Consider the following 56638-nt stretch of genomic DNA (forward strand, 5'->3'; position numbering starts at 1 on the left):
CGGTACTGGAGCGCAAGGTCGGTCGCGTGCTCTTCGCCGGCTGGCCGACCGGTGTCGCCGTGACCTGGTCGCAGCACCACGGCGGCCCCTGGCCGGCGACGACCTCGTTGCACACCTCGGTCGGGGCGACCGCGATCCGCCGGTTCCTGCGCCCGGTGGTGTTCCAGGATGCCCCCGCGCACCTGCTGCCCGCGGTGCTTCGCGACGAGGCGCTCGCGACGCTGCCACACCGCCGCAACGGGGTGCTGCGGCTGCCGTAGGGCACCTCGGCTCGACCGGGTGGACGTTTGCGTCGGCGGGGGCGGTCCGGCGCCGCGCGACCCGCGCTCCCCACGCCCCCTGCCCCCTGCCCCCGCACCCTCCGCCCCGGGGCGGGTCCCGCACCGCGGGGCGGGAAACTCACGCCCCCGCGTGCCGCAAGCACCCCGGGGCGGATCCCGCACCGCGGGGCGGAAAACTCACACCCCAGGCCCCGCACCCTCCGCCCGGGGCGGATCCCGCACCGCGGGGCGGGAAACTCACGCCCCCGCGTGCCGCAAGCGCCCCGGGGCGGAATCTGCACCCACGAATGCGACCACGCTCGGTCCGGCGCGACCGGTACAACCGAACACTCGACGTGCCCGAAGACCCGACACTCCCCGAACCCGACATCCGTACCCGCGCTCCCCACACCCCAGGCCCCGCACCCTCCACCCCGGGGCGGATCCCGCACCGCGGGGCGGGAAACTCACGCCCCCGCGTGCCGCAAGCACCCCGGGGCGGATCCCGCACCGAGGGGCGGGAAACTCACGCCCCCGCGTGCCGCAAGCACCCCGGGGCGGAATCTGCACCCCGCCTGCAGATCGACTCGGACCGCGCGGCGCTCTCAGACCAGAGTGCGCGCGAGCACGGCGCCGGCCTCGGCGAGCCACCGCGCGGGGTCCGACATCGCCGCCTCGCCCGAACCCGCCAGGTGCGTGAGCGACACGGTCCCGGCGAAATCCGCGGCGTCCGCGTCCGCGGTGATGCGTCCGGCGACGAGCGCGACGGGAATCCCCGCCGCGCCCGCGATGGCGGCGACGTACGCGGGAACCTTGCCCCCCGCCGACTGACCGTCGTACGAGCCTTCGCCGGTCACGACCACGGATGCCGTGGCCACGGCCTCCGCGAGACCCACGAGCTCCGCCACCGCGCCCGACCCGGGTACGAGATCTGCGCCCCACGCCAGCAGGCCGAACCCGGTGCCTCCCGCGGCACCCGCGCCCGGGGCATCCGAGTCGGCGTCGATCAGTCCGGCGAATCGTGCGAGACCGGCGTCGAGGGCGGCGACATCGTCCGGGCCGGCTCCCTTCTGCGGACCGAAGACGGCCGCAGCTCCGCGCGCACCGAGCAGTGGATTGGTCACGTCGGTCAGCACGGCGATCCCGCCCGTCGGCAGGGGCGGGAGCCCCGAAAGGTCGGCCCCGGCGATGGTGGCGAGGCCGCGTCCGCCGCCCGTGATCGGGTGGCCCGCGGCATCCGTGAATCGTGCGCCGAGCGCGGCGAGCATGCCGGTGCCACCGTCGGTCGATGCGCTCGAACCGATAGCGAGCACGAGCCGTGAGACGCCGTGCGCGAGCGCGGCGGCGATCGCTTCGCCGAACCCGCGGGTGTGTGCGTCGAGCGGCCGCAGGCGCGGCGGCGAGCCGAGCAGTTCGATCCCGCTCGTGTTGGCGAGTTCGACGACGCCCGTTCCGTCGGGTGCGGCATCCGTCGCGGGAAGGAGGACCCAGGATGCCTCGACCGGCGACCCCTCGGGACCGGTCACCGTCACAGCCATGCGGCGGGCCTTGCGAACCGCCGTCGCGAATGCATCGACGGTGCCTTCGCCGCCGTCCGCCATGGGAAGCAGCCGGAGCGCGTCGTGCGGCCTCACGCGGTGCCAGCCCGCGGCGAGCGCCTCGGCGGCCGCGGCGGCGCCGATCGTGCCCTTGAACGAGTCGGGGGCGATCACGACGGTGTGCACCATGCCGATATTCTCCTCGGTCGCGCGCTGCCGGCCGGTTCGAGCGTCGAGTAGCGCGGAAAGCGTTATCCTATGCACCATGGTAGCGATGAACTCACCGCATCCCCATTCCTCAGCCCGTGCCACGGCTGCGCCTCGCGCCGTGATCGCCAGCGGAGCCGGTCGCTACGCGGACCCGTGGCATCCGTACGCTGCGACCTCCACCCGCCTCGCCGACATCCTGCGCGGCGACGGCTGGCACGTCGAGGTCATCGACGATCCCGACTGCGCCCTCGCCTCGCTCGAAGGTGCCCAGCTGCTCGTCGTGAACGCCGGCGACCCGTGGCGGGGCGACAACACCACGCGCGGCATCGACCCGGCCGCCGAGAGCGGGTTGGATGCCGCGCTCGACCGCGGGATCGGAGTGATCGCGACGCACAGCGCCCTGTCGAGCCTGCGCGACTACCCGTCCTGGCGCGCGGCGATCGGCGGCGAATGGGAGGAAGGACGCTCCTGGCACCCCGAGATCGGCGACGCGACGGTGCGAGTGGTGGATCCGGAGCGGTCCCTCGTGGGCGAGGACTTCACCATCTTCGACGAGCGCTATACCGACCTCGTCGTCGACTCCGGAGTCTCCGTTCTCGCCGTGCACGACCTCGACGGCGTCGCGCATCCCGTGGTGTGGACGAACGAGACGCGTCCGGGCACACGCCTCGTGCGGTCCGTCGTCAGCGCCCTCGGCCACGACGCGCGGGCGTATGACTCAGCCGGGCTCCGCGCCCTGCTCGCCCGCGCCGCACGCTGGGCCGGCGGCGTCGAGGACTGAGCAGGCACACGCTCGGCGCTCAGCGCGGGACGGCGGTGCTCGCGCGCACGACGAGCGTCGTGGGGACGAGTTCGAATCCCGGATCCCCGTCCTCGATGCCTGCCACCAGCGTCGCGACGGCGAGCTCGCCCAGCCGGTCGAAGTCCTGCCGCACGGTGGTGAGCGGCGGGCGGTAGTCCGCGGCATCCGCGATATCGTCGAAGCCCACGACGCTCACCGCACCCGGCACATCGTGGCCGGCGTCAGTGAGCGCGCGGATCGCGCCGAGCGCCATCTGATCGTTGGCCGCGAACACCGCGGTCACATGCCGATCCGCGAGCGCGAGCAGCGCGCGATGACCGGATGCCGCAGTCCAGTCCCCGCGCAGAGGTTCCGGCGCCGGGAGCCTGGCGCCGACGAGGGCTTCGCGCCAGCCCCGCTCGCGCTCCTCCGCGGCGAACGAGCCGATCGGACCCGCCAGGTGGAGGATCGCACGATGCCCCAGCGCAAGCAGATGGTCGGTGGCAGCCCTGGCCCCACCGGCATGATCGGACTGCACGCCGCCCCTGCGGCCGAGGCCGGGGCCGGAGCCCGCATCGCGGGCAGCGGCAGCTCGGGTTCCCGAAGGCCCAGCTCCGGCGGGCCCAGTATCCGCCTGCCCCACACCGGCAGACCCCACACCGGCAGACCCCACACCGGCAGACCCCACACCGGCAGACCCGGCACCAGCATCCGACGCGACCTTCGACCCCCCGCCCCGCGTGAGCGGTGCGTCGACGGCGACGATCGAGAGGCCACGAGGAGCTGGGGCGTCCAAGGCGAGGGCGGTGGCCTCATTGAGGACGATGACTCCGTCGACGCCCTGCTCACTCAGCCGCTCGAATGCAGGAGCGGCGTCCGTACCGGCGCCGAGCGTGACGACGGTGAGCGCATAGCCGCGCGAGGCCGCAGCATCCGCCACCGCTTGCAGCATGCGGGAGTTGCCCACCGAGGCGAGGGTCGACACGACGAGCCCGATCGTCTGGGTGCGGCCGGTGCGCAGGGCCCGGGCCGCGCGGTGGGGGCGGTATCCGAGGTCGGCCATGGCGGCTTCGACGCGGGCGCGGGTCGCGGGGTCGACGCGAGGACTGGCGTTGACCACGCGCGACACCGTCTGCCCCGACACTCCGGCGCGAGCGGCGACATCGGCCATCGAGACCCGGTGCCCGTCGCCACGCTCACGCGGTGCGGGTGCGGGTGCGGGACGGGAGTTCGCGCTCGCGCGAGAGCCTGCCGGCTCGCGAACACCGGTGCGGTCCTCGAAGCTGAGTTCCATGCACTCCCTCTCCTGCGCGGGCGGGTCACCGTTCAGGACGACCGCGCCATGTTGACGATAACACAGTGGGTCTAGTACCGTGTTGACGTGAACACACCTGAGTTCGGGACGCCACACACCGAAGCCCAGACCCTCGGCGCCGGCGTCGTGAAGCGCGCGACGCGCCTGGCCGACGGCCGCGAGCTGATCTACTTCGACGACCCCGGCACGACGCTCGGGCCCGACCGCGCGATCGACGCCCGCGACCTCGCCCCTCGCCCCGAGACGGCGACCATGCGGCGAGACGTGCTCTCCGGCGACTGGGTGTCGGTGGCCGCGGCACGGCAGAACCGCGCGTTCCTGCCCCCGGCCGAACTCGACCCCCTCGCCCCGCAGACTCCGTCCAACCCGTCCGAGATCCCCTCGCTGTACGACGTAGCGGTGTTCGAGAACAAGTCCCCGTCGTTCGGCCCCGCACTCGCCGCCGCACACGGCGCCACCCCCGCACACGGAGATGCACCCGCAGGTGTCGACGCACCCCGGGATCTGGACGACCTCGATGCCCCCGGGCTCGGCCGCACCCGCACGAGCGTCGGCCGCTGCGAGGTGGTGTGCTTCAGTCCCGAGCACGCCGGGTCGTTCGGCTCGCTCACACCGACCCGCGCGCGCACCGTCATCGAGGCGTGGGCGGACCGCACCGCCGCGCTGTCCGCCCTCCCCGGTGTCGAGCAGGTCTTCCCGTTCGAGAACCGCGGCGAGGCGATCGGCGTCACGCTCCCCCACCCGCACGGCCAGATCTACGCCTATCCGTACATCACGCCGCGTACCACGGGCCTGCTGGCGTCGATCGATCGTGAGGGACCCGACCTCTTCGAGCGCATCCTCGAGTTCGAGCGCGCCGGCGAGCGCGTGATTCTCACCGGCGAGCACTGGACGGCGTTCGTGCCCTTCGCCGCGCGCTGGCCCATCGAGATCCACCTGCTGCCGCACCGGCACGTCGCCGACTTCTCCGAGACGACGGATGCCGAGCGCGACGAGCTCGCCCCGCTCTACCTGCGCCTGCTCCGCGGTGTCGACGCGCTCTACGACACCCCGACCCCGTACATCGCGGCGTGGCATCAGGCGCCCGTGAACCGCGGTCGCGCCACCGTCCGGCTGCACCTGCAGCTGACGTCGCCGCGCCGCGCCGCCGACAAGCTCAAGTTCCTCGCCGGCTCCGAGGCCGCCATGGGCGCCTGGATCGGCGATGTCCCGCCCGAGACCGCCGCCGCACGCCTGCGCGAAGCCGTCGCATCGATCCCCGAGGAGACCCTGTGACCAATGACCACCGCGCCGCCGCGGGCCCGACCACGAACGCTTCCCCCACCGCCGACGCTTCCCCCACCGCCGACGCTGCCCGCGCCCTGTTCGTCGAGCGCTTCGGCGCCGAGCCCATCGGCACATGGTCCGCGCCCGGCCGCGTGAACCTCATCGGCGAGCACACCGACTACAACGACGGCTTCGTGCTGCCGTTCGCGATCCAGCACCGCACCCACGTCGCGCTCGGAACGCGCCGCGACGGCCGCATCCGGGTCGCCTCGCGGTTCGCCGGCTCGCCCGAACACGACGCTGTGGTCGAGGTCTCGCTCGCCGACCTCGACGCCCTCTTCCCCGAGCGCCGCGACGAGATCCCCGAGTGGGCCCGCTATCCCCTGGGCGTCGCCTGGGCGGTGCTCCAAGCCTCCGGAACCGATCCCGCCGCCGCCACGGGCGTCGACCTCGCCTTCGCGTCCGACGTCCCGGTCGGCGCCGGCCTGTCGTCCTCCGCCGCGATCGAGGGTGCGACGGCGGTCGCACTCGCCGAGACGTGGAGCCTCGCCTCCACCACCTCTTCCCTCGCTGAAGGCGCATCGGGCGGAGCCGCCGACCGCACGCGCCCACTCGACCGCGTTCTGCTCGCGAAAGCGGGACGGCGTGCCGAGAACGAGGCTGTCGGCGCCCCCACCGGGATCATGGACCAGATGGCGTCGATGCTCGGCCGCGCTGACGCGGCGATCTTCCTCGACTGCCGCTCGCTCGATGCCGAGATCGTCGACCTCGGATTCGATACGGCGAACCTCGAGCTCGTCGTCATCGACACCGGCGTGAAGCACTCGCACGCGACCGGCGGCTACGGCGAGCGGCGCGCGGCCTGCGAGCGCGGCGCGGCGGCGCTGGGAGTGCCCGCGCTGCGGGATGTGTCAGTGGCAGACCTCGACCGGCTCTCGACGCTCGTGGATGACGTCACCTTCCGCCGCGTCCGTCACGTCGTCACCGAGAACCAGCGTGTGCTCGACACCGTACGGACACTCCGCGAGCACGGCCCGACCGCGATCGGCGAGCTCCTCGTCGCCTCGCACGCGTCGATGCGTGACGACTTCGAGATCTCGGTCCCCGAGCTCGACACCGCGGTCGACGCAGCACTCGCAGCCGGCGCCGTCGGTGCCCGTATGACCGGCGGCGGCTTCGGCGGCGCGGCGATCGCCCTCGTCGCGCGCGACCGCGTCTCGCAGGTGACGGACGCCGCGACCGCCGCCTTCGCGGCATCCGGGTTCGCGGCACCCACGATCTTCACCGTCACGCCGTCTGCGGGTGCCGCCCGCGACGCGTGAATTCCGCGTAAACGCTGCGTCGACCGGGCACAAGCCCCTGGCGGGCGCGGATGCCCCGGCTTAGCGTGGAGCGAGCCGTGGGCCCCCGCCCCGAGGCTCCGCACAGCGCGGAGCGAGGCATGAAGGGGACGGGAAGATCCGTCCGCGGCCGGAAGGAGCGAACGTGGCGCACATCACCGTCGGCACCGAGAACTCGGTCGACATCGATCTCTACTACACCGACCAGGGTCCGATCACCGAGGGCGAGGGAGGCGGCCGGCCGGTCGTGCTGATCCATGGCTTCCCTCTCAACGGCGAATCCTGGGCGAAGCAGCAGGCGGCCCTCCTGGATGCCGGCTACCGCGTGATCGCATACGACCGGCGCGGCTTCGGCGCTTCGACGAAGGCCGGCGCGGGATACGACTACGACACGTTCGCCGCCGACCTGCACGCTCTCATGGAAGACCTCGACCTGTATGACGCGGTGCTCGTGGGCTTCTCGATGGGCACGGGCGAGGTCGCACGGTATCTCTCTCGCTACGGCAGCCGACGTGTCGCGAAGGCGGCCTTCCTCGGCTCGCTGGAGCCTTTCCTGCTGAAGACCGACGACAACCCCGACGGCGCCGGCCCGCAGGCGTTCTTCGACGGCATCGCCCAGTCGGTGCGCGAGGACCGCTATGCGTTCATCGCCGGGTTCTTCAAGGACTTCTACAACCTCGACGACACGCTCGGCTCGCGGATCTCGCAGGAGGCGCTCGAGGGCAGCGTGCAGGTCGCCAACCAGGCGGGAAACGCCGCGATCGCGGCCGCTCCGCTGACCTGGCCGACGGACTTCCGCGCCGACATCCCCGCCATCGACGTACCCGCACTGATCCTGCACGGCACGGCCGACAACATCCTGCCGATCGACGCCACCGCGCGCCGGTTCCGCGAACTGCTGCCCGAGGCGACGTACGTCGAGCTCGAAGGCGCCCCGCACGGGATGCTGTGGACGCACGGCGACGAGGTCAACGAGACGCTGCTCGCGTTCCTGCGCGCCTGATCGCGAACGACGGATGCCCCGGCGAAGACTTCGCCGGGGCATCCGTCGTTCGATTCAGCCCTGCGTCGGGGCGTTCGCCATCGCGATGAGACCGTCGATCATCTCGGGGGTGATCGCGCCGTCCGCCTCGCCCGCGGCGAACATGCCGGCGCGTCCGATCGGGAACGACGTCATCATCTGCGAGGCGTCGGCACCCTCGGGCATGATCGCGTCGAGACCCTCCATGCCGCTCATCATCTGCGCGATCGCGGCCTGCACGATCTCGCCGACGACGGGGTGCGCCATGACTTCGCCGATCGACGACGTGCGCGAGAGCGGCAGGACGATCGGGTCGCCATCGACGGCGACGACGACCGACGAGCGGATGTCGCGGCTCGACGACGCGACATCGACCGCGTAGTCGCCGCCTTCGACGACCCACGCGTCCACGCGGATGTCCCAGTAGGCGAGGTCCTTGCGGCGCACCGTCAGCGAGACCTCGCGCGTCTCACCCGCGGCGAGCGCGATCGACGCGAACGCCTTGAGTTCGCGCTCGGGGCGCTGCACCTCGCCGCCCGGGAGCGACGTGTACACCTGCACGACCTCGCGGCCGGACCGCTCGCCGGTGTTCGTCACCGCGACCCGCACGACGAGGTCGCCGTCGGCGTTGACCGCAGCCGCGGCATCCCCGTACGCGAACGTCGTGTACGACAGGCCGTGCCCGAACGGGAACGCGACCCGCATGCGGCGCGCGTCGTACCAGCGGTAGCCGACGAACAGGCCCTCGCCGTAACGGGTGTGCGAGAACTCACCCGGGAAGTCGAGGTACGCCGGGGTGTCCTCCAGCCGCAGCGGGATCGTCTCGGTGAGCTTCGCCGACGGGTTCACGTCGCCGAACAGCACGTCGGCGGTCGCGCCGCCGCCGGCCTGGCCCAAGAGCCAGCCCTCGAGGATCGCCGGCACACGGTCCGCGAACGGCAGCGCGACGACGCCGCCGTTCGAGAGGACGACGACGGCGTTCGGGTTGACCGCGAGCACGGCGTCCATGAGCGCGAGCTGCTCGGCCGGCAGGTCGATGTCGGTGCGGTCGAAGCCCTCCGACTCCAGCCGAGCGGGCAGTCCCAGGAACACGACGGCAACGTCGGCAGCGGATGCCGCGGCCACCGCTTCGCCCCGGAGCGCCGCGGTCTCGTCGTCCGAGACGCCGGGTGCGACGCTGAAGCCCTTCGCGTAGGCGATCTCCCCCATCGCCAGCGCACGGATCTCGTCGAGCGCGGTGTCGAGGCGGGTCGGGTTGATCATCGACGAACCGGCGCCCTGATAGCGCGGCTTCTCGGCGAATTCGCCGATGACCGCGATCTTCGCGTCCTTCGCGAGAGGCAGGGCACCGTCGTCGTTCTTGAGGAGCACGATCGAACGGCCCGCCGCCTCGCGCGCGAGCGCGTGGTGGGCGTCGATGTCGAGCGGGCCGCTCACCGCGCCGGCCCCGTCGGTGGACTTGCGCACGAGGTCGAGCACGCGGCCCGCGGCGACGTCCACGACGGATTCGTCGAGCGAGCCGTCCTGCACAGCCGCGACGATCTGCGCATCGGTGAGCCCGTTGGACGACGGCATCTCGAGGTCCATCCCCGCCGCGAGCCCGGCGACGCGCTCGTTGACGGCGCCCCAGTCCGAGACCACGAGACCCTCGAAGCCCCACTCGTCGCGCAGCACCTGCGTGAGAAGCCACGGGTCCTCCGACGTGTAGACGCCGTTGAGCCGGTTGTACGAGCACATGACCGTCCAGGGCTGGGCATCCTCGACCACGCGCTGGAAGCCGCGCAGGTAGATCTCGCGCAGCGCCCGCGGATCGACGTCCGAAGAGGACCGCATGCGGTCGTTCTCCTGGTTGTTGGCGGCGAAGTGCTTGAGCGACGTGCCGACGCCCTTCGACTGGATGCCCGCCACGATCGCCGCGCCCAGTGCCCCCGAGACGATCGGGTCCTCCGAGAGGTACTCGAAGTTGCGACCGCACAGGGGCGATCGTTTGATGTTGATGCCGGGGCCGAGGAGCACGGCGACGTTCTCGATCGAGGTCTCGGTGCCGAGGGCCTCGCCCACGCGGTGGACGAGATCCACGTCCCACGACGAGCCGAGACCGACCGCGGGCGGGAAGCAGGTGGCGGGCACGCTGTCGCCGAGACCCAGGTGGTCGCCGCCCTCGCGCTGCTTGCGAAGTCCGTGGGGGCCGTCGGTCACCATGATCGCGGGAACGCCCGCGCGCTCGATCGCCTTGGTGTACCAGAAGCTCGCGCCGCTGGTGAGCGACGCCTTCTCTTCGAGGGTGAGTTCCGCGACATCGGGGATGGTCATGGGCTTCTTTCGATCGAGGGATGAATCACGAGATCGCTCGGCGGCGAGCGATTCGAGAAAACCTTATGTCACTTGGTTTTGAGAAATCAAGCAATACTCGGGTTTACTTCTCCTATGGTCGACAGCCAATCGGGACGAAGAGGTTCCTACGCCAAGGGCGTAGCGAAGCGCGAAGAGATCCTCACGCGCGCCCTCGAGGTGATCGCCCGCGAAGGCTACCGGGGGGCTTCCGTCAAAGAACTGGCGGATGCCGTGGGCCTGAGCCAAGCCGGCCTCCTCCATTATTTCGACAGCAAGGACGAGCTCTTCGCCGAGATCCTCCGCAAGCGCGACGAACTCGACTCGAGCGCGTTCGGCGTCACGCGGGGCGAGCCCGTCGCCGTCGACGACCTCCGCGCCGGGTACATCGGGATCATCCGGCACAACGCCGACGTGCCCGGCCTCGTGCAGCTGTTCGCACGCCTGTCGGTCGACGCCGCCGATCCCGAGCATCCCGCGCATCGCTTCTTCCTCGAGCGCGGCGCATCGCTGCGCGGCTACTTCGCCGACGCGATCGCACGCAAGCAGGCGACCGGAGAGATCAGCGACCGCGTCGAGCCCGAGACGCTCGCGCGCATCTTCCAAGCCGTCGCCGACGGTCTTCAGGTGCAGTGGATGCTGGAGCCCGATGTCGACATGGCCGCCACCGTGAGCGCGCTTTTCGACCTGCTCGACATCCGGGAAACGCCACCCGCCGCGACCCGCGATGTCGCGACCGACGCGAACACCGAGGAGCCCGAATGACGATCGAGACCGACGGCGACGTGGCCCTCGGCATCCCCGCCACCGCCCGCCGCCCTGTCGACGGGCCTGTCGACGGGCCTGTCGACGGTCCTGTCGTCCTCACCGCACGGGGCCGCGTCCGCGGACTGTGGCGCGGCGAGCCCGGCGAGCGCGTGGCATCCGCGGCGTTCCTCGGAATCCCGTTCGCCCAGCCGCCGGTCGGCGATCTGCGCTTCGCCGCTCCGGTGCCGGTCGAGCCATGGGACGACGTGCGCGATGCCGTGGAGTTCGGTGCGACCGCGCAGCGCGGCGACCCGGGCGTGACGCTGATCCCCGAGCCGTCCGTCCCGGGCGACTCGACCCTGAACGTCAATGTCTTCACCCCAGTGCCCGGGGCGACCGAGTCGCCGCTCCCGGTCCTCGTCTGGATCCACGGCGGCGGCTACTTCGCCGGATCCCCCGCCAGCCCCTGGTACGACGGGCGCGCGTTCAACCGCGACGGCGTCGTGACGGTGACCCTGTCGTACCGGCTCGGATTCGACGGGTTCGGGCACATCGCAGGTGCCCCGTCCAACCGCGGCGTGCGCGACTGGCTCGCCGCCCTGGAATGGGTGCAGGAGAACATCGGCGCCTTCGGCGGCGACCCGTCTCGCGTCACCATCGCGGGCCAGTCCGCCGGCGGCGGAGCGGTGCTCACCCTGCTCGGGATGCCGGCGGCCCAGCATCTGTTCCACTCGGTGTGGTCGCTCTCCGGCGCGATCGCGAACGTGTCGGCTGAGCGCGCCCGCACACTGTCGGCGAAGCTCGCCCACCTCGCCGGTGTCGAGCCCACTCGGGGAGGCTTCGCGTCCGTGCCCGAGGCCACGCTCCACGAGCTGCAGGAGAAGGCCGCCACGCCCGAGTCCTCCGACCCGCTCGCGTCGATCCACCTCCTCCTCGACGATGGCCTGTCGTGGGGTCCGATGATCGACGGCGACCTGATCACCGAGCGGACGATCTCCTCGATCGCGTCGGGAGTCGGCGCGGGCAAGCCGCTCGTGCTCGGCTCGACCGACGACGAGTTCACGATGGTCACCGACTCCGCCAAGGGCAGGCTGCGCTTCGTGCCGATGGGGTTCGCCCTCGCCAAGCTGGGGGTGCCGCGCGCCCGGCGTCGCGCCTACCTCAGAGACAACGCCGCGCAGCGGCGCAAGGGAACCGCGGCGGTGCTCGGCCGGTACGTCACCGACGTCGTGTTCCGCTCCACCGTGGTCCAGGTCGCCGACGCGCGCGGGGCGGCCGCGACCTGGACGTACCGCTTCGCGTGGCCGTCCCCGACCCGCACGTGGGCGCTGCACTGCCTCGACGTTCCGTTCTGGTTCGACTGCCTCGATGCCACGAGCGTCGACGTGATCGCCGGCGACGCACCTCCGCGGCGGCTGGCCGACGCGATCCACGGCGCAGCGGTCGGCCTCATCCGCGACGGCGAGCCCGGCTGGCCCACGTGGTCGCACGCTCGCGGGACCACCCGCGTGTTCGGGGGCGAGGCATCCCTCCCCGACGTCTCGTCCGACGGCTACGCCAGCGTCCGCTCGTTGACCTGAGGGCCCGACGAACGGGGTCCCGATCAGGCGAGCGCGCCGATGACCTCGCGTTCGAAGAGCTCGATGCCCGAGAGGTCGTACGCCGCCTCGGGGAAGTAGTGGATCGCGTACCCGAACCCGTGCCGCTCGCGTTCGGCGAGGCGCTCGGCGACCTGCTCGGTCGAGCCGAACGCGGGTGAGGCGAGATAGTCCCGCTCGGCCTGGTCGGCGCGCTCCTGGCCGAGGTGCGGAAGGAGCCGCGCCTTGACGGCGGCGAGGCGCTCGTGCGCCTCGGCCTCGGTGGCACCGACGATCGTGTTGAAGTTCGAGCTGCGGGTGATTGTCGCGAAGTCGCGGCCGATCGCATCGCAGTGCGCGCGCAGCACGTCGCTCTTGTGGTCGATCTCTTCGAGCGATCCGGTGAAATTCGTGTACGACGCGTAGGTCGCCGCGATCTTGAGCGTCACCTTCTCGCCGCCGCCGGCGATCCACATCGGAATGCCGCCGTCCTGCTGCGGCAGGGGCTGCACGATCGCACCGTCCACCTGGAAGAACTCGCCGTCGAGCGTGGCACGTCCGGTCGTCCAGGCCTGCTGCATGATGTCGACGCCTTCGCGCAGCATCCGCAGTCTCTCCGGGATCCGCGGGAATCCGTAGCCGTACGCCTCCCACTCGTGCTCGTACCAGCCCGCCCCGATGCCCATCTCGGCGCGGCCTCCGGACACGTGATCGACGGTCGCCGCGACCTTGGCGAGATACGCGGGATTGCGGTAGCCCATGCACGTGCACATCTGGCCGAGGCGGATGCGGCTGGTCGAGGCGGCGAAAGCCGCCATGAGCGTCCATGCCTCGTGCGTCGCCTCATCGGAGGGCACGGGCGTCGTGTGGAAGTGGTCGTAGACCCAGAGCGATTCCCATGCACCGGCGTCGGCGCGCTGGGCGAGACCGTTCATCACCGCCCAGTGCTCGGTGGGGTCGATGCCCACCAGGTCGAATCGCCAGCCCTGGGGAATGAAGGTTCCGAAACGCATGGGCACCAGCCTAGGAGGCGGTGGCGGCGCCTCGGCTCGCACGAGCGGCCGTTCTGGCCGTCTGCGCGGCTGCCGGTGCCGACGCGAGGACGGTCGCGTGCGGCATCCGCTTTCGCATCACGGCGATCGCCTCGGGGTTGGCGTCGACGAGCACCGCCTGCCTGCCGAGCGCCGAGGCGACCGCCCCGGTGGTGCCGCTGCCCGCGAAGAAGTCCAGCACGCGGTCGCCGGGGCGGCTCGAGGCCTGCACGATCCGCCGGAGAATGCCCTCGGGCTTCTGCGTGGGGTAGCCCGTCTTCTCGCGCCCCGTGGTGGGCACGATGGTGTGCCACCACACGTCGGTCGGGAGTTTGCCGCGCTCGGCCTTCTCGGGCGTCACGAGCCCCGGGGCCATGTACGGCTCGCGGTCCACCGAGTCGGAATCGAACCAGTACCGCTGCGGGTCCTTGACGTACACGAGGATCGTGTCGTGCTTGGTGGGCCAGCGCTTGCGCGTCTTCGCCCCGTAGTCGTAGGCCCAGATGAGCTCGTTGAGAAAACGGTCGCGGCCGAACAGCGCGTCCATCAGGACTTTGGCGTAGTGGGCCTCGCGGTAGTCGAGGTGCACGTACAGCGTGCCGTCGTCGGCGAGCAGTCGCCAGGCTTCGAGCAGCCGCGGCTCGAGGAAGCCCCAGTAGTCGCCGAAGCGGTCGTCGTAGCTGCGCAGATCGCCGCTCAGCCGCTCGTACTCGCGGCCGTGGAAACCGCGCCGCACGACAGCCGCGTTGTCGGTGGTGCGATGACTCAGGCCGGAACCGCCGCCGGTCCGGGCGCCCTCGCGCGATTCCGCGGGAACCGCGCCTGCACCGTCCGCCTCGGCCTGAGTTGCGGCACGGGGTTTGGCGGTCTCGACAGCCTTGCCCTGCACTCGCCCCGTGTTGAACGGCGGATCCAGGTAGATGAGAGTGAACGAGCCGTCGGCGAAGCCGCGGATCACCTCGAGGTTGTCGCCCTCGTGGATCTCGACGGGTCCGGATGCCTGGGCCCCAGGCCTGGCGTCGGCCCCGGGCATGGCCGGAGCCCCGGGCTCGGCGAGATCCTCCGGCGTGATGTCAGCCCCGAGCCTCATATCGGCCCCGGGCATAGCCGGAGCCTCTGGCCCCGCCGTGGCACCCGTCGTCTCCGCGGCATCCGTCCCGACCGCGCCGGTGGTCACGGAACTCTTCGCAACCACGCGTCGGTCGCGAACTTGGACTCGACGAGCGCCTCGGCCTCGGCGTACTCGTCATCGGTGATGCTTCCGGGCACGGCACCGTACAGCGCCGCGAACGTCTCTTTGAGCTTCTCGATGATCGCCTCGCGGGGCAGGCCCGTCTGGCGCCGGAGCGGATCGACGCGCTTCGCAGCGGAGGTCGTGCCCTTGTCACTGAGCTTCTCGCGACCGATGCGCAGCACCTCGGTCATCATCTGACCGTCCATGTCGTAGCTGAGCGTCGCGTGGTGGAGCACCCCGCCGTTGGCGAGTCGCTTCTGGGCGGCGCCGCCGATCTTGCCCTGCGGCGACGCGATGTCGTTGAGCGGCTGGTACGTCGCCTCGATTCCGAGCGCGCGCAGCGCCTGCAGCACCCAGTCGTCGAGGAACGCGTAAGAATCGGCGAAGGTGAGCCCGGCGACCAGGGATGCCGGCACGTACAGCGAATAGGTGACGATCGAGTTCGCACCCATGAGCATCGCTCCGCCGCCCGAGATGCGCCGCACGACGTCGAAGCCGTGCTTCGCGGCGCCATCGGGATCGACCTCGTTGCGCAGCGACTGGAACGAGCCGATGACGACGGCGTTCTCGTCCCACTCCCAGATCCGCAGGGTCGGTCGGCGGCGGCCATCGCCGACCCGTCCGGTGAGCACCTCGTCGAGCGCCAGGTTCATGCGCGGCGACACCGCCCGCTCGTGCACGATCTCCCAGTCGAAGTCGCGCCAGCCCGGCGCGGTGACGAGTGCGCGGCGGACGGCGGTGCCCACGGCCTCGGGAGTGAAGCCGAGCAGCTGCGCGCCTTCGGGAAGCGCTGCGCGCACCGCCGCAGCGATCGCCATGACATCGGATTCGATCGGCAGGCCCTCCACCGCTGCGTCGATGTCGGCAAGAGCGTCGTCGGGTTCGAGGAAGAAATCCCCCGCGAGGTGGAAGTCCGCGATGCGGCCGTCGCGCTCCTCGAGATCGACGACGACGAGCTTGCCGCCCGGGACCTTGTATTCGCCGTGCATGGACTTCAGCCTACGGCCGCGGGCAGCACGCCTCGGGGTCGGGTCCGGCGCGCCCCGGGGCGCTCTCGCCACCGTGGGGCGTGAGATTCCCGCCCCGAGGTGGGGAATCCGCCCCGGGGCACCGACTCACCGGCTGCGGGAGGGTCAGTCGCGCGCGGCGAAGCGCTTGTCGAGCCAGGCCAGCAGGTCGCCCCGTACGTCTTCCTGCACGGCCTCGTTGAAGATCTCGTGCCGGGCCCCGGGGTAGACGAGGGTCGTCACATCGGTGAAGCCCGAGCGCGTCCGGTAGGCGTCGGCGAGCTTGTGCACGCTCCTCGGCCCGCCGACGGTGTCATCGCGGCCGACCATGAGAAGGGTGGGGATGTCGCGGCCGAGGTTCTTGCGCGGGCGTCCGATGATCCGCAGGGTGTCGACCGGCCCGAAGAGCTTCGTCAGAGGCACATCGGTCGTCAACGGATCGTCGAGGAATGCCCGGCCGATCGACAGGTCGGACGAGAGCCACTCGGTGCCCATCGCGCCGGGCTTCTTCCACGGCTTGTTGAGGTCGCCCGAGTTGAGCGATCCGGGCCAGCGCAGCGCGGACCCGCTGAGGACGATGGCGTCGTATGCGTCGGGATGGTCGTTGACCAGGATCTGGGCGAGGAACGAGCCCCACGAGTGGCCGAGCAGAACGAGCGGCAGGCCGGGGTTCTCGGCGCGGATCTGCTGGGTGAGCTGCCAGACCGCCGCGACGGCGGCGGGCAGTCCGCCGGGGCCGAGGTGCCCGAGCTTCGAGGCATCGCCGCCGTGCTGGGCGAGTCCGGTGCGTCCGTGGCCACGGTGGTCGTCGGCATAGACGGTGTAGCCGTCGGCGGTGAGCGCTTCGATCAGCGATCCGTACCGGCCGGCGTGCTCCCCGACGCCGTGCAGGAGCTGCACCACCGCTCGCGGCGAGGTGACCGCCGGGTGGACGTCGTAGAAGATCGAGATGCCGTGCGCATCGGTGTACTCGGGCATGCGGAGAAGTCTATGCGGACGGGTGCCGCCACCGACTCCCGTCTTCGAGAGTTGTGGACGCGGCATCCGCCTTTCTTTAGCAAGACTAATGAGCTATGCTAAGTAATCGCATGAGCAGCCACGAAACCGACACCGCACACACGACACCCGCCACAGACACCGCGACCGACCTCGCCGATCTCTCGACAGACGCGTCGCGCCTGCGGATCGCGACCTTCCGCCTCGCGCGCCGCATGCGCACCCAGCGCGCGGTCGATTCGATGAGCGACGGCCAGTTCGCCGTCCTCGCGGCATTGTGGGTGCACGGCCCGCACACCCTGGGTGAACTCGCCGAGCGCGAGCGCGTCTCGGCGCCGTCGATGAACCGCACGGTCAACTGCCTGCAGGACTCCGGTTACGCCGCACGTTCGGCCGATGAGTCCGATGGGCGGAAGGTCGTCGTCTCGCTCACCGACACCGGCCGCGCCGTCGTGGACGAGACCGCACGACGACGCGACGCGTGGGTAGAGGCCGCCCTCGCCGAACTCACCGACGACGAGCGTGCCACGCTCGCCGGCGCCGCGGCGATCATGGAGCGGATGGCCGCACGATGAGCGCGATGTTCCGGTCCTTCTCCGTCTTCAACTACCGCGTCTGGTTCATCGGCGCGCTCGTGTCCAACACCGGCGCGTGGATGCAGGCGACCGCCCTCAGCTGGGTCGTGCTGACCGAGCTGACCGCCAACGACGCGGCCGCCATGGGAGTGACGATGGCGCTGCAGTTCGCACCGCCGCTGCTGCTGGTGGGCGTCACGGGACTGGTGGCCGACCGGTTCGATCGACGGCGGCTGCTCGTCCTCACGCAGACGCTGCTGCTCGTGCTCGGCGTCGCCATCGGCGTCCTGATCCTCGTCGGCGCGATGACGCTGCCCCTCATGTACGCGTTCGCGCTGGCACTCGGCGTGGTCGCGGCGTTCGACAACCCCGCCCGCCAGGCGTTCGTCTCGGATCTCGTGACACGCGAGAACGCCTCGAACGCGGTGGCTCTCAACGCGGCCTCGTTCAACGGCGCCCGCATGATCGGCCCGGCGCTCGCGGGAATCGTGATCGTCGCAGTCGGCACCGGCTGGGTCTTCCTCGTCAACGGCGTCACATTCTTCGCGATGATCATCGCGCTCATGCTGATCCGCACCCACGAGCTGATCCCGCGCGCGAAGGCGTCGGGCGCCTCGCGCCTCGCCGACGGCTTCCGCTACGTCGGGCGCCGCCCCGACCTGGTCGTCACGTTCGCGATGGTCTTCCTCGTCGGTGCGTTCGGCATGAACTTCCCGATCTTCGCCTCGACGATGGCGCTGGAGTTCGGGCAGGAGGCCGACGGCTACGGTCTGCTCAGCTCGATCCTCGCCATCGGTTCGCTCGCCGGAGCACTGCTGGCAGCGCGCCGCGACCGCGCGCGCATCCGCGTCGTGATCGGGGGCACCCTGCTGTTCGCGGTCGCCGCGACCGTGTCGGCCGCGATGCCGACGTACTGGACATATGCCGCGACACTCATGTTCACCGGATTCGCGGTGGTCACGATGCTCACCACCGCCAACGGGTACGTGCAGACCACGACCGACCCGGCGCTGCGCGGCCGCGTGCTCGCCCTGTACATGGCGATCCTCATGGGCGGAACCCCGATCGGCGCTCCCATCGTCGGATGGGTCGCGGCCGAGCTCGGCCCGCGCGCGGCGATCCTGCTCGGCGCCGCCGGCGCCTTCGTCGCCTTCGCGATCGGCGCGACCTGGCTGATCGTCTCGGGGCGCCTCCACCGCCACGAAGAGAAGCGGTTCCGCCTGACGATCGACGAGACGCGGCCGCTGAGAGTCGTGCCGCCCGAGGAGTTCAGCGACGAGATCGCCGGGACCACCCCGATCCCGCTCCCCCAGTCCGGCGAGGACGCACTCGTCGGCCGCTCCCGCTCCGCAGGCTGAGGCCGCCGGCCGACGCGACTCAGCGCGGCTCGCGCACGCCCAGTCGCTCGAGGTGCGCGTTCGAGAAGCGCCCCGCGGGGTCGAGCCGCTCGAAGACGGCGCGGGCATCCGCAAGACGCGGGTGCACGCGCTCGATGGCGATGCGGTCGAATCCGTGGCGCTTGCCCCAGTGGGGTCGCGCCCCGAACGGCTCGAGGGCCGCCTCGATGCGCGCGACCAGCGCCGCGACCTCGTCGGGGTGGTTCAGCCATGTGAAATGGATGATCACGACGTCACGACGGTAGGCGGGACTCAACCACAGCTCATCTGCGGCAGCGGTGCGCAGCTCGGTCCAGATGAGATGGGGACGGATATCGTCGCCCAGCGCACGCACCGCGTTCAGCGCATCGACGGCGAGCGCGCGATCCACGAAGTACTCGCTCTGGATCTCGTCGCCGAACGACGGCTCCGCGTCCAGCCGGAAGTGCGGAAGCCGCAGCATCCACGGCCCCGGGACGCCGGCCAGCTCCGTGACGTTGTCCTCGACGCCCAGCGGCGACTCGCCCCCGGTGGCGCGGACGGCATCCAGCAGCACGTCGGGCACCGGGTCGTCGTCGGCGTCGAGCCGGGTCTTCACCCAGACATAGCCCGCCGTGTCGGTGTCCCACCGCGAGAACACCGACACGCTGTACCCGGCGCCGGTGAGCGCGTCGTAATCGCCGAGCACGGCATCCCACGTGACTCCCGTGTAGATGTCCTGCCGCACCCGGAACGACCGCTGCACGTCGAGGGTCACCGCCACGACGACGCCGTACGCGCCGAGGCCGACCACGAGCGCGTCGAAGTCCGGGTCGCCCCGCCGCACGTCGTGCACCTCGGCGTCGGCTCCGACGTAGCGGAAGGCCCGGACGGATGCCGAGAGCACCTGATTCGCGTCGCCAGAGCCGTGCGTTCCGGTCGCCGTGGCTCCGCCGACGTTGATGTGCGGAAGCGACCCCATGTTGCCGAGCGCCCACCCGTGCTCCTCGAGCCAGTGCGCGAGCACGCCGTAGCGCGTGCCGGCGGCGACCGTGACGGTGCCCGCGGACTCGTCCAGCGCGAAGTCGGGCGGCATACCGGTCACGTCGACGAGGGTGCCTGTCGTGTCGGGCAGATCCGTGAACGAGTGGCGGGTGCCGAGGGCCCGCACTCTTCCCCGCCCGGCCAGCACGCGGCGCACATCGTCGAGCGAGGTCGCAACGATGATCCGCGGCGCGGTGTACTCGTATGTTCCCGCCCAGTTGCGCGCCACGCTCACCGCCCGCGCTCGGTCGAGCTGCGCACGACGAGCTCCGGCTGGAAGCGCACGTTGCGTTCGTGCGCGCCATCGGCATCCGCCAGCTCTTTCAGCAGGAGGTCGACCGCGGTGTAGCCGATGAGCTCCGCCGGCTGGCGGATCGAGCTGAGGGGCACGACGGTGGATGCCGCGAAGTCAATGTCGTCGTAGCCGATCAGCGCGATGTCGTCGGGGATGCGCACCCCTGCCATGATCGACAGCGCCTGGATCGCGCCGACGGCGAGCAGATCGTTCGCGGCGAAGATCGCGTCGGGCCGCTCCGGCAGCGGGCGCGCAACGATGTCGTGACCGGCAGCGCGACCGTTCAGCACGGTGAGCCCCGGCATCTCGACCACTTCGAGGGTGGCTCCTGGAACCGCCGCGACCGCCTGGCGGGCTCCCGCGAGTCGGTCGGCGACTTGGGCGATCGCCACGGGACCGCCGAGGAAGAGCAGGCGTCGGCGCCCGGTGGCGAGCAGGTGCCCGGCGGCGAGCCTTCCGCCTTCGACGTCGTCGATCGATACCGACGCGAACCCCGAGCCGGCGATCTCGCGGTCGACGAGGATCACCGGCACGCCGGCGTCGCGCGCGCGCGCCAGGCGCGGCACGTCATCGAGCGCGGGAGTGATCAGCACCCCGTTCACGCGCTGCTCGCGGAAGAGCTCGATGTAGCGATCCTCGCGCGCCACCTGCTCGTCGGTGCTTCCGAGCAGCACGGCCATTCCGGCCTCGTCGGCGCGCTGCTCGGCACCGCGGGCGACGGCGGCGAAGAACGGGTTCGCGGAGTCCGGCACGACGATTCCGATGCTGCGGCTGCGCCCGGCACGCAGCTGCCTGGCGGCGTCGTTGCGGACGAAGCCGAGCTCGTCGATCGCCTGCATCACCCGCTCGACGGTGGCGGGAGACACCTTGGCCGGCTGGTTCAGCACGTTCGACACCGTTCCCACGGAGACGGATGCCGCCGCCGCGACGTCTCGCACGCTCACCACCATGTCGCACCTTCCTCCCGCGCGAAACGCTATCGCGTCTGGCGACAATTCTGTCCCACACCACGGGTAAGCGCTATCCCGTTGCATTGCCCCGCGATGGTGTGTATCGTTTGAAACGATTCAGCGCGACGACGAGGGGGCCGCATCCATGACCAGCACGATCAGGGCGACGCGCGTGTGCTTTCAGCTGCAGATCGCACCCGAGCTCCTCGACGAGTACGTCGCCCGGCACACCCCGGTGTGGCCCGAGATGCTCGCCGAGATCGCGGCCTCCGGCAGGCGCAACTACTCGCTGTTCCTCGGCGACGGCGGCCAGCTGATCGGCTACTACGAGACCGACGACGACGAGGCCGCACAGCGCTACCTCGCAGGCTCCGAGGTCGCCACCCGCTGGGAGGCCGAGATGAGCCGCTTCTTCGTCGGCCTGGACGGCCGCCCCGACCAGGCTGCGACCCCGCTCACCGAGATCTTCCACCTTCACGACCAGCTGACCGCGGCTCATGCCGCGGTCTCCGACAACGAAAGCACGGCATCATGACGACGCTGTCTCCCGAGATCACCACGGCACTCGAAGGCCAGGGCATCGAGCTTCCCTCATGGGCGTTCGGCAACTCCGGCACGCGATTCCGCGTGTTCACGACCGAGGGAACCCCGCGCGACCCCTACGAGAAGATCTCCGACGCGGCGCAGGTGAACAAGGTCACGGCGCTCGCCCCCAGCGTCGCGCTCCACATCCCCTGGGACAAGGTCGACTCGTACGACGACCTGCGCCGCCATGCGGAAGACCACGGCGTCGTGCTCGGCACGATCAACTCGAACACGTTTCAGGACGAGGACTACAAGTTCGGCGCCCTCACCCATGCCGACGACGTCGTTCGCCGCAAGGCGATCGACCACCACCTCGAGTGCATCGACGTCATGCATGCGACCGGGTCGCGCGACCTCAAGATCTGGCTGGCCGAAGGATCCAACTACCCCGGCCAGAACGACATGCGCGCACGCCAGGACCGCCTGGCCGACTCGCTGCAGCAGATCTACGCGCGCCTCGGTGAGGAGCAGCGCCTCGTGCTCGAGTACAAGTTCTTCGAGCCGGCGTTCTACCACACCGACGTTCCGGACTGGGGAACCTCCTACGCCCAGGTCGCGGCCCTCGGCGAGCGCGCGATGGTGTGCCTCGACACCGGCCACCACGCCCCGGGCACCAACATCGAGTTCATCGTGATGCAGCTGCTGCGCCTCGGAAAGCTCGGATCGTTCGACTTCAACTCGCGCTTCTACGCCGACGACGACCTCATCGTGGGCGCCGCAGACCCCTTCCAGCTGTTCCGGATCCTGTTCGAGGTCATCCGCGGCGGCGGGCTCAACAACCCCGACGTGGCATTCATGCTCGACCAGTGCCACAACATCGAGGACAAGATCCCGGGCCAGATCCGCTCCGTGCTGAACGTGCAGGAGATGACCGCGCGCGCGCTGCTCGTCGACCGTGCCGCGCTGGACGCCGCGCAGAGCGCGAACGACGTGCTCGGTGCGAACGCGGTCCTCATGGATGCGTTCTACACCGACGTGCGCCCCGCTCTCGCGCAGTGGCGCGAGTCGCGGGGCCTGCCCGCCGACCCGATGGCCGCGTACGCGGCCTCCGGCTACCAGCAGCGGATCGCAGCCGACCGCGTCGGCGGCACCCAGGCAGGCTGGGGCGCCTGATGCGCGCAATGCGGCTCCGCCCCGCACCCCCGGCTCGCTGACGCGGGCTCCAGACCCACCGGGGGCGCGGGATGCCGATCCTCGCGTCCCCGGTGCACCTCGCGAATCACGCGCACGAACCGCCGAACGCGAACCGTCCCCGTCCCCGTCCCGTCCCGAAGGAACCGACATGAGCGATCCGTACGCCGAAGCCGACGGCCTCGTCCGCGTCTACCCCGCGCGCGAGCCGAACGGCACGGGCCTCGTCTGGGCGCACGGCGGGGGATTCGCCGGCGGCGACCTCGATATGCCCGAGTCCGACTGGATCGCGCGCTCCCTCAGCGCACGGGGCACGACGGTCGTCTCGGTCGACTACCGCCTCGCGCCGGTGCCCGCCGAGTGGACAGCGCCCGCTCGCGGAACCGTTCGCGAAGGAGTGCACTACCCGGCGGCATCCGACGACGTCCTCGCGGCCTGGTCGTGGACCGTCGCCCACGCCGCGCGCCTGCGCATCGACACCGGTCGGCTCGCGATCGGCGGAGCGAGCGCGGGCGCCAACCTCGCCACAGGCGCCACGCTGCGACTGATCGAACGAGACGCGGCGAACCTCCCCGCGCTCGTCGTCCTCGCCTACCCCACGCTCCTCGCGGTGCAGCCGGCGCCCGGCCCGGCGCTGCGCGCCGCGCTCGACGCGAACCCCGACGCCGACCGGTTCGGGCCGGCGGCGGTGCTCGGCATGTACGAGAACTACCTCGGCGGCCCCGTCGACGACGCCCCGCTCGCCGCGATTCCCGGTCGGGCCGAGGCCGCTGACCTCGTCGGCTTTCCACCGACGTTCATGATCAACGGCGACCTCGACGAGCTCCGCGTCTCGGGAGAGGCCTTCGCCGCGACGCTCGCCGCGGCCGGGCGCGAGATCGAGGTCGTGATCGAACCCGGCACAGATCACGGGCATCTCAACCGGCCGCTCGAGCCTGCGGCATCCGCCTCTCTCGACCGCATCGCCGCCCGCCTCCTCGCGGTGCCCTCCCCTGCCCGCTTCCCCGCCTACGCCTCCGCACCCGCCTCCGCCCCGGCACTCAGCAGTCAGAACCTGCCGAGCGGCCGCCCCTGAGACCGCAGAAACCCACTGCGGAGCATCCGAACCTACGAAGGAAACACCATGACCAACCAGGCTGCAGCCGACCTCATCTCCCGGTCGAACCGCCTCGGCGCCGACCCGAAGAACACCAACTACGCCGGCGGCAACACGTCGGCCAAGGGCACCGACACCGACCCGGTGACGGGCGAGCCCGTCGAACTGCTGTGGGTCAAGGGGTCGGGCGGCGACCTCGGCACGCTGACCGAGTCCGGGCTCGCTGTGCTGCGCCTGGACCGCATGCGCGCCCTCGTCGATGTGTACCCGGGCCTGGACCGCGAGGACGAGATGGTGGCCGCATTCGACTACTGCCTGCACGGCAAGGGCGGCGCCGCCCCGTCGATCGACACGGCCATGCACGGACTCGTGGATGCCGCGCACGTCGATCACCTGCACCCCGACTCCGGCATCGCGATCGCGACCGCCGCCGACGGCGAGGCGCTCACCCCGAAGATCTTCGGGGACAAGGTCGTGTGGGTGCCGTGGCGTCGCCCGGGCTTCCAGCTCGGCCTCGACATCGCCGCGATCAAGGCGCAGAACCCCGCCGCGATCGGCTGCATCCTCGGCGGCCACGGCATCACGGCGTGGGGCGACACGTCCGACGAGGCCGAGCGCAACTCCTCATGGATCATCGCGACCGCCGCCGACTACATCGCCACGAACGGCACGGCCGATCCGTTCGGAGGAGTTCGTGCCGGCTTCGAGGCCCTCTCCGAGGCCGAGCGCCGCGCGAAGGCGGCCGCGCTCGCCCCTACCATCCGCGGACTCGCCTCGACCGACAAGCCGATGGTCGGGCACTTCACCGACTCCGCCGTGGTGCTGGACTTCCTCGCCTCGTCGCGGGCGCCCGAGCTCGCCGAGCTCGGCACGAGCTGCCCCGATCACTTCCTGCGCACCAAGGTCAAGCCGATGCTGCTCGACCTGCCCGCCGGCGCCACGGTCGAGGCATCCCTCGAGCGCGTCGCCGAACTGCACCAGGCCTACCGCGCCGACTATCAGGCCTACTACGACGCTCATGCCACCGCCGAGTCCCCCGCGATCCGGGGCGCCGACCCGCTCATCGTGCTCGTACCCGGGGTCGGGATGTTCTCGTTCGGTGCGAACAAGCAGACCGCGCGCGTGGCGGGCGAGTTCTACGTCAACGCGATCAACGTCATGCGCGGCGCCGAGTCGATCTCGACCTACAGCCCGATCTCCGACGCGGAGAAGTTCCGCATCGAGTACTGGGCGCTCGAAGAGGCGAAGCTGCAGCGGATGCCGAAGCCGAAGACCCATCAGGGCCGAATCGCCTTCGTCACCGGCGCCGCCTCCGGCATCGGAAAGGCCATCGCGACGCGTCTGGCCGCCGAGGGCGCGTGCGTCGTCGTGGCAGACCTCGACCTCGAGAAAGCACAGGCGGCAGCATCCGAGCTGGGCGGCACGGATGTCGCGATCGGCGTCGCCGCGAACGTCGCCGACGCGGCGGGGGTGCAGGCCGCGATCGACGCGACCGTGCTCGCGTTCGGCGGCATCGACCTCGTCGTCAACAACGCGGGCCTCTCGCTGTCGAAGCCGCTGCTGGAGACCACCGAGAAGGACTGGGACCTGCAGCACGACGTCATGGCCAAGGGCTCGTTCCTCGTCGCGAAGGCGGCGGCCAAGGCACTCGTCGAGCAGAAGATGGGCGGCGACGTGATCTACATCTCGTCGAAGAACTCCGTCTTCGCCGGCCCGAACAACATCGCGTATTCGGCGACCAAGGCCGATCAGGCCCACCAGGTGCGCCTGCTGGCCGTCGAGCTCGGCGAACACGGCGTGCGGGTCAACGGCATCAACCCCGATGGTGTCGTGCGCGGCTCGGGCATCTTCGCCGCGGGCTGGGGCGCGAACCGCGCCGCGACCTACGGCGTGAAGGAAGAGGACCTCGGCCAGTACTACGCCAACCGCACGATCCTCAAGCGCGAGGTCGTGCCCGAGAACGTCGCGGACGCGGTGTACGTGCTGACCGGTCCCGAGCTGAGCCGCACCACCGGCCTGCACATCCCGGTCGACTCCGGCGTCGCCGCCGCGTTCCTGCGATGACCGCGCGGATGCCCGCGGCCGGGGGCAGTCCGCGGCAGTTTCCTGCGAGTGCGGCGTCGCGCGACGCCGCACTCGCAGGAAAGTGGCGCACTCGAGGCGGCGCGCGATGAGCGCACCCGCGCCCAGTCCACGCAGGGTCGTCGCGGCCGTGGACCTCGGAGCCACGAGCGGGCGCGTCATGCTCGGCTACGTCGACGACGGGATGCTGCGCCTCGAGTCGGTCTCACGATTCCCGAACGGCCCGGTCCCGGGCCCGGACGGCCTGCACTGGGACTTCTCGGCGCTGCACCGCCACATCGTCGAGGGTCTCGCCGAGGCGGCGCGCCGCGAGCCCGGTCTCGCAAGCGTGGGCATCGACTCGTGGGCCGTCGACTACGGCCTGGTCGGGGGCGGCGAGCTCGTCGCCGAGCCATTCCACTACCGCGACGAGCGCACGCTGCACGGCGTCGAGCGGGTGCACGGCGTCATTCCGTTCGAGGAGCTCTATCGCCGCAACGGCCTGCAGTTCCTGCCGTTCAACACGCTCTACCAGTACGCCACCGACCGCGGACTCGACGACGCCGACGTCGCCCTCCTCATTCCGGATCTCGTCGCGTTCCTCCTCACCGGCGCGCGCGGGGCCGAGCGCACGAACGCCTCGACCACGGGTCTCGTCGACGTGGCGACGGGTGAGTGGGACCGGGAGCTCGCCGCACGCCTCCGGATTGCGGCATCCGTCCTGCCGCCGCTCGTCGACCCGGGTACGCACCTCGGGGCGCTGCGCGGCGAGGCACGCGAGCGCGTGGGCGCGGCGCTCGACGTGATCGCCGTCGGCTCGCACGACACCGCGTCGGCGATCGTCGCCGTCCCGCTCACCTCTGCGGACTCGGCCTACATCTCGTGCGGAACGTGGGGCCTGGTGGGAGTCGAACTCGACGCGCCCGTGGTCAGCGACGCGGCCCGCGAGGCGAACTTCACCAACGAGGGCGGCGTCGACGGCCGGGTGCGGTTCCTGCACAACGTCACCGGCCTGTGGCTGCTCAGCGAGTCGGTGCGCACGTGGGAGGCCGAGGACGGCGCCTCGATAGACCTTCCTTCGCTGCTGGATGCCGCGGCATCCGTCGAAAGCGAGATCGCCCTCTTCGACGCCAACGACCCGCGCCTCGCGGCTCCGGGCGACATGCCCGCACGCATCGCCGCGGTGCTCGACGAGGCCGGTGCCGCCGTGCCCGTCTCGCGCGCCGCCTTCGCGCGGACGATCGTGGAGAGCATCGCCCAGGCATTCGCGGAGGCTCTGCGCACCGCCGCGCGCCTGACCGATCGCGAGATCGACGTCGTGCACATCGTCGGAGGCGGTGCGCTGAACCGGCTGCTCTGCCAGGCGACCGCCGACCGTTCCGGGCTTCCGGTGCTCGCAGGCCCGGTGGAGGCGACCGCGCTCGGCAACGTGCTCGTCCAGGCCCGTGCGCACGGCTGGCTCGGCCCCGACGCGACTCTCGAGGATCTGCGTCGTGTCGTGGCGGCATCCAGCACGCTCGACCGCTACGCGCCGCGCGCGTAGCCGCAGAATCGTCCCGCAACGCACAGATGCGGATGCCGCGGCCCGCGGACCCGATTCCGCGAGAGAATCCGATCGGCCGGCGAACACCACGACAGACGAGGAGACCGGACATGACGACGTACGGAGCGGCGTTCGACTGGGCGCGACGGCATGTGACGGCGGGCCGCCTGCCGACCGCGGTGCTCGGCGTGGCGACCGCAGACGGCGTGGCCGCGCTCGACGCGTTCGGTGCCACCGCCGGCCGGCCGGCGCGTGTGGAGGATCCGTACTGGCTGTTCTCGATCACGAAGGTGCTCACCGGGCTGACAGCGGCGCGCGCGGTGGAGCGCGGATTCCTCACGACCGAGACCCCGCTCACGGCCGCGATCCCCGAGTTCGGCGCCGAGCGCGACGACGTGGTGCGCCTGCGCCATCTCGTGAGCCACACCTCCGGCATCCCCGAGCCGTCGCTCGATCCGACATGCGGGCTGCGCGCGGCGCTCCTCGCGCCCGGTCGCGACTTCGCCGCGGGCACCGCGTCGCGCTATTCGACCGTCGCCTTCGACGGCATCGCCGAACTCGTCCGCGGTACCGCCGGATGGGAGTGGGATGCCGACATCGCGGAGTGGGCCGAGACCATCGGCGCGACCGGACTCACGCTCGATCCCGCCGCGGACCCGCACGCGGTCATCGACGCAGAGCCTGCGGGCCTCGACATGCGCGGCTTCGCCACTCACCGCAATCCCGGCGCCGGCATGATCGGCACCGCTGCGGACCTGCTGGCGCTCGGCTCCGCACTGCTGCGGATAGGCCAGGGCGAGACCGGCGGAATCGTGCAGCCCACGACCCTCGAGATGATGCGGCGGCCGCTCACCGGCGCGATCCCCCGCCTCGATCCCTACACGGCCGAGCGAGGACAGGACTGGGGCTTCACGTTCAACCTCCGCACCCGCGCGCCGGGACTCATCGACCGCGACGTATACGGCCACGGCGGCTGGGCGGGCACGGAGTTCTGGGTGCATCCCACCGCGGGAGTCGCCTTCGTCCTCCTCACGAATCAGGCGGTCCGGGCGGGTGTCGACCTGGACGAACTCGACAACGCGGTGATCTCGGGGGTCTGACCGCGGCTCGACGAGCGAGCAGCCCTGCGCCGGCATGTGTCCGCGCTGCGCTCGGCCCTGCGAACAGCGGATGCCGCGGCATCCGCCTCTGTCGCTCCCCGCTCGATCGGCCTAGCGTGGCAGCATGACCGAACGCCACGCCGAGGACGAGCCCGTCGAGCAGGACAGTCCCACGGGCGGCGACGAGACGACCGAAGAGCAGCTCGACGCCGACAACCCGGTCGAGGAGGACACCCTCAAGACCCTCGATCCCGACGCACCGCCGGCGTAGGCGGCACCCGCTCGCTACGCTTCGCGCGTGATCGTCACCTTCACGTGCAGGTTGCTCTTGAACGGGCCGGCGTACACGCCGCGCAACGGCGGAACGTCGCCGTAGTCGCGGCCTCGACCGACGAGCACATGGCGATCGCCGATCTCGATGCCGTTGGTCGGGTCGAAGCCCTGCCACTGGCCGGCGAACCACTCGATCCAGGCGTGGGACTCGCCCGGAACGGCAACGCCGACCTCGGCAGACGGGCGCGGGTGGAGGTAGCCCGAGACATAGCGGGCCGGGATGCCGACCTCGCGCAGGGCTCCGAGCGTGATGTGCGTGATGTCCTGGCAGACGCCCTTGCGGGCCTCCCACGCCTCGCTGGCGGTGGAGTGCACCCCGGTGATGCCCGGCATGTACTCGACGGCGTCGCCGACAGCGGCCGAGATGGCATGGGCCGCGCGTCCGGGGTGATCGTGCTGCGCCGCGATCGACTTGGCGATCTCGGCCACCTCGGGGTGCGGGCGGGTGCGACCGGTCTGAACGAGCTGCTCGACCGTTTCGATCGAGCGGCCCGCCTCGCGCGTGAGGACGTCCCACGTCACATCGATGTGCTCGAGCGGACGCGGGCGCACCTCGACGAGCGAACGCGCCGTGATCGTCAGGGACGAGTGCGGCGAGAGCACGTCGAAGGCCGCGACACGGGTGCCGAAGTAGTCGACGTACTGGTTCACCGACGTCGACGGCTCGATGTCGAGCGACGAGTTGAGCACGAACTGGCTGTCGGTCGAGCCGGGAAGCATCCGCGCCTCGTTGTACGAGGCCGACACGTCGCCCTCGTACCCGAACCCGGTCTGGTGCTCGATGCGCAGGCGCTTCATGAGATCTCTCCGATCCAGCTGGGCTCGGCCTGCGTCGGGAAGAACCGTCCGCGAATGGCCTCGGATGCCTCGCGCGTGACCTTCTGCACGCGGTCCATGTGCAGCGGCAGTTCGCCCAGGATCTCGGAGATCGGCCGGTACTCGAGGTCGTTGCGGATCTGTCCCAGCGCCCGCAGCACGGTGTTGGAGTGTCCGACGCGGTCGGCCCGCGGGTCGATGGCGCTCATGCACTCCTCGGCGCGCTGGATCGAGTAGATGATCGAGCGGGGGAACAGGCGATCCAGCAGCAGGAACTCCGCGGCGTTGCGCGCGCTGGGCATGCCGCGATAGGTCCGCAGGTACGCCTCGTACGCGCCGCACGACCGCAGGATGGTCGTCCACGACGGACCGGATGCCTCGGTGAGCGACCGCGTGGCGAGCAGGCGAGCCGTCATGTCGGTGCGCTCGATGCTCCGCCCGAGGGTGAAGAACTGCCACGCCTCGTCGCGACTGGTCGACGAGTCGACGATGCCGACCGCGAGCGCGGCGCGTTCGCGCACCCACTGGAAGAACTCGTGCACCTTGTCGGTCTGCAGTCGCCGCGGCATCCGTGCGTTCGTGGTGTTCAGGGTCTCCCACAGCTCGGTCGACACGATCTCGCGGGCCCGGCGGGCGTTCTCGCGCGATGCCGTGAGCGCGTAGGCGATGCTCGACGGGTTCGTGCGGTCGACGGCCAGCCGTGCCAGCACGTCTTCACGGCGCACATGGGCGACGCCCTCGGGCGCGACCGATCCCATGACGCTGAGGAGCGAGCGGCATGCGGTGTCTTCGTCGATCCACGGGTCTTCGAGGAGCAGCTGCAGGTGCACGTCGAGGATGCGTGCGGTGCCGTCGCTGCGCTCGATATAGCGCCCGATCCAGAAGAGAGATTCCGCGATGCGGCTCAGCATGCTGCCTCACCCTCCTGCGATGCCTGCTGCTGCTGTTCCCGTTGCTGCTGCACCTGCTGCTGCTGCTCCTGCTGCTCGGAGCGGCTGCGCGGCGGGTCCTGCGGCGAGTGCGTCGGCTCGGGCTGGCCGTCGTAGACGATCGGGATCGCGGCGGTCACGGTCGCCGCCTGATCGGCGACGAGGCCCGACACGCCGATGCCCTGCCCGTATTCGACGTGCGACGGGGCGGATCCGCCGATCACCCAGGTGTCTTTCGAGCCGCCGCCCTGACTGGAGTTGACGACGAGCTGCCCCTCGGGCAGGGCGACGCGGGTCAGTCCGCCCGGGAGCACCCAGATGTCTTCGCCGTCGTTCACCGCGAACGGGCGCAGGTCGGCGTGGCGCGGACGCATGCCGTCCTCGACGAGGGTCGGGATGGTCGAGAGCATGACCACGGGCTGTGCGATCCAGCCGCGCGGGTCGGCGAGCAGGCTCTTGCGGAGCTTCTCGAGCTCGGCGGGCGAGGCATCCGGACCCACCACCAGGCCCTTGCCGCCCGAGCCGTCGACCGGCTTCACCACCAGCTCGTCGAGGCGGTCCAGCACCTCTTCGAGCGCACCCGGGTCTTCGAGCCGCCACGTGTCGACGTTCTTGAGGATCGGCTCTTCGGCCAGGTAGTAGCGAATGAGGTCGGGAACGTAGGTGTAGAGCAGCTTGTCGTCGGCGACGCCGTTGCCGACCGCGTTCGCGATCGTGACGTTGCCCAGCCGCGCGGCGAGCATGAGGCCCGGAGCGCCGAGCATCGAGTCGGCGCGGAACGACAGCGGATCGAGGAACTCGTCGTCGACACGGCGATAGATGACGTCGACGCGCTTCGGGCCGCGGGTGGTGCGCATGAACACCTTGCCGCCCACGCACAGCAGGTCGCGCCCCTCGACGAGCTCGACGCCCATCAGGCGGGCCAGAAGCGTGTGCTCGAAGTAGGCCGAGTTGTAGACGCCGGGCGTGAGCACGACCACGTTGGGGTCTTCGATGCCGGCGGGTGCCGAGGCCCGCAGCGCGGCCAGCAGCTTGTTGGGGTAGTCGCCGACAGGGCGCACCCGCATCGACACGAACAGTTCGGGAAGCGTCTGCGCCATGACGCGGCGGTTCGAGATGACGTAGCTGACGCCGGACGGCACACGCACATTGTCTTCGAGCACGCGCATCTCGCCGTGCTCGTCGCGGATCAGATCGATGCCCGACACCTGGATGCGCACGCCGTTGGCGGCATGGATCCCGGCGGCCTGGCGGTAGAAGTACTGCGACGACGCGATGAGCCCCGCCGGCAGCACGTCGTCGCGGACGCAGTGCTGGTGACCGTACGCGTCGTCGAGGAATGCCTCGAGGGCGCGCACGCGCTGCTTCACACCGGACTCCACGCGCGACCACTCGTCGAACGTGATGACCCGGGGCACCGCGTCGAGCGGGAAGGGACGCTCCTCGCCGGCGAAGTCGAACGTGACGCCCTGCGCGAGGTACGAGCTCGCGAGCGAATCGGTGCGGCCTCGCAGTTCTTCCTGCGTCATCTGCGCGAGCGCCTGATAGAGCTCTCGGTAGGCCCCGCGCGACTCGGCGAGCGCCCCGGGATGAGCCGGACTGCCGAACATCTCGTCGAACGCGGGCACTCCCGAAGCCGTCTTTCGAGGCGCGATCGTGGAGCCGTAGCCATCGAACAGATCACCCATGCGATGAGCCTAATGCGGGGCGTGTTGCCGCGGTGTTTCCACCGGATGCCGCCGCCCTGCGCACGGGGACATTCGGGCGGATCAGGACACGCGGCCCGGCACGGACGTACGCTGACACCGTGACGCGCACGCGTACGGCAGACCGCATCCCCGCACCCCTCTCGTGGGTCGCGGGGGTGGCTGCGGTCGTGCTCGGTGCGGGACTGGGCGAACTCGTCGCCGGTCTCGCCGCTCCCGCGTCGAGTCCCGTCGCCGCGATCGGCTCGGCCCTCATCGATCTGGCGCCGGCGTGGGCGAAGGACACCGCGATCGCGCTGTTCGGCACAGCCGACAAGATCGCGCTCATCGTCGGAATCGTGGCGGTGGGGCTCGTGCTCGCCGGACTCGCCGGATGGCTCGAGGCGCGGCGCCCGCCGTGGGGCGCCGTGGTGGTCGGGGTCTTCGGCATCACGGGGGCCGTGATCGCGGCGACCCGGCCCGGAGCGGGTGCGCTGGCCTGGCTGCCCTCCGCCGTGGCCGGGGCCACCGGCGCCCTGACGCTGTGGCTGCTCGTCCGCCTGCTGCGCTCCGCCGTGCGCCGAACTCCTCAGATCTCCGAGCGATCCGCGACGCAAGGCGCCGAGACCGGGGGCGCCGCGCCGGATCCGAGGAGCTCGGCACAGCGGCCCGCCGCGCGCCCCGACCGCCGCACCTTCTTCGTATGGGCGGGTGCCGCCGCGGGAGCCGGCATCCTCGCTGCGATCGCAGGCAGCGTTCGCAGCACCGGATCGGCCACCGTCGCCGCCGCCCGCCGGCTGCTGCGCCTGCCGACTCCGGCGACCCTGGCACCCGCGGTCCCCTCGGGTGCCGAGCTGTCCATCGCGGGGCTCGCCCGCGTCGTGACGCCGAACGGCTCCTTCTACCGCATCGACACCGCCCTCATCGTTCCCGAGGTCGATCCTGCCGACTGGCGACTGCGCGTGCACGGCATGGTGGAGCAGGAGTTCGAACTCACCTGGGACGAACTGCTCGCGCTGCCGCTCGAGGAGAGCTGGACGACACTGGCCTGCGTCTCGAACGAGGTGGGCGGCACGCTGATCGGAAACGCGCGGTGGCTGGGATACCCGCTGCGAGAGCTGCTGGCGCGCGCGAATCCTTCGTCCGATGCCGACATGGTGCTGTCGCGCTCGATCGACGGATTCACGGCATCCACTCCGCTCGAGGCGCTGACCGACGAGCGCAACTCGATCCTCGCGGTGGGCATGAACGGCGAGGCGCTGCCGCTCGAGCACGGCTTCCCGGTGCGCATGGTCGTGCCGGGCCTGTACGGATACGTCTCGGCCACGAAGTGGGTGGTCGACCTCGAGGTGACGAGATTCGATCTGGCGCGCGCCTACTGGACGGATCGAGGGTGGTCCGAGCGCGGTCCCATCAAACTGCAGTCGCGCATCGACGTGCCGCGCAAGGCGCAGGGGCTGAGCGCCGGCGACACCGTGATCGCGGGCGTCGCGTGGCACCAGGGCGTCGGCATCTCGGGTGTCGAGGTGCAGATCGACGAGGGCGCATGGCGGCCGGCGCAGCTGGCGACGGCCATCTCGGACGACACGTGGGTGCAGTGGAGCCTGCCGTGGACGGCCACCGTCGGGGACCATCTGCTGAGATGCCGCGCGACCGGCCGCGACGGCGAGCCGCAGACGTCCGACCAGGCACCGCCGGCACCGGACGGCGCCACCGGCTGGCACGAGCGGTACGTGCAGGTCTTCTGACGACACGCCGACGGCCTTGCCCGAACGGCCTTGCCCGATAGCATGCCGGGAAGGCCAGTCCCTGGGGAGGTACGTGTTGCCTGATCCACTTGAGGTGCTCGTCGGACGTCTGCTCGCACTCGCGACGGTGGATGCAGACACCGGGAGGCGCCGTCTGCCTCCGGAGCGCGAGCTGGGCGAAGCGCTCGGAATGAGCCGCGGGATGCTGCGCGAACAGCTCGCCGTGCTCGAGCGACTGGGATTCCTGCACCGCACGCAGGGTCGCGGGACGTTCATCGAGAATCCGTCGTACGACTTCGTGCGCACGTTCTTCGCGATCGCCCGCGAACTCGGGTATCTGACGGATGCCGAGTTCTCGGAGTCCCGTGTGCTGCTCGAAGAGGCGCTGGCCGAGGCGGCGGCCCACCGCGCGACGCCCGAGCAGATCGCCGCGCTGCGCGACGACGTCGACCGGATGGTGGCGTCGGACGCCGCGGGCGACGCCGAGGACGCCCACGACGCCGATGTCGCCTTCCACCGGCGGCTGCAGCGGGTGGTCGACAACTCGGTGCTGCGCTTCCTGCACGAAGGCCTGAGCCACGTGCTGCGCGACGACATCGCGCAGCGCCGCCTCGAGGTCGCGAAGGGGGGCGAGGACGGAAACGCGCCCGACCGCACCGACAGCGTCCACTACGAGATCGTCGACGCGATCGAGGCCCGCGATCCGGCGGGCGCCCGCCTCGCGATGCGGCGCCACTTCGGCGGTGCCGCCCCGGGCCTGACGCCCGGTCTCGCCGTCGGCTGAAGCGCCTGCTCGGCGCTCCGGCGCCGCGGGAGGATCAGCCCGCGAGCACCACTCGCAGCTGCTCCACGGCCCAGTCGAGCTCGGTCGAGCGGATCACCAGGGGCGGAGCGATGCGGATGGTCTGGCCGTGCGTGTCCTTGACGAGCACGCCGCGCGCGATGAGGCGCTCTGCGATCTCACGCCCGGTGCCCTGTGCGGGGTCGATGTCGACTCCGGCCCAGAGTCCGGCGACGCGCACCCCGGTGACGCCGTGGCCCACGAGCCCTTCGAGCCGCGACGCGAGGTGATCCCCGAGCAGCTTGGCGCGGTTCTGGAACTCGCCCGTCTTCAGCATCTCGACCACGCGGAGTCCGACGGCGGCCGCGAGCGGGTTTCCGCCGAAGGTCGAGCCGTGCTCGCCCGGACGGATGACGCCCAGCACGTCACGATCGGCGACGACGGCCGACACCGGCAGGATGCCGCCGCCCAGCGCCTTGCCGAGCAGATAGACGTCGGGCACGACGCCCTCGCGGTCGCAGGCGAACGTCTCGCCGACCCTGCCGAGACCCGACTGGATCTCGTCCGCGATGAACAGCACGTTGTGGCGTGTGCAGATCTCGCGCACGGCCCGCAGATACCCCTCGGGCGGGATGACGATCCCGGCCTCGCCCTGGATCGGCTCGATGAGCACGGCTGCGGTCTCGGGCGTGATCGCAGCCTCGATGGCTGCGGCATCCCCGAACGGCACCGGCACGAAGCCCGGCGTGAACGGCCCGAAGTCGCCGTGCGCGTCGGGGTCGTCGCTGAATCCGACGATGGTCGTCGTTCGTCCATGGAAGTTGCCGTGCGCGACGACGATGGTCGCGGCATCCGCAGCGATGCCCTTCACGCGGTAGCCCCACGCGCGCGCGACCTTGATGCCGGTCTCCACGGCCTCGGCGCCCGTGTTCATCGGCAGCACGACCTCTTTGCCGCAGAGCTCGGCGAGTGCCGCCGCGAAGGGGCCGAGACGATCGTTGTGATAGGCCCGGCTCGTGAGCGTGAGGCGGTTCAGCTGTTCCTGCGCGGCGGCCAGGAGAGCCGGATGCCCGTGCCCGAAGTTGAGCGCCGAGTAGGCCGAGAGCAGGTCGAGGTAGCGCTTGCCCTCGACATCCGTCACCCACGCGCCCTCACCGCGCGAGATCACCACGGGCAGGGGGTGGTAGTTGTGCGCGACGTGCTCTTGTTCGCCTGCGATGACGCGGATCATCGCGGTGTCGAGCGAGGCTGCGGTAGGGGTCATTCGTCCGTCTCCTGTCAGCGCCGCAGCTCGAGTGTGCAGCACTTGATGCCGCCGCCGCCGAGCAGCAGCTCGGACAGGTCGACCAGCACCGGGTTGTACCCGCGCTCGCGCAGCTGGGCCTCGAAGCCCTTCGCACGCGGCGAGATGATCACGTTGAGGCCGTCGCTGGCCGAGTTGAGGCCGAAGACGGCGCCGTCGGCGTCGTCGACGAGGATCGCGTCGGGGTAGCGCTCCTCGAGGATCTGACGGCTGCGCGCGTCGAACGCTCCGGGGAGGTACGCGATGTTCGCCCGGTCGGCGCCGCCGGGTCCTTGGACCGGATCGAGCACCGAGATCGCGGTGTCGAGGTGGTAGAACCGCGGGTCGACGAGGGTCAGACTCACGACCTCCCGGCCGAAGACCTCGGCGAGTTCACGGTGACTGTCGCCCGTCGAGCGGAATCCGGTGCCGGCGAGGATGGCGTCGCCGACGAGCAGGAAGTCGCCCTCGCCCTCGTTGACCTCCACGGGGGCGGCGACTTCGAAGCCGTTGGCGGCGAACCACTCCATGAACGCCGGCCCCTCGGGCACGCGCTCCTGGAAGCGGAACTTCGCACCGTACGCGACGTTGTCGATCACGAAACCGCCGTTGGCCGTGTAGACCATGTCGGGCAGGCCCTCGATCGGGTCGATCAGGTGCACTTCGTGACCGAGCGCGATGTACGTGTCGTACAGCGTCTGCCACTGCCGCACCGCGAGAGCGGTGTCGGTCGGGTTCGCCGGCTCCATCCAGGGATTGATCGTGTAGCTCACCGTGAAGTGCTCGGGACGACACATCAGGTAGCGGCGGCGCTGTGGGATTCGACCGACGGATGCCGCGGCTGCCGACGGCGAGCTGGTCGCGGTGGCGGCGCCTGTCGAAGCGGCGGACGCGGTGTTCTGCGTGGACATCTTGCTCCTCGAGAAGGGGCGGCGGACGCTGTCCATGGGCCTGGCGGCCCTTCGGCTCGCGCGCTCGCTCAGGAGCTGCAGGTCGAAGGGAGACAACCGGGCACGCCGATCACATTCTCTCATGAAGGCCGGGCAGGACCGCGGATCCGCGGCGTCCGCCGCTAGCCGGCGGCCACGACGAGCTTGCCGGCCACGTGCCGCGTGTCGAGTCGCGAGAGCGCTGCGCCGGCCTCGGCGAATGCGTAGGTGCGCTCGATCACCGGCCGGAGCCTCCCCTCCGTCGCCAGCGTGACGAGCCGGGCGAGCACGTCGGGCTTCGCCGTCGCGGCGAGCGCGCACAGCGGCCGCTTCGAGCCGATCGACAGCAGCGCGGCGCTCAGCATCCGTCCGATTGGTCCGACCACGCGGCCGCCCTCGCCCGACACCAGCACGACGCGTCCGCCGGCGCGCACGAGACGCTGCAGTTCCCGCAGCGGCGCCGTGCCGGCGATGTCGATCACGGCGTCGAAGGAGCCCACGCCGAGTTCGGGGGCACCGGGCTGCACCACGCGGTAGTCGAATGTGCGCGCCGCCCCGAGACCCTCGACCAGTGCGCGATTGTGCGGGCCGCACAGCGCCCAGACCTCGGCTCCGCGCAGCGCTGCGAGCTGGACCGCGAACGTGCCGACGCCGCCCGAGGCGCCGATCACGAGCACGCGCCGGCCCGGCGCAGCACCGCGGGTACCGGCCGCCTGCGCGGGAGCATCCGTCACTCCTCCGCGTTCGAGCGCCTGCCAGGCGGTGCCGCCCGCAACGGGAAGCGAGGCTGCGACCAGCGGGTCGAGGCCGGCGGGGCGCGGCACGAGACGCGCAGCAGGCGCGACGGCGTACCGCGCGAGCCCCCCGCCCTGCGGGAGCTCGCCCACGACCTCGTCGCCCACCGCGAACCCACGGACGCCATCGCCGATCGCGACGACGGTGGCCGCGGCATCCATTCCCCGGATCGCCTGCCGCGGACGCCCGAATCCGAACGCGGTGCGCAGCAGCAGCGGTTCGCCGTGCATCACGCGCACGTCGCCGTTGTTGAGCCCGGTCGCCCGCAGGCGGAGGAGCACTTCTCCCCGACGCGGCACGGGAACGTCGACGATGCCGAGCGCCACGACCTCGGGGCCGCCGTAGCGTGCCTGCCGCCACGCCGGCATGGTGTCGGTCCGAGGAGCCGCGGGGGTGCGGCGAGCGCTGTCGGTCATGTCATGCCTCCGGGTATGCGAAAAGATCGTCGAGACCCACGCCGAACGCGCGGGACAGCTGGAACGCCAGTTCGAGGGTCGGCGAGTACTTGCCCTGCTCGATGGCGATGAGGGTCTGACGGGTGACTCCCACCTGGCGAGCGAGCTCGGCCTGAGTCATGCCGGATGCCTCTCGCGCGGCGCGGATCGAGTTGGTGACCTTGGTGGGCTTGACCATCAGACGAGCCCCCGGCGATAGGCGATCACGCTCGCGAGGCCGCCGATGATCGATGACGCGGCGAAGCCGAAGAACATCGTGTTGGCGATCCAGAACCAATCGGCCTCGAGCGCGCACAGCACGAGGACTCCGAGCCCTGCGATCACGAGGAACGCCTGCCCCACGCGCGTCGACATGTGCGCGATGTCACGATCGCGCTGGTCGCTCTTGCCGACGCCGTCGGGGTCTCGGACGCCCGCGATCATGCCCCATGCGATGCTCACCACGATCGCGGCGACGATGCTCGCTCCGATCGTCCACAGCATGATCGGCACCCAGTCGACCTCGGTGAGCGGCCCTCCGCCGGCCTGCTGCAGCACGACTACGACGTACACGATCATCCCGATCGCGCTGACGATGAGGCTCGCCCAGATGTTGCGCTCTTCGTAGACCATTTCCTTCTCCGACCGTGTCTAACTTTCTTGACATTGACGATAGTCAGGCTTACCGTTCCTGTCAAGAATGTTTGACATCTACGAATGGAGACGACATGTTCACCCCCACCCGCACGGCGCGCTGGACCGGCGGGGCCTATCTCGGCCTCGCCCTGGCCGGCATGCTCGGCTTCCTCGTGCTCAGACCGCAGCTGCACGTCCCCGGCGACTCCGCGGCCACACTCGCGAACCTCGTCGACCGCGGCGCTCTCGTTCAGGCCGCGATCGCCCTCGAGCTGCTGATCGTCGTCGCCCAAGCGCTGGCGGCCGTCGGCTTCTACGCCCTCTTCCGCGCCGATCGGCCGGTCGCGGCCTTCAGCGTCGCCACGTTCGGCATGGCCAACGCGGCCGCGGTGCTCGGCAGCGCCGCGATGATCGTCGCCGCGTACGGTCTCGCCTCGAGTCCCTCCCCGGTCGGCGACCCGGTGATGATCGCGGCCCTGTTCGCCGTCGCCGATGCGTTCTGGACCGTCGGGGCGGTGTTCTTCGGGCTCTGGCTCATCCCGATGGGCTGGTTCGCACTCTCGACCCGTCGGTTCCCGCGCGTACTCGGCTGGATCCTCGTCATCGGCGGAGCGGGATACGTGCTCGACGCCTTCCTCAGCTCGTCCGCGCCGTGGCTGCCGAGCGTCGTCGGCGACGTGATGGTGATCCCGGCCACGATCGGAGAGCTCTGGATGATCGGCTACCTGCTCGTCTGCGGCATCCGTCCCGCTCTCGCCGTCTCCCCCGCCGGCGCGATTCCTGAGCCCGTGGCAGCCACGCGCGACCGGTGACGGCCGAGACGATCACGTCCGGGCTTCGCGGGTTCCGAACACCTGCGGGGCCTGGACCGCTGTTCGCGGCGCGCGGCCGCGCCGACGCATGGCGTCAGATCACACCCTCCGACCACGGATCGGGATTGCCGAAGCGGTGCGCGGTGATCGTGATCGACTGCTCGTGCAGGAAGGGCAGCATCTCGAGGCGTCCGGCCGTCGTCACGTCGTTGTCGAAGACGGCGAGGTCGGGGTTGCCCGCGACGACCTCGGCGAGGCGGCCGTGCAGGGCGACCACGCTCGCGCGTGCGCCCATCAGCCGCACGCGCGACGGCGGCGGTACGGATGCCTCGACCTGTTCGAGCAGCGGATCCTCGACCTCTGCGGGGTGAGTGAGCCGCCCGATCCATTGCTCGTCGGTCTCGACGAAGACCCCGATGCCCTGCTCGCTCAGCGCGCGGCGCACCGGCGCGGGAAGGCCGACCGGAACGCTGAGCGTGAGCGCGGACCCCGCCCGGATGCCCGCGAGGACGACCCGCAGCACGGACTGCCAGGTCGCATCGCCCGTTGCCCGCAGCGCGACGGATGCGACGGGACGGTAGCGGAAGAGGTTGCGCTCGATGCCCAGACCCGAGACGTCCTTCACCTGGCCGAACTCGCGGTCCCACACGATCGCATCCGACAGTGCGGCGCGGCGGAGCCACTCGAACGATTCGTAGTCCAGCGACGGCTGCGCCGCCTCGATGACCGTCGCGATGCGCGAATCGAGTCCGCGCAGGTGCAGGGTGGTCGAGGTCGCGCTGCCCGACGTCGCACGCCATCGCCCGAGGCCGATCAGGTAGTTGGGGCCGCCGGCCTTCGTCCCCGCGCCGACGGAGGATCGCTTCCAGCCGCCGAAGGGCTGGCGCTGCACGATCGCACCGGTGATGCCGCGATTCACGTAGAGGTTGCCGGCCTCGACCCGATCGAGCCAGGTCGCCAGATCGTCGGGGTTCTGCGTGTAGAGCCCCGCCGTCAGCCCGTAGGCGACGGCGTTCTGCAGCTCGATCGCGTGCGACAGCGACGACGCGTGCATGACGCCGAGCACCGGTCCGAAGAACTCCTCGAGATGCACGCGCGAACCCGGCTGCACCCCGGTGCGGATTCCGGGACTCCACATGCGGCCCGCGTACTCGGGCGAAGCGTCTAGGGCCTGCGGGGCGACGAGCCACCGCTCACCGTCGTCGAGAGTCGTCAGCGCCCATTCGAGCTTGCCGTGCGGCGGCTCGATCACGGGGCCCACCTCCGACAGCGGGTCGGTGGGAGGCCCGATGCGCAGCGAGGTCGCGGCGTCGACGAGCTGCCGCGCGAAACGCTGCGAGTGCCCGACGGGGCCGACCAGGATCGCGAGCGACGCCGCAGAGCATTTCTGGCCGGCATGCCCGAAGGCGCTTTTGACGAGATCGGATGCCGCGAGGTCGAGGTCGGCGGACGGCATCACGATCATCGCGTTCTTGCCGCTGGTCTCGGCCAGGAGCGGAAGCTCGGGACGCCACGAGCGGAACAGTGCAGCGGTCTCCCATGAGCCGGTGAGGATGACCCGGTCGACGTCGGGGTGGGCGATGAGCGCCTGCCCCAGCCCGCCCTCGTCGATATCGACCAGCGCCAGCACATCACGCGGGACACCGGCATCCCACAGCGCCTCCGCCACCACGGCGGCGCAGCGACGAGCCTGGGGAGCCGGCTTGAAGACGACGCCCGATCCCGCGGCGAGCGCGGCCAGCACCCCCCCGGCGGGGATCGCGATCGGAAAGTTCCACGGCGGCGTGACGACGGTCAGTCGCGCCGGTTCGAAGACGGCACCGCTCACCCGATCGAGCTCGCGGGCGGTCGCGGCGTAGTAGTTCGCGAAGTCGACGGCCTCGCTGACCTCGACGTCGGCTTCGGCGAACACCTTGCCCGTCTCGGACGCCGCGACCTCGATGAGTTCGCCCCGACGAGCCTCGAGCGCGTGTGCCGCCTCGGCCAGCACGCCGGCTCGATCGGCCGCAGGCAGGGCGCCCCAGCGGTCCGCGGCGTCACGCACCCGCGCGACGATGCGCTGCAGCGCCGGCTCATCGGTGACACGCGCCGCCGCGATCGTCGCGTCGCCAGCGCGTGACGTCTCGATGCGAGCGAGGATGTCGCGTGCCCACGCCCGGTTGCCGGGCAGCGCCGGGTCGGTATCGGGGGCATTGCGGAACCCCGGCGCACCAGGCGCCCGCGTCGCCGCCTCACGCGGTGCGAAGACCGCCGTCTCGACATACTCCACGCCGCCGAACACCTGCTCCGACGAAACCGGGGCGATCGGTGCCGTATCGGCGGTGGCGCCCTCGTCGGGCGCGGCGGCCGACTGCGCGATGCCGATGACGGCCTGCGTGAGCCCGGCGTCCTCGTCGGCCGGTGCGCCGCGCAAGAGGCGAGCGCGGGCGCGGGGCGAGTCCGTCGGCGGAGTGCTGCGGTCCTGCGCGCGACGCGGTCCTGTCACCAGAGCCGGGTCGTCGGCGCGGGCGAGCGAGTCCAGGAACCGGTCGCGCTCGCGGTCGAACATCGCCGGATCGTCGGCGAGCTCGAAGGCGGCGGAGAGGAAGTTCTCGCTCGACGCGTTCTCTTCGAGGCGCCGCACGAGATAGCTGATGGCGACATCGAACTCATCGGGGCGCACCACGGGGACGTAGAGCAGCACCTGCCCGACCTCGCGCGCGACCGCCTCGACCTGCCCCTGCGCCATTCCCAGGAGCATCTCGAACTCGACATCCGCCCGGACGTCTGCTTTCGGGGCGCCTGCGAGCAGCCACGCGTACGCGATGTCGAACAGGTTGTGGCCGGCGACTCCGATACGCACGGCCGCCGTGTGCTCGGGGCGCAGCGCGAACCTCAGGCACCGCACGTAGTTCGCGTCGGAGTCGACCTTCGCGTCGTAGGTGGCGAGCGACCAGCCGTGCAGGACGGCATCCACTCGCTCCATCGCGAGATTCGCGCCCTTCACGAGTCGCACCTTGATGCGAGCCCCGCCCGCCGCGACGCGCTGCTGCGCCCACGCGGTGAGCTGCTCCAGAGCAGGGAGGGCGTCGGGCAGGTACGCCTGCAGCACGATGCCCGCTTCGAGCCCCTGCAGGCGCGGGTCCTCGAGCAGCCGCGTGAAGACCGCGATCGTGAGGTCGAGGTCGCGGTACTCCTCCATATCGAGGTTGATGAAGGTCGGACCACCGGTCGCCGAATCCGTCGAAGCGGCCGAAAGATACAGCGGGAGAAGGCGGCCCACGACCTTGTCGACCACCTCGTCGAACGCCCACATCGAGATGTGGCTGGCGATCGCCGAGACCTTCACCGACACGTAGTCCACGTCGGGGCGACGGATCAGCTCGTGGATGCCGTCGAGCCGGCGCAGTGCCTCCTGCTCGCCGAGCACCGCTTCGCCGAGCAGATTGAGGTTGAGCCGCGCCCCGGATTCACGGATCGCGGCGATCGCCGGGCCGAGCTTCTCGGGACGCGCATCGACCACGAGATGCCCGACCATCTCACGCAGCACGCGGCGCGCGATCGGCACGACGGGCATCGGCAGCACCGGGGCGACGGCGCCCCCCACCCGTACCGCGGCGCGCAGGTACCACGGCAGGAATTCCGGCACCAGCGGAGCGACGCGGTGGAGATTGGATGCCGCGGCCGCAAGGCTCTCGGGACGCATCACACCGTCGACGAAGCCCAACGTGAACGGCAGGCCGTTGCGGTCCTTGAGCACGCCGGCCAGTCGCTCGGCAGCGGGGTCCACGTCGACCGCGGCGCTCTCGGTGATCCACCGCTGCGCCAGTGCCACGGCACGCGAAGCGAGGTCTTCGCCACGCGCCGTGAGGTCGGTGTCCCCCGGGATCGGGTCGGTCACCATGTCGTCAAGCCTAGCCTCGCGCCTCGCCGCGCCGTGGCTTGTGCACAGCGTGTGCGCCACGCGCGACCGGGATGCCGACTCTTCTCCGCCGGCATTCTGGCCGTGGGAGAGTCGACTATCCGGCGATCTCGGGGAACACCCAGCTGCCGTCGGCGATCTCGGGACGCGGTCGGTAGAGCCGAACGAGGTAGTTCCACCCCTCGGTGATCGGGATCGCGTTCGGCGTCCCCACCGGATAATCGCCGAACCGCACCGTCGTCGACCCGTCCGCGTTCTTGACCGCGGTGATGTTGTTGACGGTATAGGCGTCGCGATCGTTGGGTTCGAAGAAGCCCTTCGCGTTGTAGACCGAGATAGACCAGAACCCGTCGACAGGAACATCTCCGACGGTGAGTTCGTAGTGCCCGACCGGCAGGCGCGGGTCGACACCGATATAGGACGCCTCACTGGTCGGCAGGCCACCCCACCCGGCCGCGGTTCCGATCAGATGTCGGACAGGCTGGACGTCGTCCTTCGTGCCGAACATGTGATCGAAGCCGGTCAGGCTGCGGGCCAGCGAAAGCAGCGCATCGCGCGTCTCGTTGAACGACGCCGTGTCATAGTCCGGGTACGCAAAGGGCTCCGCAGAACGACTCGTCAGCGTGATCTGATTCTGCAGCGCCGCCACCTCGGCGATGTCCGCGGGGTCGGCCGGGTCGACGAGGATCCGGACGGCCACGACCACATAGCGACTTCCCAGTTCGTCCGCACTGAGTTCGTACTCCCCCGCGTCGTGGAAGATCGCCGTCACAAAGTGATCTTCACTGACCACCATCGCCGACAGATACCGCTGCCCCGGGTCCGGAAGCGACAAGGTCGCGCCACCCGCCAGGTCGACCACGACGAAGCTGTAGAGCGTGTCCCGATTCAGCCGAATCACGGCCTGGTCATCGATCGCCGCCGGCTCCCGATGATGCAGGATCACGTTGACCCCGCCCCCGCTCTCCTGAAGATCGTGGAACATCCGATCCGTCTCAGCACGAACGAAATTGTCTGCGTTCACCCGAATAGCCACGACGCCGATCTTTCCACGCGCCCGCACCCGGACTTCACGAAACCCGGGGAACAGCCGGAAATCAGCCCCGCTCTGTCCGGCCGTCTCGCGACACCGGCCCGTCGGCAGCATCCGTCGTCGACACGGCATCGACGTCGGTGTCGTCACGCGGACGCACCGTGTCATCCGCATGCGCCCGCTCGTTCGCGGTGTCGACGTAGGGATCCACGGCGTCGGCCTTGCGCAGGGTCTCCGCCTGCTCGGCACGCAGACGTTCGGCATCGCTCCTATGGTCGTCGATCGTCCCGGCACGCTTCTCGGATTGGACCGAAGCCTCCGCCGCCCGTGCGCGGGCCGCCTCCGCCTCAGCGGCCGCCGCCGCGGCGTCGGCCCTCGCCCGCGCCGCCTCCGCCTCGTGCTCCCGCGCCTCGATCTCGGTCTCGCGCGCGTCGGCGCGAAGCTTCTCGGCACGGTCGTGCTGATGCTCGCGTCGCCGCTCACGGCGCCCGCGAGCCGTCACCAGCAGCGCAACGAGCACGATCGCGAGCACGATCGCGATGCCGACGATGATCCAGATCAGGGTGCTCGTGTCCACGGCGCACTCCTTCCGGTTCTGCGCCGGCCGGGTCGCCGGCGCTGCGACCACGCAACCGCAGGTTCGAACCTCCGGCAAACCGCTTGCGCGGTCACCGGCGATGCGCTAGCCCGCTCACTCCCAGACGCTGGGCGCCTGGGCACGAGTGGGAGGAAGAGCGGATGCCGCGGCCCACTCGTGCACCCACGCGTCCACCTCGGGGATTCCCTCGGGTCGCCCGACCGCCGCGAACAGCTCCTCATGACTGAGCGTTCCGCCGCTGCGCTTCATCATGCGGGCGCGCACGATGACGCGGGCATAGACCTCGCCGCCGACCACGGCACGGTGCTCGAGATACACCGCCTTGTCGTCGTGGCCGATCATCCGCGACTCGACGTCGAACCGCTGCCACAGCTCGAGCGACTTGCGGAAGGTGACCGTCTCGCTCGACACGACCGCGTACCAGCCGCGCTTCTGCATGACGTTCCAGAGCCCCGTGCGCACCAGCAGATCCCAGCGGCCGAGGTCGAACAGCGACAGATAGCGGCCGTTGTTCATATGGCGCAGCAGGTCGATGTCGGTCGGCAGCGTCGTCAGCCTGATACGGCTGATCTCAGCGGGTCCGAGCCGGCCGTATCGACGTGCGCGCCGGCGCGCGCTGAGCATCACGAGCAGGGTCCGCCAGATCACGTTCACGAGCAGTGATAGTAGCGATCGGCATCCGTTCGACGCATTCGGTTGTGGGATTGCGACAGCACGACACTCGGCGTTCACACAGGCCCCCGCAGCCCTCGGCGTCGATTTCGCCCCGCGCTCGGGCGCGCGTAGAGTCTGGCCATGGAAGCCGAAACCCAGACCGACATCGTCGTCCGTCCGGTCCGAGACGTCGACGCAGAGGCCCTCGGGCGCGTCCACGCCACCTGCTGGCACGAGACGTACGATCACCTCATCAGCAAGGCCGCGCTCGAAGCGGTCTCGCCCCGGCGCCTCGCGGAGCTGTGGACCCACTGGGCCGTGCAGGGTCCCGAATTCAAGATGTACGCCGCTCTCGTGAACGGCGAGATCGTCGGCTTCGCCGGTTCCGGTCCCGCTCGCGACAAAGATGCCCCGCGCTTCCACGAGCTGTACTTCATCTATCTTCTCGACGCGTATCACGGCACCGGCATCGGCCAGCGACTGTTCGACGCGGTCGTGCCCGACGGGGACGAACTGTACCTCTGGGTCGCCGACGACAACCCGCGCGCCCACCGCTTCTACGAGCGCAACGGATTCGCCCTCGACGGCGCGGCGCACACCGAGCCCTTCCTCGGCGAGACGCTCACCGAAGTGCGCTTCGTCCGCTGACTCTCGCGCACAGGGCGTGTCCGGTTCGCCGGGCGGTCCGCGGCATCCGCGAGACTGGACGACATGCCCCGCATACCCGCGCTCACCGTCTGGCCCCTCGAAGGCATCCCTGAGATCACGGCGGGCACCGACCTCGTCGAGGTGATCGCACAGGCCGCCGGTTCCGACCTCGCCGACGGTGACATCCTCGTCGTCACCTCGAAGATCGTGTCGAAGGCCGAGGACCGTTTCGTCGTCGCCGACGACCGCGAAGACGCCATCACCGGCGAGACGGTGCGGGTCGTGGCATCGCGCACGTCACCCACGGGGCATACGACGCGCATCGTCGAGAACCGTCTCGGCATGGTGTCCGCCGCCGCAGGCGTCGATGCCTCGAACACCCCCGAGGGCACGGTGCTGCTGCTCCCCGTCGATCCCGACGCGTCGGCGCGCAGCATCGCCGCGGGTCTGCGCGAGCGTCTCGGCGTCGAGGTCGGGGTCATCGTCTCCGACACCCTCGGCCGCGCGTGGCGCGAAGGCCAGACCGATCAGGCGATCGGCGCGGGCGGCATCCATGTCTTCGAAGACCTGCGCGGGGGAACGGATGCCGAGGGCCGGCCGCTGATCGTGACGCTCCCCTGCGTCGCCGACGAACTCGCCGGCGCGACCGACCTCGTCAAGGGCAAGTCGGCGCGGCTCCCGGTCGCCGTCGTCCGCGGGAGGGCGGATCTCGTCGGGGCGCTGGATCTGCCCGGAGCGCGGTCGATCGTGCGGCCGCTCGAACGCGACATGTTCCGGCTCGGCGCCGACGAGGCCTACGCCGACGGATTCGCCGCGGGCGCGGCATCCGCTCGCCCGTCCGCGTGACGGATCCGCCCCGGGGCACCCCGACTCACCCCGGGGCGGGAACATCCCGCCCCAACGTGACGAATCCGCCCCGGGCCGGGCGCACACGCGGGCCGGGCCGGGCCGGGCACGCACGGGCGCGGTGACGAATCCGCCCCGGGGCGGGCGCACACACGGGCCGGGCCGGGCCGGGCCGGGCACACACGGGCAGTTGCGCGCGGTCCGCGGGGGCGGCATCCGCTCGCCCGTCCGCGTGACGATTCCGCCCCGGGGCACCCGACTCACCCCGGGGCGGGAATATCCCGCCCCAACATGACGAATCCGCCCCGGGGCGGGCGCACACGCGGGCCGGGCCGAGCCGCGACCGGCAGCCCGCAATCCCGTGCTGAGGATCCGAGGTCCGCGCGAGCGCGGGTCGCGGCGCGTGACAGATCCACAGCGCGACAGGTACCCCCGACTCGCCCCGGGGCGAGTCCGCCACACTGGGACGGGAAAGCCCCGCCCCAGGGTGAACAAATCGCCCCGGGGTCCGAATGCGCGGGCCCTCGCCCGTCCGCGTGACGGATCCGGCTGGCCGCCGGGCGCTCGTGTCGCCGCGGGCCGATAGCGTGGCGGGATGGCCGCACGCACGACGAACACACGCAAGGCACGGCAGACCCAGGCGCCGACGTTCGACTTCGACGGCTCACTGCTCACCGGGCTGACCGACGGCGACCAGGAGATGTTCGAGTCGGAGCGGTTCGAGGCCGTCGCCTACTCCGACATCGCGCGCGACCGGTGGGACCTCGGCGTCGGCTCGACCATCGACGGCTGCCGGATCACGGGACTGAACCTCAGCGCCTGGTCGCTTCGCGGCTCCCGCATCGTCGAGTCGGTGATCGGCGGAGCCGACGTTCCGGTGGTGTCGGCGGCGCGCGGCGGCCTCCGAGACGTCGAGTTCCTCGACAGCCGGTTCGGCTCGATCGAGGCCTACGACGCCAACTGGCGCGGCATCCGCTTCACGAGGTGCAAGCTCGGGTTCGTCAACCTGCGCGGATCCGAGCTGCTCGACATCGAGTTCGTCGACTGCACGATCGACGAGATCGATCTGCTCGACGCGACGGCGCGCCGCGTGTCGTTCGAGTCGAGCCGCATCGGCGCCCTCAACGCGAGCGGCGCGACCCTGTCCGACGTGGATCTGCGCGGGGCCGAAGTGCTCGAAGTCGTCGGGATGGCGGGCCTGCGCGGTGCGACCATCTCTCCCGAGCAGCTGCATCTCATGGCGCCGGCCCTCGCCCAGATGGCAGGCATCCGCGTGGAGGACTGACGACGGGGCGGATGCCGGTTCGCGCACGGCGCCGGCATCCGTCCCGTGTCGTCACTGCGCGCGCAGCACCGCCTCGCCCGCCGAGACGGCGACCCGGATGGTGTTCGCAGCCCCCGGCGTGCTGCCGATGCGGTTGTCGAAGTCTCCGGCCGCGACATCCGAGCTCACGTCGTATTCGCCGTCGGGAACGGTGAGTCGCAGAGAGCCGGCGTTGACCTCGGCGGTGATCTCACCGGGTGCCCGCCCGGTGAGGACGGCGTCCAGCGAACCGGCGTTGACCGTGAACGACGCCTCCCGCGCGCCGTCCAGGTCGATCTCGGCGTGTCCGGCGCTCAGCTGCGCCTCCACATCGGTAGCCGAGCCCGAAACGTCGGCGCGGCCCGCGTCGACCTGCAGGTCGAGCTCTCCGAACGAGCCGTCGACGGTCAGATCGCCCGCGGCGAGGCCGAGGTCGGCATCCACTCCTTCCAGCGACTGCGGAAGGCGCAGGACTGCGCTGCCGTTGCCGCCGAGCCAGCCCCCGAACCAGCCGTTCAGCCAGCCGCTGGGCGAGGCGACGACGAGCGCGTCGTCGCTGGTCTCGAGCGTCCAGCGGTCGATGCCCCACGAGCTGCGCACTTCGAGTTCGGCTTCGTCGATGTCGGCGAACTCGACCCGGATGCTGCCGGCGTCGACCTGCACGTCCAATTCGGTGACGCCGCCCACCGCGAGGGTGCGCGACGAGGTCTGGATGGATGCCGCCGCCCACGTGCCGAGGGCGGACGAGACGATCGCGCCGAGCAGGATGACGGCACCGACCACGATCACGACGATCGCGACGGCGCGGGAGTATCCCGGCCGGGGTGCGGTGGGCGGCGTCTGCTGATTCTGCGCCGGCGGGGTCGGCGGGGCGGGGGGCGCCGGAGGTGCCGGCGGGGTGACGATGGTGCTCATCGGTCTGCTCCTGTCTGAGGCGGGGTGCCGCCGTGCTCGATGTGCGCGAGGGCTGCGAGCACTCGGCGGTTGCCGGATTCGTCGCGCTCGAGCCCGAGCTTCTGGAAGACGGCGGTGATGTGCTTCTCGACGCTGCCCTCGCTCACGTGCAGCGTCCGGGCGATGGCCTGGTTGGAACGCCCTTCGGCGATCAATGCGAGGACGGATGACTCGCGGTCGGTCAGTCGTTGCATGCGCGCGTCGCGGGTGCGGCGGCTGAGCAGCTGCGCCACGACTTCGGGGTCGAGCACCGTGGCACCGGCTGCGATGCGGTCGATGGTGTCGAGGAAGTCGGTGACGTCGGCCACACGATCTTTCAGCAGGTACCCGAGCGACCCGGAGCTCGCAGCGATCAGGTCGGCGGCGTAGCGCTCCTCGACGTACTGCGAGAGCACCAGGACGGCCAGCTCGGGGCGGCGCGCACGCAACGCGAGCGCGGCGCGGATTCCCTCGTCCGTCCAGGTCGGCGGAAGGCGGACATCGATGATGCACAGCTCGGGAGTCGCCTCCACCACCTTCTCGTCGAGGCGCGAGGCATCGGGGAGAGCGGCGACCACGATGTGACCGGAGTCCTCCAGGACGCGGACCAGGCCCTCGCGCAGCAGGGCGGAGTCCTCGCAGATCAGGATCCGCACGGGATGCTCACCTCCACCGAGGTGGGTCCGCCGGCCGGGCTGTCGATCCGCGCCTCGCCACCTGCTGCGAGCACGCGATTGATGATGCCGTCGAGTCCGCCGCCGGCCATGACGGTGGCGCCGCCCACGCCGTTGTCCTCGACCCGCGCCCACAGCGTTCCGGGTTCGCGGCGGCGCACCACGACGCGGCATTCAGTGCCGCGCGAGTGCTTCGCAGCGTTGGTGAGGGCTTCGGCGATCGCGAAGTAGGCGGCGGCTTCGGCATCCCGACTGCATCGTCCGTCCAGCCGGACGTCGAGCTGCACCGGAATGACCGACCGGCCGGCGAGCGCCGAGAGCGCCGCGTCGAGACCGCGATCGTCGAGGACGGCGGTGTGGATGCCGCGCGCCAGCTGCCTGAGCTCGGTGATCGCCGCCTTCGTCGAGGTGTGGGCCTCGGCGACCAGGGCCTTGGCGGCATCCGGGTCGGAATCGATCTTCTGCTGCGCGAGGCCGAGGGTCATGCCGACCGAGACGAGCCGGGGCTGCACGCCGTCATGCAGGTCGCGCTCGATGCGGGTGCGCTCCACGTCGGCCGCGCGTACCGCGCCCTCGCGCTGCACGCTCGACGTCCGCGCGGCCTCGGCGAGCTGAGCCTCACGAGAAGGGACGATGATGGCGCGCGAGATGATCCCGTGCAGGATGCCGAGACCGATCACGCCCGCGGCGCCCACGAGGGCCGCCAGCAGGCCGACGGGAACCGCCCAGGCCAGCGGCACCGCGAAGTCGGTGCGTCCCAGCGACACCGCGCTGGCCTGTGCGAACAGCGGCGCGAAGACGAGGACGATGCCGGACGCGGCGAGCCCGGCGAGCAGAAGGACGACCCAGCCGAGGATCGTCGCGATCGCGGCGTTCGCGACACCGCGCCAGCTGGACGGGTCGATGGTCTGCAGCCACAGCGTGCGGAGGAATCCGCCGAAGCCCGGGCGGCCGCTGGAGCGCACCCGATGCGGGGCGAGGCCGAACGCGTACAGCCCGTCGACGCGCGCCGCCTCGAGCCAGCCGAGCGCGAAGATCGCGTAGACGAACGCGACCAGGAACAGCAGTCCGATGCCGAGGACGGGCAGCAGCCCGATGCCGAGGCCGAGCAGACCGAAGAGAAGGGAGAAGATCGCCGGTCCGACGACGCCGAGCGCGGCCAGCTGTGCGATCGCGCCCGCCACCCGCAGAGGGGATGCCGTGGACGGCGCAGACGGTGAGGTGTCGGAAGTCATACCCTCACGGTAGGCCGCCGCCGCGCCGCGCGCCCCTGAGCCAGCCCGACACTTGCTTTCGGGTTATCCCCCACCCGGCCGCGCTGCGCGGCGCACGCTTATCGGCCCGACACCTTGCCGAACAGACGGGCGATCGGGGCCAGCACGAGGGGTCGGGCGGCGATCCAGGCGGCGGCGATCACGAGGATCGAGACGGCGAAGATCCAGAACCCGGTCCAGTTCATCATGTAGGCGTCGGGGTCGGTCGAGCCCTGTGCGGCGTACATGTGGTTCAGGTTGCGCAGGGCTCCGGTGGCGAATACGAGCACCACGTGCACGAAGATGAACGCCACGAAGTAGAGCATCACGGGGAAGTGCACCGCGCGGGCCCATTCGACGGGATACGCCTTGTTCAGTTCGGTGGCGTTCTTGGGCCAGATGCCAGACATGCGCACCCCGGTGATCGCGGCGAGCGGCGCGGCGACGAAGACCGTGGTGAAGTAGGCGAGCTGCTGCAGCGCGTTGTAGTTCACCCAGCCGTTCTCGGTCGGCCAGTCCAGCGAGACGTACTGCAGGGCCGCGCTGACCGCGTTGGGGAACACCTCCCACGAGGTCGGCACGATCCGCATCCACTGCCCGGTGACGAACAGCAGCACCACGAAGATGACGCCGTTGACCAGCCACAGGATGTCGAGCGACTGGTGGAACCAGAGGTTCAGGCTGATCTTGCGCCGGTTGTTGTTGCGCGGCGACCAGAACGCGGTGGGGCGCTTCTCGGTGCGCACCTGCAGGCCCGAGCGGATGATCAGCACGATCAGGAACACGTTGAAGAAGTGCTGCCAGCCCAGCCACGCCGGGAACCCCACCGGCGCGCCGGCAGGCAGGTGATACTCGCCGGGGTAGGTCATCAGGAAGTCCTGCATGAATTGCAGCGAGAGGAACCAGCGCACCGCGAAGACGGCCATCAGCCCCGCGAACAGCAGCCCGCCGCCGCCCACGATCACCACGCCGGCCCACTGCAGGCGGGTGAAGGGGCCCAGGCGTTTCGGCTCGGACTGCGGCGCCGGACGCGTACGCGCGGCCGCACCCGCCCACACCGTGCGGGTGAACGGCAGCGGCTGCGACAGCGGCACCCCGGTCGGGGTGACGGCCACGGCCGGGGGCGGCGGCGCGGATGCCGCGGTTGCGGGCGCGACCTCGGATGCGAGTGCGGTTTCGGCGGCGGATGCTGCCGGCTCGGGGGCGAGGGACGGCACCGGCTCCGGAGCGACCCCGGACGCCGACTCGACCACACTGCCCGTCGAGGGGACGGCGACCGCGGGGGCGTGGGCCGGTGAAGCGACGCCTGGCGCGGCAGCGGTCGGAGCGAAGCCTGCGGCAGGCCAGGGCTCTCCGCCCGCGACACGGGGAAGCCCGCGACGCAGCGCCCCACCGCTGGGCGCATCGGGCTCGGGGACGGTGGGAGGCACGGCGACAGCAGACGCGGCCGTTGCCACTACCGCCACTGGACCGGATGGCTGCGAGACGTCGGGAGTCATGGCAGGCGTCGAAGCTGCGGCAGGCCCTGCCGTCCCCACGTGCGGGGTGATGGATGCCGGTGGCCACGGTTCGCCGCCGGGCAGCCGCGGCAGACCGCGACGAATCGCGCGGTTCCCCGACACCGCAGTGCCGGCGGGGGCGGCGGACGCTGTGCGAGTGCCGGTGCCGTCCACGGCCTGCGAGTCGGTTTCCGCGATCGGGTCGGCGTCAGCGGCAGGGGCTGCGGCAGCGGTAACCTCCGCGGCACCAGTCGCCTCACTGTCCGTGCCCACGGGGGCGTCGCCGGGCGGAGGCCACGGCTCGCCGCCGGGACGGCGGGGGAGGCCGCGCCGGATCGCGGTGCCGAAGGTCGCCATGCGGGCTATGCCTTCTTCGCCTCGAGCGCAGCGATCAGTTGCGGCACCACCGTGAACAGGTCGCCCACGACACCGAAGTCCGCGATCTCGAAGATCGGGGCATCCGCATCCTTGTTGATCGCGACGATGGTCTTCGCGGTCTGCATCCCCGCTTTGTGCTGGATCGCACCCGAGATCCCGAGTGCGACATACAGTTGCGGGCTGACCGACACCCCGGTCTGCCCGACCTGGTAAGACTGCGGCACGTAGCCGGCATCGACCGCCGCGCGCGACGCGCCCACCGCGGCGCCGAGCGCGTCGGCCAGCTGATCGACGAGCGCGAACTTCTCCCCCGACCCCAGTCCGCGACCGCCCGAGACGACCTTCGCGGCCCCTCGCAGTTCGGGCCGAGTGGACGACACCACAGCTTCATCCACCGATACCACCGCGGCGGCCTTGCGGCCGGACGGCGTCACGGCCAGTGCCTCGACCGCGGGTGCGGCGACCGCGTCTGCGCGCGCATCCACCGATCCCTGCCGGATCGTGATCACCGGAGCGCCCCACGTCACGGCGGACTGGACGTTGTACGCCCCGCCGTAGACGGAATGCTCGGCGACCACGCCTTCTGCATCGCGGGAGAGCCCGACGGCGTCCACCGCGATCCCCGAGCGGGTGCGCGCGGCGAACCTGCCCGCGACTTCCCGGCCGTCGATCGAGTGCGAGACCACGATCGCGTCCGGACGCACCAGGTCGGCGGCAGCCGCCAGGGCGTCGACGACCGGCACGATCAGCCCATCGCGTGGGCCTGTGACCAGCACGGATGCCGCGCCCAGGGCCGCGGCATCCGGCGCCAGCTTCTCGTCGCCCACGATCAGCGCGACCGGCGTGCCCACCAGAGATGCTGCGCCCAGCACCTCGGCGGCGGACTTCGCCAGAGCCCCCGAGGCGGTCACATCGAGCAGGACCAGGATCGAATCATTCGCAAACGTCATCACACGCACCCTTACGCGAGCCGGTTCTGGATCAGGTAGTCCGCGAGCTTCTCGCCCGCATCACCCTCATCGACGATCTTCACGCCCGCCTCACGGGGGGGCTTCTCACTGAGTCCGATCACGATCGACCGCGAAGCGGCAGGGTCGTGGGCATCGATGCCCAGATCTTCCAGCGACAGCGTCTCGAACGGCTTCTTCTTCGCCGCCATGATGCCCTTGAAGTTCGGGAACCGCGCATCGGGCAGCGCCTCGGTGATCGAGATCACCGCGGGAAGCTCCGCAGACACCTGCGCGCTCGCGGCCTCGGTCGCCCGCGTGCCCGACACCGCACCCTCGCCGATCTCGACCGCATTCAGATACGTCGCGGCCGGCACGTCGAGCAGCTCCGCGACCATGGCCGGCAGGACACCACCCGACCCGTCCGTGGACTGGTTGCCGCCGATCACGAGATCGAATCCGGTGCGCCGCAGCGCCGCCGCGAGCACCTCGGCCGTCAGTCCCAGATCAGCTCCGAGCAGCGCATCATCCACGATCTGCACCGCCGAGGTCGCACCCATCGCCAGCCCTTTTCGCACCGTCGCAGCAGCAGACTCGGGCGTCATCGACAGCACGACGACCTCGGTCCCGGCGTTCTTGTCGGCGTAGCTCAGCGCCACTTCGAGCGCGCGCTCACCGATCTCGTCGAGCACCGTCTCGGACACACCCCGATCCGCCAAGCCCGTCTCCAGCGACAGCTTGCGATCCCCGTACGTATCCGGGACTTCCTTGACCAGGACGACGATCTTCATGACGATCTCCTCACGCTGGGCACGAGTCTAGGACGAGACGCACAATGTACCCAATCGGCAGGGTCAACCCGCAAAGCTCTCGTCACAAACGCCCACTGTGTATACATAGACGGCGTTTCGAGGCATCCGTCACCCGTTCGGAACGTGCCGCCGGGTACGGTGGAGGCAGGAGGTTGATGTGGCAGGAAACAGGCGTCTCCCCGTCGACCCGATCGCCGAGGCCAAGCGTCAGTGGATCGCCCATGGGTGGGAATCCGCTGCCGCGGGCATGACCGCCGTCACCTCGATCATCCGGGCCCAGCAGCTGCTGTTCGCGCGCATCGACGCGACGCTCAAGCCGTTCGGGCTCTCGTTCGCACGATACGAGCTGCTCCGACTGCTCGGATTCACGCGAGAGGGACGGATGCCGATGGCCAGCGCCATCGCCCGCCTGCAGGTGCACCCGACCAGCGTCACGAACACCGTCGATCGCCTCGCCCGCGACGGTCTCGTCTCGCGCGAGCCGCATCCCGCCGACGGGCGCGCCGCGATGCTCGTGCTGACGGACGAGGGGCGCGCACTGGTGGAGCGGGCCACCCTCGCCCTGAACGCCGAGGTGTTCGAGCAGCCGGGCCTCGGCGACGATGATACGACCGAGCTCGTGCGCATCATCGCGCGGCTGCGCAAGGACGCCGGCGACTTCACCGATCCGAAGCCGCAGCCCGAGCCCCTCTGAGGGATGCCGCAGCCTCGGGTGTTCGCAGCCCGAGCCCCTCTGAGGGATGCCGCAGCCTCGGGTGTTCGCAGGCCGGGGGTGTGGTCGGCGGGCCCGAGCCCGAGCCCGAACGCCCCGCGCTCCACGCCGAGCGCCCCGCGCTCCACGAAACCGGGGATTCTCGTCGAAACAGGTGGTGTGGCCCCCGGTCTCGGCGAGAATCCCCTGTCTCGGCAGCTGCGCGCGGCGGGTCAGCGCCCCAGGAAGTCGGGGGCGCGCTTCTCGCGGAACGCGGCCATCCCCTCTTTCTGATCCGCCGTATCGAACAGAGACGCGAACACGTGCCTCTCCAGCCGCAGGCCCTCGGCCAGCGACGTCTCGAGGGCGGCATCCAGCGTCGCCTTCGCGGCGTACAGCGAGGGCAGGCTCTTCGACGCGATCGTCTCGGCCGTCTTCGCCGCCTCGGCGAGCAGGTCGGCGGCGGGCACGACGCGTGACACGAGTCCCGAGCGCTCCGCCTCTGCGGCATCCATGATGCGTCCCGTCAGGATGAGGTCGGCCGCCTTGTAGTAGCCGACCGCGCGAATCAGCCGCTGCGAACCGCCCATGCCGGGGATCACGCCGAGGTTGATCTCCGGCTGGCCGAATTTCGCGGTGTCGGCGGCGAGGATGATGTCGCACATCATCGCGAGCTCGCATCCACCGCCGAGCGCGTAGCCCGAGACGGCGGCGATCACCGGCGTGCGCACGGCGGCGAAGTCCGCCCAGCCACCGAAGTGGTCGCCCATCAGCATCTCGAGTCCCGACTTGGACTCCATCTCCTTGATGTCGGCGCCGGCGGCGAAAGCGCGTTCCGAACCGGTCAGCACGATCGCGCCGATCGCCGCATCGGCGTCGAAGGCGGATGCCGCGGCCAC

The 56638-nt window shown here is 70.8% G+C and carries 51 protein-coding genes (2 of these 51 running past the window's edge); 23 read left to right on the forward strand and 28 right to left on the reverse strand.

Annotation, left to right across the window (positions count from 1 at the left end; translation table 11 throughout):
• A protein-coding gene (locus tag KEC57_RS05500; RefSeq protein ID WP_229383510.1) for an aldehyde dehydrogenase (NADP(+)) crosses the window boundary here: on the forward strand, window positions 1-260 show its 3' end. It extends 1234 nt beyond the left edge of the window; the window shows 260 of its 1494 coding nt (coding positions 1235-1494); its start codon lies off the left edge, out of view; the stop codon is at window positions 258-260.
• Between the two features lie 605 nt (window positions 261-865).
• Here KEC57_RS05500 and KEC57_RS05505 read toward each other — a convergent pair.
• Entirely contained in the window at window positions 866-1987 is a 1122-nt protein-coding gene (locus tag KEC57_RS05505; RefSeq protein ID WP_229383511.1) for a glycerate kinase, read from the reverse strand.
• Between the two features lie 85 nt (window positions 1988-2072).
• Here KEC57_RS05505 and KEC57_RS05510 point away from each other — a divergent pair, with 85 nt between their 5' ends.
• The gene (locus KEC57_RS05510; protein WP_229383512.1) at window positions 2073-2789 is read left to right on the forward strand and encodes a ThuA domain-containing protein; all 717 of its coding nucleotides are present in this window, start codon (window positions 2073-2075) and stop codon (window positions 2787-2789) included.
• A 19-nt stretch (window positions 2790-2808) separates the two neighbouring features.
• Here the strand turns inward: KEC57_RS05510 and KEC57_RS05515 are convergent, their stop codons facing one another.
• Window positions 2809-3960, reverse strand: a complete 1152-nt coding sequence (locus KEC57_RS05515; protein WP_229383702.1) for a LacI family DNA-binding transcriptional regulator — start codon at window positions 3958-3960, stop codon at window positions 2809-2811.
• A gap of 210 nt (window positions 3961-4170) precedes the next feature.
• Between KEC57_RS05515 and galT the strand changes: the two genes are divergently transcribed.
• The 3 genes from galT to KEC57_RS05530 all read left to right on the forward strand — a co-directional run bounded on the left by galT (window position 4171) and on the right by KEC57_RS05530 (window position 7713).
• The gene (gene galT / locus KEC57_RS05520) at window positions 4171-5379 is read left to right on the forward strand and encodes a galactose-1-phosphate uridylyltransferase (RefSeq protein WP_229383513.1); all 1209 of its coding nucleotides are present in this window, start codon (window positions 4171-4173) and stop codon (window positions 5377-5379) included.
• A gap of 86 nt (window positions 5380-5465) precedes the next feature.
• Window positions 5466-6692: a galactokinase gene (galK, locus tag KEC57_RS05525; RefSeq protein WP_229383703.1), complete on the forward strand. Its 1227-nt coding sequence runs from the start codon at window positions 5466-5468 to the stop codon at window positions 6690-6692.
• A 163-nt stretch (window positions 6693-6855) separates the two neighbouring features.
• Window positions 6856-7713 carry an alpha/beta fold hydrolase gene (locus tag KEC57_RS05530; protein ID WP_229383514.1) on the forward strand — a complete coding sequence of 286 codons (858 nt, stop codon included), beginning with the start codon at window positions 6856-6858 and terminating at the stop codon, window positions 7711-7713.
• A gap of 54 nt (window positions 7714-7767) precedes the next feature.
• Here the strand turns inward: KEC57_RS05530 and KEC57_RS05535 are convergent, their stop codons facing one another.
• Window positions 7768-10044: a glycoside hydrolase family 3 C-terminal domain-containing protein gene (locus tag KEC57_RS05535; RefSeq protein ID WP_229383515.1), complete on the reverse strand. Its 2277-nt coding sequence runs from the start codon at window positions 10042-10044 to the stop codon at window positions 7768-7770.
• Window positions 10045-10158: 114 nt separating this feature from the next.
• On the opposite strand from KEC57_RS05535, the gene KEC57_RS05540 reads away from it, so the two are divergent.
• Window positions 10159-10827 (forward strand): TetR/AcrR family transcriptional regulator, encoded by a 669-nt coding sequence (locus KEC57_RS05540; RefSeq protein ID WP_229383516.1) that lies wholly within the window; start codon window positions 10159-10161, stop codon window positions 10825-10827.
• The gene (locus KEC57_RS05545; protein WP_229383517.1) at window positions 10824-12389 is read left to right on the forward strand and encodes a carboxylesterase/lipase family protein; all 1566 of its coding nucleotides are present in this window, start codon (window positions 10824-10826) and stop codon (window positions 12387-12389) included. The genes KEC57_RS05540 and KEC57_RS05545 overlap by 4 nt, the downstream gene beginning before the upstream one ends.
• Window positions 12390-12412: 23 nt before the next feature.
• Here KEC57_RS05545 and KEC57_RS05550 read toward each other — a convergent pair whose 3' ends face one another.
• The 4 genes from KEC57_RS05550 to KEC57_RS05565 form a co-directional block, all read right to left on the reverse strand.
• The gene (locus KEC57_RS05550) at window positions 12413-13399 is read right to left on the reverse strand and encodes an LLM class F420-dependent oxidoreductase (RefSeq protein ID WP_229383518.1); all 987 of its coding nucleotides are present in this window, start codon (window positions 13397-13399) and stop codon (window positions 12413-12415) included.
• Between the two features lie 10 nt (window positions 13400-13409).
• Entirely contained in the window at window positions 13410-14450 is a 1041-nt protein-coding gene (locus KEC57_RS05555; protein ID WP_229383704.1) for a DNA-methyltransferase, read from the reverse strand.
• A gap of 140 nt (window positions 14451-14590) precedes the next feature.
• A complete protein-coding gene (lplAB, locus tag KEC57_RS05560; RefSeq protein WP_229383519.1) occupies window positions 14591-15640 on the reverse strand; it encodes a lipoate-protein ligase LplAB in 1050 nt (349 codons plus the stop codon).
• A gap of 144 nt (window positions 15641-15784) precedes the next feature.
• Window positions 15785-16636: an alpha/beta hydrolase gene (locus KEC57_RS05565; protein WP_229383520.1), complete on the reverse strand. Its 852-nt coding sequence runs from the start codon at window positions 16634-16636 to the stop codon at window positions 15785-15787.
• 110 nt (window positions 16637-16746) lie between these two features.
• On the opposite strand from KEC57_RS05565, the gene KEC57_RS05570 reads away from it, so the two are divergent.
• Together KEC57_RS05570 and KEC57_RS05575 are read left to right on the forward strand one after the other, a co-directional pair.
• On the forward strand, window positions 16747-17229 hold the full coding sequence (locus KEC57_RS05570; RefSeq protein WP_229383521.1) for a MarR family winged helix-turn-helix transcriptional regulator: 483 nt from the start codon (window positions 16747-16749) through the stop codon (window positions 17227-17229).
• Window positions 17230-17234: 5 nt separating this feature from the next.
• Window positions 17235-18587 carry an MFS transporter gene (locus KEC57_RS05575; RefSeq protein ID WP_229383522.1) on the forward strand — a complete coding sequence of 451 codons (1353 nt, stop codon included), beginning with the start codon at window positions 17235-17237 and terminating at the stop codon, window positions 18585-18587.
• Window positions 18588-18606: 19 nt separating this feature from the next.
• Here KEC57_RS05575 and KEC57_RS19075 read toward each other — a convergent pair whose 3' ends face one another.
• Window positions 18607-19857 carry a D-arabinono-1,4-lactone oxidase gene (locus KEC57_RS19075; protein WP_229383523.1) on the reverse strand — a complete coding sequence of 417 codons (1251 nt, stop codon included), beginning with the start codon at window positions 19855-19857 and terminating at the stop codon, window positions 18607-18609.
• Between the two features lie 2 nt (window positions 19858-19859).
• Window positions 19860-20873, reverse strand: a complete 1014-nt coding sequence (locus tag KEC57_RS05585) for a LacI family DNA-binding transcriptional regulator (protein WP_229383524.1) — start codon at window positions 20871-20873, stop codon at window positions 19860-19862.
• Window positions 20874-21018: 145 nt separating this feature from the next.
• On the opposite strand from KEC57_RS05585, the gene KEC57_RS05590 reads away from it, so the two are divergent.
• From KEC57_RS05590 to KEC57_RS05620, 7 genes are all read left to right on the forward strand, one after another.
• Window positions 21019-21408, forward strand: coding sequence for an L-rhamnose mutarotase (locus tag KEC57_RS05590; RefSeq protein WP_229383525.1), 390 nt, complete (start codon window positions 21019-21021; stop codon window positions 21406-21408).
• On the forward strand, window positions 21405-22571 hold the full coding sequence (gene rhaI, locus KEC57_RS05595; RefSeq protein ID WP_229383526.1) for an L-rhamnose isomerase: 1167 nt from the start codon (window positions 21405-21407) through the stop codon (window positions 22569-22571). Before KEC57_RS05590 ends, rhaI begins: the two co-directional genes overlap by 4 nt.
• A gap of 169 nt (window positions 22572-22740) precedes the next feature.
• Complete coding sequence (locus KEC57_RS05600; RefSeq protein ID WP_229383527.1) at window positions 22741-23664, forward strand: alpha/beta hydrolase fold domain-containing protein; 924 nt, start codon at window positions 22741-22743, stop codon at window positions 23662-23664.
• Between the two features lie 48 nt (window positions 23665-23712).
• Entirely contained in the window at window positions 23713-25749 is a 2037-nt protein-coding gene (locus KEC57_RS05605; RefSeq protein ID WP_229383528.1) for a bifunctional aldolase/short-chain dehydrogenase, read from the forward strand.
• Between the two features lie 106 nt (window positions 25750-25855).
• Window positions 25856-27289 carry a rhamnulokinase gene (locus KEC57_RS05610; RefSeq protein ID WP_229383529.1) on the forward strand — a complete coding sequence of 478 codons (1434 nt, stop codon included), beginning with the start codon at window positions 25856-25858 and terminating at the stop codon, window positions 27287-27289.
• Window positions 27290-27399: 110 nt separating this feature from the next.
• Window positions 27400-28389, forward strand: coding sequence for a serine hydrolase domain-containing protein (locus tag KEC57_RS05615; protein WP_229383530.1), 990 nt, complete (start codon window positions 27400-27402; stop codon window positions 28387-28389).
• Window positions 28390-28513: 124 nt separating this feature from the next.
• Window positions 28514-28660: a hypothetical protein gene (locus KEC57_RS05620; RefSeq protein WP_229383531.1), complete on the forward strand. Its 147-nt coding sequence runs from the start codon at window positions 28514-28516 to the stop codon at window positions 28658-28660.
• A gap of 14 nt (window positions 28661-28674) precedes the next feature.
• Here KEC57_RS05620 and KEC57_RS05625 read toward each other — a convergent pair whose 3' ends face one another.
• Genes KEC57_RS05625 through KEC57_RS05635 form a run of 3 tightly spaced genes read right to left on the reverse strand, consistent with a single transcriptional unit; the run spans window position 28675 to window position 32155 of the window.
• Entirely contained in the window at window positions 28675-29520 is an 846-nt protein-coding gene (locus KEC57_RS05625; RefSeq protein ID WP_229383532.1) for a transglutaminase family protein, read from the reverse strand.
• Window positions 29517-30449, reverse strand: coding sequence for an alpha-E domain-containing protein (locus KEC57_RS05630; protein WP_229383533.1), 933 nt, complete (start codon window positions 30447-30449; stop codon window positions 29517-29519). The genes KEC57_RS05625 and KEC57_RS05630 overlap by 4 nt, the downstream gene beginning before the upstream one ends.
• Window positions 30443-32155 (reverse strand): circularly permuted type 2 ATP-grasp protein, encoded by a 1713-nt coding sequence (locus tag KEC57_RS05635; protein ID WP_229383534.1) that lies wholly within the window; start codon window positions 32153-32155, stop codon window positions 30443-30445. Before KEC57_RS05635 ends, KEC57_RS05630 begins: the two co-directional genes overlap by 7 nt.
• Window positions 32156-32274: 119 nt before the next feature.
• Between KEC57_RS05635 and KEC57_RS05640 the strand changes: the two genes are divergently transcribed.
• Complete coding sequence (locus KEC57_RS05640; protein ID WP_229383535.1) at window positions 32275-33900, forward strand: molybdopterin-dependent oxidoreductase; 1626 nt, start codon at window positions 32275-32277, stop codon at window positions 33898-33900.
• A 76-nt stretch (window positions 33901-33976) separates the two neighbouring features.
• Window positions 33977-34684: a FadR/GntR family transcriptional regulator gene (locus tag KEC57_RS05645; protein WP_229383536.1), complete on the forward strand. Its 708-nt coding sequence runs from the start codon at window positions 33977-33979 to the stop codon at window positions 34682-34684.
• A gap of 34 nt (window positions 34685-34718) precedes the next feature.
• Here KEC57_RS05645 and rocD read toward each other — a convergent pair whose 3' ends face one another.
• The 5 genes from rocD to KEC57_RS05670 form a co-directional block, all read right to left on the reverse strand.
• A complete protein-coding gene (gene rocD / locus KEC57_RS05650; protein WP_276573321.1) occupies window positions 34719-35945 on the reverse strand; it encodes an ornithine--oxo-acid transaminase in 1227 nt (408 codons plus the stop codon).
• A gap of 14 nt (window positions 35946-35959) precedes the next feature.
• A complete protein-coding gene (gene ddaH, locus KEC57_RS05655) occupies window positions 35960-36760 on the reverse strand; it encodes a dimethylargininase (protein ID WP_229383706.1) in 801 nt (266 codons plus the stop codon).
• Window positions 36761-37035: 275 nt separating this feature from the next.
• Window positions 37036-38103 carry an NAD(P)-dependent alcohol dehydrogenase gene (locus tag KEC57_RS05660; protein ID WP_229383537.1) on the reverse strand — a complete coding sequence of 356 codons (1068 nt, stop codon included), beginning with the start codon at window positions 38101-38103 and terminating at the stop codon, window positions 37036-37038.
• Between the two features lies 1 nt (window position 38104).
• Window positions 38105-38320, reverse strand: coding sequence for a helix-turn-helix transcriptional regulator (locus KEC57_RS05665; protein ID WP_229383538.1), 216 nt, complete (start codon window positions 38318-38320; stop codon window positions 38105-38107).
• The gene (locus tag KEC57_RS05670) at window positions 38320-38754 is read right to left on the reverse strand and encodes a hypothetical protein (protein WP_229383539.1); all 435 of its coding nucleotides are present in this window, start codon (window positions 38752-38754) and stop codon (window positions 38320-38322) included. The genes KEC57_RS05665 and KEC57_RS05670 overlap by 1 nt, the downstream gene beginning before the upstream one ends.
• A 95-nt stretch (window positions 38755-38849) precedes the next feature.
• Between KEC57_RS05670 and KEC57_RS05675 the strand changes: the two genes are divergently transcribed.
• On the forward strand, window positions 38850-39569 hold the full coding sequence (locus KEC57_RS05675; RefSeq protein ID WP_229383540.1) for a DUF4386 domain-containing protein: 720 nt from the start codon (window positions 38850-38852) through the stop codon (window positions 39567-39569).
• Between the two features lie 94 nt (window positions 39570-39663).
• Here KEC57_RS05675 and KEC57_RS05680 read toward each other — a convergent pair whose 3' ends face one another.
• The 4 genes from KEC57_RS05680 to KEC57_RS05695 form a co-directional block, all read right to left on the reverse strand.
• Window positions 39664-43452: a proline dehydrogenase family protein gene (locus KEC57_RS05680; RefSeq protein WP_229383541.1), complete on the reverse strand. Its 3789-nt coding sequence runs from the start codon at window positions 43450-43452 to the stop codon at window positions 39664-39666.
• A 115-nt stretch (window positions 43453-43567) separates the two neighbouring features.
• Entirely contained in the window at window positions 43568-44455 is an 888-nt protein-coding gene (locus KEC57_RS05685; RefSeq protein ID WP_229383542.1) for a DUF1214 domain-containing protein, read from the reverse strand.
• Between the two features lie 112 nt (window positions 44456-44567).
• A complete protein-coding gene (locus KEC57_RS05690) occupies window positions 44568-45080 on the reverse strand; it encodes a hypothetical protein (RefSeq protein ID WP_229383543.1) in 513 nt (170 codons plus the stop codon).
• A gap of 114 nt (window positions 45081-45194) precedes the next feature.
• Window positions 45195-45755 (reverse strand): thioesterase family protein, encoded by a 561-nt coding sequence (locus KEC57_RS05695; protein ID WP_229383544.1) that lies wholly within the window; start codon window positions 45753-45755, stop codon window positions 45195-45197.
• Between the two features lie 141 nt (window positions 45756-45896).
• On the opposite strand from KEC57_RS05695, the gene KEC57_RS05700 reads away from it, so the two are divergent.
• The 3 genes from KEC57_RS05700 to KEC57_RS05710 all read left to right on the forward strand — a co-directional run bounded on the left by KEC57_RS05700 (window position 45897) and on the right by KEC57_RS05710 (window position 48534).
• Entirely contained in the window at window positions 45897-46403 is a 507-nt protein-coding gene (locus KEC57_RS05700; RefSeq protein WP_229383545.1) for a GNAT family N-acetyltransferase, read from the forward strand.
• A gap of 63 nt (window positions 46404-46466) precedes the next feature.
• Window positions 46467-47249, forward strand: coding sequence for a coenzyme F420-0:L-glutamate ligase (cofE, locus tag KEC57_RS05705; protein WP_229383546.1), 783 nt, complete (start codon window positions 46467-46469; stop codon window positions 47247-47249).
• Window positions 47250-47844: 595 nt separating this feature from the next.
• A complete protein-coding gene (locus KEC57_RS05710; protein WP_229383547.1) occupies window positions 47845-48534 on the forward strand; it encodes a pentapeptide repeat-containing protein in 690 nt (229 codons plus the stop codon).
• A gap of 51 nt (window positions 48535-48585) precedes the next feature.
• Here KEC57_RS05710 and KEC57_RS05715 read toward each other — a convergent pair whose 3' ends face one another.
• The 6 genes from KEC57_RS05715 to KEC57_RS05740 form a co-directional block, all read right to left on the reverse strand.
• Window positions 48586-49467: a DUF4097 family beta strand repeat-containing protein gene (locus tag KEC57_RS05715; protein ID WP_229383548.1), complete on the reverse strand. Its 882-nt coding sequence runs from the start codon at window positions 49465-49467 to the stop codon at window positions 48586-48588.
• Window positions 49464-50141 carry a LuxR C-terminal-related transcriptional regulator gene (locus KEC57_RS05720; protein WP_229383549.1) on the reverse strand — a complete coding sequence of 226 codons (678 nt, stop codon included), beginning with the start codon at window positions 50139-50141 and terminating at the stop codon, window positions 49464-49466. Before KEC57_RS05720 ends, KEC57_RS05715 begins: the two co-directional genes overlap by 4 nt.
• Window positions 50129-51394, reverse strand: a complete 1266-nt coding sequence (locus tag KEC57_RS05725; RefSeq protein ID WP_229383550.1) for a sensor histidine kinase — start codon at window positions 51392-51394, stop codon at window positions 50129-50131. The genes KEC57_RS05720 and KEC57_RS05725 overlap by 13 nt, the downstream gene beginning before the upstream one ends.
• A 98-nt stretch (window positions 51395-51492) precedes the next feature.
• A complete protein-coding gene (locus tag KEC57_RS05730) occupies window positions 51493-52842 on the reverse strand; it encodes a cytochrome b/b6 domain-containing protein (RefSeq protein WP_308187573.1) in 1350 nt (449 codons plus the stop codon).
• A gap of 431 nt (window positions 52843-53273) precedes the next feature.
• Complete coding sequence (locus KEC57_RS05735) at window positions 53274-54239, reverse strand: electron transfer flavoprotein subunit alpha/FixB family protein (protein WP_229383552.1); 966 nt, start codon at window positions 54237-54239, stop codon at window positions 53274-53276.
• Window positions 54240-54250: 11 nt separating this feature from the next.
• A complete protein-coding gene (locus KEC57_RS05740; RefSeq protein WP_229383553.1) occupies window positions 54251-55027 on the reverse strand; it encodes an electron transfer flavoprotein subunit beta/FixA family protein in 777 nt (258 codons plus the stop codon).
• Between the two features lie 178 nt (window positions 55028-55205).
• Here KEC57_RS05740 and KEC57_RS05745 point away from each other — a divergent pair, with 178 nt between their 5' ends.
• On the forward strand, window positions 55206-55742 hold the full coding sequence (locus KEC57_RS05745) for a MarR family winged helix-turn-helix transcriptional regulator (protein WP_229383554.1): 537 nt from the start codon (window positions 55206-55208) through the stop codon (window positions 55740-55742).
• A gap of 230 nt (window positions 55743-55972) precedes the next feature.
• Here KEC57_RS05745 and KEC57_RS05750 read toward each other — a convergent pair whose 3' ends face one another.
• A protein-coding gene (locus tag KEC57_RS05750; RefSeq protein ID WP_229383555.1) for an enoyl-CoA hydratase crosses the window boundary here: on the reverse strand, window positions 55973-56638 show its 3' portion. 111 nt of this gene lie beyond the right edge of the window; the window shows 666 of its 777 coding nt (coding positions 112-777); its start codon lies off the right edge, out of view; the stop codon is at window positions 55973-55975.

This window comes from Microbacterium allomyrinae, from assembly GCF_020682705.1.
GTDB classification, from domain to species: Bacteria; Actinomycetota; Actinomycetes; order Actinomycetales; family Microbacteriaceae; genus Microbacterium; species Microbacterium allomyrinae.

Excerpts from the sequence above, each read along its gene's own strand:
- KEC57_RS05735 (WP_229383552.1), bottom strand. The coding sequence starts at position 54,239 with ATGACGTTTGCGAATGATTCGATCCTGGTCCTGCTCGATGTGACCGCC.
- KEC57_RS05620 (WP_229383531.1), top strand. The coding sequence starts at position 28,514 with ATGACCGAACGCCACGCCGAGGACGAGCCCGTCGAGCAGGACAGTCCC.
- KEC57_RS05715 (WP_229383548.1), bottom strand. The coding sequence starts at position 49,467 with ATGAGCACCATCGTCACCCCGCCGGCACCTCCGGCGCCCCCCGCCCCG.
- KEC57_RS05635 (WP_229383534.1), bottom strand. The coding sequence starts at position 32,155 with ATGGGTGATCTGTTCGATGGCTACGGCTCCACGATCGCGCCTCGAAAG.
- KEC57_RS05725 (WP_229383550.1), bottom strand. The coding sequence starts at position 51,394 with ATGACTTCCGACACCTCACCGTCTGCGCCGTCCACGGCATCCCCTCTG.
- KEC57_RS05605 (WP_229383528.1), top strand. The coding sequence starts at position 23,713 with ATGACCAACCAGGCTGCAGCCGACCTCATCTCCCGGTCGAACCGCCTC.
- rocD (WP_276573321.1), bottom strand. The coding sequence starts at position 35,945 with ATGACCCCTACCGCAGCCTCGCTCGACACCGCGATGATCCGCGTCATC.
- KEC57_RS05585 (WP_229383524.1), bottom strand. The coding sequence starts at position 20,873 with ATGGTGGTGAGCGTGCGAGACGTCGCGGCGGCGGCATCCGTCTCCGTG.
- KEC57_RS05570 (WP_229383521.1), top strand. The coding sequence starts at position 16,747 with ATGAGCAGCCACGAAACCGACACCGCACACACGACACCCGCCACAGAC.
- KEC57_RS05565 (WP_229383520.1), bottom strand. The coding sequence starts at position 16,636 with ATGCCCGAGTACACCGATGCGCACGGCATCTCGATCTTCTACGACGTC.
- KEC57_RS05670 (WP_229383539.1), bottom strand. The coding sequence starts at position 38,754 with ATGGTCTACGAAGAGCGCAACATCTGGGCGAGCCTCATCGTCAGCGCG.
- KEC57_RS05665 (WP_229383538.1), bottom strand. The coding sequence starts at position 38,320 with ATGGTCAAGCCCACCAAGGTCACCAACTCGATCCGCGCCGCGCGAGAG.
- rhaI (WP_229383526.1), top strand. The coding sequence starts at position 21,405 with ATGACGACGCTGTCTCCCGAGATCACCACGGCACTCGAAGGCCAGGGC.
- KEC57_RS05505 (WP_229383511.1), bottom strand. The coding sequence starts at position 1,987 with ATGGTGCACACCGTCGTGATCGCCCCCGACTCGTTCAAGGGCACGATC.
- KEC57_RS05625 (WP_229383532.1), bottom strand. The coding sequence starts at position 29,520 with ATGAAGCGCCTGCGCATCGAGCACCAGACCGGGTTCGGGTACGAGGGC.
- KEC57_RS05590 (WP_229383525.1), top strand. The coding sequence starts at position 21,019 with ATGACCAGCACGATCAGGGCGACGCGCGTGTGCTTTCAGCTGCAGATC.
- cofE (WP_229383546.1), top strand. The coding sequence starts at position 46,467 with ATGCCCCGCATACCCGCGCTCACCGTCTGGCCCCTCGAAGGCATCCCT.
- KEC57_RS05685 (WP_229383542.1), bottom strand. The coding sequence starts at position 44,455 with ATGTTCCACGATCTTCAGGAGAGCGGGGGCGGGGTCAACGTGATCCTG.
- KEC57_RS05700 (WP_229383545.1), top strand. The coding sequence starts at position 45,897 with ATGGAAGCCGAAACCCAGACCGACATCGTCGTCCGTCCGGTCCGAGAC.
- KEC57_RS05660 (WP_229383537.1), bottom strand. The coding sequence starts at position 38,103 with ATGACCGACAGCGCTCGCCGCACCCCCGCGGCTCCTCGGACCGACACC.
- KEC57_RS05540 (WP_229383516.1), top strand. The coding sequence starts at position 10,159 with ATGGTCGACAGCCAATCGGGACGAAGAGGTTCCTACGCCAAGGGCGTA.
- KEC57_RS05610 (WP_229383529.1), top strand. The coding sequence starts at position 25,856 with ATGAGCGCACCCGCGCCCAGTCCACGCAGGGTCGTCGCGGCCGTGGAC.
- KEC57_RS05710 (WP_229383547.1), top strand. The coding sequence starts at position 47,845 with ATGGCCGCACGCACGACGAACACACGCAAGGCACGGCAGACCCAGGCG.
- KEC57_RS05515 (WP_229383702.1), bottom strand. The coding sequence starts at position 3,960 with ATGGCCGATGTCGCCGCTCGCGCCGGAGTGTCGGGGCAGACGGTGTCG.
- KEC57_RS05630 (WP_229383533.1), bottom strand. The coding sequence starts at position 30,449 with ATGCTGAGCCGCATCGCGGAATCTCTCTTCTGGATCGGGCGCTATATC.
- KEC57_RS05510 (WP_229383512.1), top strand. The coding sequence starts at position 2,073 with ATGAACTCACCGCATCCCCATTCCTCAGCCCGTGCCACGGCTGCGCCT.
- lplAB (WP_229383519.1), bottom strand. The coding sequence starts at position 15,640 with ATGCACGGCGAATACAAGGTCCCGGGCGGCAAGCTCGTCGTCGTCGAT.
- KEC57_RS05555 (WP_229383704.1), bottom strand. The coding sequence starts at position 14,450 with ATGCCCGGGGCCGACGCCAGGCCTGGGGCCCAGGCATCCGGACCCGTC.
- KEC57_RS05680 (WP_229383541.1), bottom strand. The coding sequence starts at position 43,452 with ATGGTGACCGACCCGATCCCGGGGGACACCGACCTCACGGCGCGTGGC.
- KEC57_RS05675 (WP_229383540.1), top strand. The coding sequence starts at position 38,850 with ATGTTCACCCCCACCCGCACGGCGCGCTGGACCGGCGGGGCCTATCTC.
- KEC57_RS05550 (WP_229383518.1), bottom strand. The coding sequence starts at position 13,399 with ATGCGTTTCGGAACCTTCATTCCCCAGGGCTGGCGATTCGACCTGGTG.
- KEC57_RS05535 (WP_229383515.1), bottom strand. The coding sequence starts at position 10,044 with ATGACCATCCCCGATGTCGCGGAACTCACCCTCGAAGAGAAGGCGTCG.
- KEC57_RS05600 (WP_229383527.1), top strand. The coding sequence starts at position 22,741 with ATGAGCGATCCGTACGCCGAAGCCGACGGCCTCGTCCGCGTCTACCCC.
- KEC57_RS05615 (WP_229383530.1), top strand. The coding sequence starts at position 27,400 with ATGACGACGTACGGAGCGGCGTTCGACTGGGCGCGACGGCATGTGACG.
- ddaH (WP_229383706.1), bottom strand. The coding sequence starts at position 36,760 with ATGTGTCGTCCCGAGCACTTCACGGTGAGCTACACGATCAATCCCTGG.
- KEC57_RS05575 (WP_229383522.1), top strand. The coding sequence starts at position 17,235 with ATGTTCCGGTCCTTCTCCGTCTTCAACTACCGCGTCTGGTTCATCGGC.
- KEC57_RS05740 (WP_229383553.1), bottom strand. The coding sequence starts at position 55,027 with ATGAAGATCGTCGTCCTGGTCAAGGAAGTCCCGGATACGTACGGGGAT.
- KEC57_RS05545 (WP_229383517.1), top strand. The coding sequence starts at position 10,824 with ATGACGATCGAGACCGACGGCGACGTGGCCCTCGGCATCCCCGCCACC.